Source organism: Desulfosediminicola ganghwensis (genome assembly GCF_005116675.2).
GTDB lineage: Bacteria > Desulfobacterota > Desulfobulbia > Desulfobulbales > Desulfocapsaceae > Desulfopila > Desulfopila ganghwensis.
Map to the genome: position 1 here is coordinate 5,083,758 of NZ_CP050699.1, position 57,671 is coordinate 5,141,428.

Genomic DNA, 57,671 nt, shown 5'->3' on the forward strand with positions numbered 1-57,671 from the left:
GTCACGACCGAGCTCAGCTACACGCTCTGCTTTCGGATTACCGGAACCTTTTTGCAGGTTTGCTGCCTTGAGCAACAGAACGGATGCAGGCGGGGTCTTGGTAATATAACTGAAAGACCTATCCTGGTACACAGTGATAACAACCGGAACGATTGTATCGCCGAGACTCTGGGTCTTTGCATTAAATGCCTTGCAGAACTCCATGATGTTCACACCATGCTGGCCCAGTGCAGGACCTACTGGCGGAGATGGGTTCGCTTTACCTGCAGGAATCTGCAGTTTAATGAATGCCATTGCTTTTTTGGCCATTTTTTCACTCCAACTAACAAGCTGTTTTCTATTTTATGCAATCCAAGATTAGATTGCCGCAGCTACGAATGGTATCGGTCTAGCTGCCTGTCAGGTATTGCTGACTTGAACAAACTCCAACTCAACGGGTGTTTCACGACCGAAGATAGATACCATAACGCGAACACGGCCTTTCTCAGGAAAGACCTCGTCAACAACGCCTTGAAAGTTAGCGAACGGTCCATCGATTACACGTACCGTTTCACCCACATCGAAGATGACTTTCGGCCTCGGTCTATCTGAGCCGTCTTGGATTCGACCTATAATTTTTGCTGCATCCTCGTCGGATATGGGGACCGGATTGCGATCATCGCCGACAAAGCCGACTACTCTTGGCATGTTCTGGTGAATTGTATGCCAGGTCTGATCGTTCAATTCCATGCTAACAAGCATATAACCAGGAAAGAACCTACGTGATGAGGTCTTCCTGGATCCCTTGATCATCTCAACTACCTGTTCTGTCGGTACGAGAATTTCGCCAAAGTACTCTTCGAGTCCTTCTTTACGAATCCTCTCTTCGAGGGTGGTCTTAACCTTGTCCTCAAACCCGGAGTGAACCTGAAGTATGTACCATTGCCTTGCCATGAGTCAAATTTTTCCTCGAGTGTTTGAAAAAAGTTGGAGCAGTTCTATCAGCCTGGTCCGTCCTATCAAACTGGACCCCGGAATCATCCTATCGCAAGAGAGACGAAACAAGTTTACCGAGAAGAAGATCAACAGAACCAAGATACGCCGCCATTACAAATGTAAGCACAACTACGATTCCAGTCAGACCCAAGGTCATTTTTTTGTCCGGCCACACTATCTTGCCGAATTCAACCTTTACTTCTTCAATAAATTTTTTGATTTGAGCAGGTGCGAATGGTGATGGCTCCTTAACCTTAGCCACTGCATCAGTCTTTTTAGTCTTGGGTTTACCTGCCATATCATTATCCGAGAAGAGATTTACCTAGTTATTTCCAGCAAATAGAGGTCAAAAAAACTACGTACACCAAACACAAAAACACCTGCCATAAAAATGGCAGGCCAGGAGGGATTCGAACCCCCAACCCCCGGATTTGGAGTCCGGTGCTCTACCAATTAGAGCTACTGGCCTGTGTTTCGTTACTTAGTCTCCTTGTGCGGAGTATGACTCCGGCAGAAAGGACAATACTTCTTGAACTCAAGTTTGTTCGGAGTATTTTTCTTGTTTTTTGTGGTCGTATAGTTACGACGTTTGCATGTACCACATGCAAGGGTGACTATATCTCTCATTCTGATCTTCCTATGCGAAATTTACCCTGCCCGAATATACCCGAGGCAGGGTAAAATATTCTTGCGCCGCTACTACTTAACGATCTTAGATACTACACCGGCGCCTACGGTTCTACCACCTTCGCGAATTGCGAAACGGAGACCCTCGTCCATGGCAATAGGGGTGATCAGTTCTGCGGTAACAGATACATTATCACCTGGCATAACCATCTCGGTACCCTCTGGAAGGGTTACAATACCGGTAACGTCAGTTGTTCTAAAGTAGAACTGTGGACGATATCCGTTGAAGAATGGAGTATGACGTCCACCCTCGTCTTTACCGAGAATGTAACACTCTGCCTCAAAATTGGTGTGAGGGGTAATAGAACCTGGCTTGGCAAGAACCTGGCCACGCTCAATTTCTTCACGCTTAACACCACGAAGGAGAGCACCGATGTTGTCACCCGCCTGTCCCTCATCAAGGAGCTTACGGAACATCTCTACACCAGTACAGGTGGTCTTCTGGGTCTCTTTGATACCGACGATCTCAACTTCCTCACCAACCTTGATGATACCACGCTCTACACGACCGGTAGCAACGGTACCACGTCCGGAGATAGAGAATACATCTTCGATCGGCATCAAGAAAGGCATATCAACATCACGCTCTGGTTCTGGCACGTAGCTATCTACTGCGTCCATGAGCTCCCAGATGCAAGCTGCCTTCTCTTCATCTTCCGGATTCTCAAGTGCGAGAAGGGCAGAACCCTGAACAAACGGAATATCATCACCAGGAAACTCATACTTGTCGAGCAGCTCACGGAGCTCCATCTCAACGAGTTCGATAAGTTCCTCATCGTCAACCATGTCACACTTGTTCAGGAAGACAACGATAGCCGGAACACCTACCTGGCGAGCGAGCAGAATATGCTCACGGGTCTGAGGCATAGCACCATCGGTTGCGGCAACAACCAGGATCGCGCCGTCCATCTGAGCCGCACCGGTAATCATGTTCTTGATGTAATCAGCATGGCCAGGACAATCAACGTGAGCGTAGTGACGTTTATCAGTCTCATACTCTACGTGAGCGGTCGCGATGGTAATTCCACGCTCTTTCTCTTCTGGCGCTTTATCGATCTCACTGAAGTCAGTAAAAGATGCCTGACCTTTAGTAGACAAAACGCGGGTAATAGCTGCAGTCAGTGTGGTTTTACCATGATCGATGTGACCAACAGTACCGACATTGACATGCGGTTTAGTCCTTTCAAATTTTTGCTTTGACATATCTCTTGTCTCCTCAGGCCGTTGAAAGTTTTCTTATTCAATAGTATTCAAATAAAACTGGAGCCCACGACCGGATTTGAACCGGTGACCTCATCCTTACCAAGGATGCGCTCTACCAACTGAGCTACGTGGGCACCTAAAACTACTTCTGTATAGACAGCATGGAGCGGGAAACGAGACTCGAACTCGCAACCCTCAGCTTGGAAGGCTGATGCTCTACCAATTGAGCTATTCCCGCTCTATCTTAAAGTCTTCTACCATGCTGAAAGGATGGTGGAGGGGGGAGGATTCGAACCTCCGAAGGCTGAGCCGACAGATTTACAGTCTGTTCCCTTTGGCCACTCGGGAACCCCTCCTCGCTATTGAGCGCCTGAATAAAAGACAGGCACCTATTTATACCCTTCACAGCACTTTGTAAAGTACTTTTTATTTTTTTTTGGAGCTGGCGATGGGACTTGAACCCGCAACCTGCTGATTACAAATCAGCTGCTCTGCCAATTGAGCTACGCCAGCTTACAAAGCACGGGAATATACACTTTCGGTATTGTTAATTCAACCTCTTTTTTCCATTTCTTTGTCTTTTTTTATACAAAAGTTCCTGCCCTACACTCAGCCAGCATGTGAGAAAAGCGATTTTACAGCAACTTGCAAAACCCATATAGAGTCAAAGGCAATTATCGCTTTATGAGCTTTTTTTTTCAAGTGCTGAGACTGTGAATCCCGGCACCCTGTAAACATGCCACTGTTGAAGTACCGGACAACGGTACAACTTCACAAGCAATGGTAAGACCCTATTGCGATCCAGTCCAGTCCTGAGTTGCATTCTATTAATTTTTTTTATGCGCTTTCCAAACGCAAACCGCTCCACCTTCACCGCTAAACGCAAGAAGGCCGATCCCTGTCACAGGAATCGGCCTTCTTCTTATGCCATTAGCCATTAGCGCTAATCTTACAGCTCATTAACGTTTTTTGCATAGCTACTTTCGCGATACTTCTCAAAACACATCGCTGTGGTTCTGTAGGCGATATGTGCGAATTTGGTGTATGGCAAATACAGGAACAGCATCATTACCGATACGAGATGCAGATAATACACGATATAGCCAAGGGTAGGGAGACCAGCGAGACGAATAAGCTCAGCTCCAAGACCGGTTATACCTACTGCCATGATTTCCCAGATCAGGAACCAGTCATAGAAGGTATTGCTTGCCTCACCTTTTTTCTCCATTTCCTTGCGGTTGTTCCATAAAACCCAAATACCGTAGAGAAGAGCAACGGCAGAAACATTAGCAAGAATTTTGAACGGATCAATCAGGGAGAGTGGTCCGTGGAGGTGTGGCCAGATAAGCCCCAGCACATCGTTCTTGAACAAGGACCAACAGGTAACTATAAACAGTCCGATGAAGGCCAGCACAAGAGGCAAATGACCTTTTACACGGTCTGTGTTCACTGTGCACTCACGAAACCGGCTGTGCTTCATGGTTTCCACAAGCGATGGCCAAAGGAAATCCTGAAAAAATCCTACTACAGATGGCCTGAAGTTGGAGCTAATTCCAGCGTTGCTGCTCATCGCCTTCCACATCTTGGTGATTCCCATAAACAATGAGAACACAGCTAAGCCCAGCGAAGGCACCATAAAGAATACGATAAAAGCAATATTCTTTGCGTACCACCTGAAGTCCCAGTGACCAAAGAACTCCTGATATCCTTTCTTGGCAAACTCTTCAGTGCTTGGAATATGCATCGCACCAGAAAGAAACCAGAAAATAAGGATGATAACTGCAGGAATACCAATCAACATCGGCAGATTCTTTGCACTTGTGCAAAGCTTAGCCAGACCGGCTGGCCAACCGTAGAAGGTATAGGCAAAGGAACGAATTGCACCAAGTACCTCACCTGGCTTGGCACCACGTGGACAGTTAGCGGTACAATCACCACATTGGTGACAGAGAAACACATCGGGATCAGCAACGAGATTTTCTTTCATACCCCATTGGGACCAAATCATTTCCTTTCTTGGAAATGGTTTCTCATCACTGGAAAGAGGACAAGCAACAGAACATGTTGCACACTGATAACACTTTTTTAAAGTGTCACCTCCAGCCTCTTTCAGAGATCGTATAAATTGTAAATCCGGTTGAACATTCATTTTTCCCCTCCTGTTATATTATCAAAAACTACAAATCATGATCTCATGAAATTACTAAACTCAAACTCCGAGTATTCCTCAAACCGCGGAGAGCAAGCCCCCCGCGGAACGGTTCATGATATACAACAGGTTAGAAGCCTTTGAATGGGTTCGGACCCATTTCAACGATCTCTTCGACAAAATCGTTAATGATCTGCGGAATCTTGTCGTAATCAGTAATTGCAACCTGCTCAGCAGCACATCTCTCAGACTCAAGGCCGAGACTGGAGAGAGTGTCACCGATATTTTCCATACGCTTGGAAGCAATCTCGGAACCTTTAACAAAGTGACACTGATAATCGTCGCCATAAGTACAACCAAGCAGCATAGCACCGTCCATACCAGCAGACAGAGCATCACGGATCCAGGCCATATTCACAGAACCAAGACAGCGTACAGGAATGAATCGTACCATATGATTGAGACCATTACGCTTCATACCAGACATATCGAGTGCCGGGTAAGCGTCGTTTTCGCAAACAAAAACGACAATACGCAGTCTATCATCATCGTCCTCAGGTACTTCAATGGCCTTAACCATCGAACCAATCAGATCAATGTTGTAATCCTTAAATCCGATAATACGTTCCGGACATGCACCCATACAGGTACCACATCTACGACAACGGGTCGGGTTAGGCAGCGGAGTACCTTTTTCATCATCATCGAGAGCACCGAACGGACACTCCTCGGTACAACGCTTACACTGGGTACAACGCTGCATGAAAAATTCCGGGTAGGTTGCATCACCGGAACGAGGATGAACAGATACGCCGCGATCAGTTGACTCGAGGCACTGAACAGCTTTGAGTGCAGCACCGGTTGCATCATCAAGCGCTTCATCCATGGTCTCAGCCTTACGAACGCCACCACAGGCGTAAATACCTGTTCTTCGGGTCTCGTATGGGAAACAGATGAAATGAGAGTCAGCATAACCGTCGAACAGGTCGAGATCGTTAAAGGCTGGTCCCTGGCGATAAGCAAGATTAATGGTGTTCTCATGCAGGGTGGTTGGCTCCATACCTGCCGCAAGAACAACCATATCCACTTCAAGATCAAGGTTTTCGCCAAGCAGGGTATCTTCAACAGCCACAGTAACCTTGCCGCCGGCCTCGCCGACCTGCATCACGTTACCTTTGGTCATGAAAATACCATCGTTTAGCTGAGCAGCCTTGTAAAACAGTTCCATGGAACCTGGAGTACGCATATGCTGGTAAAGAATATATGCTTTACCTTCTGCATTATCCTGGCAGACATACTGAGCCTGCTTAAGAGCGACCATGGAGGTTACAGAGTTACAGTATGGAAAATCCTGATCATGGTCTTTTCCACCTGGACTCTGAACAAAGGCTACATTTGCAGGAACCTTTCCTTCTTTGGCAAGCTTCTCGAATTCGGCATTGGTTACAACATTAGGTATCTTGCCATGGCCGAGATGCTCATACTGGCTGACATCAGCAGGCTTCCAACCGGTGGCAAGTACAACTGCACCAACTTTGGTCGCGTTAGGATCGATCTCGGTATACTTCTGGAGACCTGCATTCGGGTCTTCCTTCTGACCTTTATCAATCAGTTCCTGCTCATCAACAGTTACCTTCGCAGGAGCATCCCACTCACCAGTTGTTCCGGCATCTTTAAAAGTAACGTTAAAATCACCAGGAGCACCAGAGATACGTGCCACCTCTGTTGCAGTCTTAACAGTTATCTTCTCGTTTGCCTCAATCTCTGCCAGCAGGGCGGCAACAGGATTCTCTTCGAGGTCAGTCCAGGGTGACTTGGAGGGGAAAGACTTTCTCCAGCCTTTCGCCTTACCGCCTGGCTCATCCTCTTTCTCAACTACCAGTACATCGTAACCGGCTGCGGCAGCCTCTTTTGCTGCAGTAAGACCGGAGATACCAGCACCCATGACCATAATGGTCTTGTTGATGGTCTCTAATTTAAATGCCTCTGCCAGTTCGGTCTTCTTGGCACGGGTACAAGCCATTCTCATGTAGTCAGAAGCGGTCTCCTGAAGAAACTCTGCTGCTTCTGCATGGGGCTCTTCACCTTCAGCAGGTTTTACCTCAGACCAGATCACCTGCTCACGAAGGTTTGCACGAACAGTAATCTTATCATCACCGAAGTTGAACTCGTTCGTCATAACACGTGGAGAACAGGCACCTACAACTATGGTGTTAACACCGTCAGCGATATCAGTCTCGATGAACGCCCTGCCCTCTTTGCCACAGAGGTATGCATGGGTCTTGCACTCCATGGACATCTCACCGGATACAATCTCGGAAAGGGCCTCAATGTCGAGCGCATCTCCGATGCCACACCCGGTACAAATATATGCACAGTATTTTTTATCCATTGATCATTACCTCCTGGAAACCTGAATTGCCTTCAAGGCAGCGGCAGTGGAATTCTGAGTAGTTGTAACAACGTCTGCTGCTTTTTTAGCACAACCTGCAGCAATCATTGCCTTCTCTGCATCAGTGATTACGAAACCGTTGCTGTCCATCTGCAAGGCAACAGGTGCACCCTGTACATCAAGTGATGGCTGCATTCCGGTTGCCAGGACTGCCAGATCGACCTTCTGGGAGATCTTCTCCATGGTAACAGCGTTTTCTGCGATAAGAGTTACACCGCCATCTTCCTCGATCAGAATATCTGCAACCTTGCCTTTAATAAACTCGGCGTTTGCATCATTCATACGGGCTTCACGGAATTTCTCGTATTTTCCTGGGGTACGCAGATCTATATAGAAAACATAGATTTTGGCATCAGGATACTGCTCACGGACGTAGGACATCTGCTTGAAAGTTGCCATACAACAGATGTGCGAGCAGTACTCGAGATGATTTTCATCACGGGAGCCAGCACACTGAACAAAACCAATAGACTCGATTTCCTTGTTGTCGCCAGGACGGAGGATCTTACCCTCGGTAGGACCGTTCGGAGCAGCAAGACGCTCCATCATCATATTGGTGATGATGGCATCAGACTGGCCAAACTTGAGGTTCTCCATCTTAGTTGCATCATATGGTTCCCAGCCTGTGGCCCAGATAATCGAGCCAACGTTGACTGTTACTGTCTCGGACTGCATATCGAGGTCAACAGCATCATATTTGCAAGCAGCCTTAACCGCCTCTGCACCCTCGGCAGAAAGAGCGTCTTTGGCAATAACATAACGACGTGGAAACGCCATAGCGTGCGGAAGATAAGCAGCTTTCGTCTTGCCAAGACCAAAATTGAAATCACTGTCGATCTCATCAGGGCAGGCAACAGCACAGTCACCGCAAGCGGTACAATTGCTGTTTACGTAACGTGGGCTGATTTCCAGTGTAACTTCATAATTGCCAGGGCCACCGGTGACTTCTTTCACGGTGGTCATGGAATATGTACGGATCTTACGGTTGTCTTTAATCCGCCGGAAGTTGATTTCGAGTCCACAACTAGGTGGACACATCTTCGGAAAATACTCATTCAGCTGGGCTACCCGACCACCAAAGGTTGGGCTCTTTTCGACCAGGAATACGTCGTTTCCGACTTCGGCGGTCTCAAGGGCAGCTGTGAGGCCACTGATTCCTCCGCCTACGACCAATACTGCACCATTGGTGCCATGCTCGTCAGTCATACCTTTCCTCCATAATTACTCTTAAAAAAATATATTGACCATTGGCATGGTTAACTGATCTGCGACGAACATCTCTGTAAACCAACACCAATTAATGGACTAAGATCCCTAGATAACATATTTTTAATACCGATGAAAACTTTTTTAGCTTAGGCTGGACAAAGTTTACCAAACTCTTTACCCGGCATACGCCAAAAAGGGTCTCCTTATAACAAAAAATCTCCAGGAGCCGGCTGACCCCTGGAGATTTTAGTACTACTTCACATCTAACCTAACACTTTGGGTCCATCAATTAGATCCAAGGTTCGGTCTCAACGATGTTGATAACCTCAACCTTCTCACAGAGCCACTCTTTGGTCTCTGGGTTGAAGGTGGAGTTAACGAAGCACTTCCAGTTCTCGTCATCACAGGTCGGGAAATCAGATCTGTAGTAGAATCCTGGGTAACGGGACTCTTTACGGAACTCGATGTGACGGATATGGGTCTCAACACACCAGATGCGGTGATAGTTCTCCCAAGCTCTCATCAGCTCATGGAGGTCACCAGCGCCCATCTTCTCAGCATCTTCACGAAGCATCTGGAGGAGATCCAGACAGATGTTCAGAAGTTTACCAGAAGTCATGTAGTAGGTAGCAACACCACCACCGTACTCATCGGTAGCCTTCATGAGACGCATCATCATACCAGCAGGCTTGCAGTAGTTCGGATTCACATCTTCAGCGGTAGATGCATCCTTGAACTCGTTGTAGCGCTTAACTGGAGCGTAGATCTCATCAGCAAGCTCCTGAGGAGTCTGCATGAGCTCTGGGGTGAAGTCAGCATTGTCGCGGCAGAATTTAACCATCTGCTTAGCAGCAATACGACCCTCAGCATGGGAACCGGAGGAGAACTTATGACCGGAAGCACCAACACCATCACCAGCGGTGAACAGACCGTCAACGGTGGTCATACGGTTGTAGCCCCACTTGTACTTGTGAGCACGGGAGTCATTCTGTACATCTGGTACCCACTCTTCTTCCGGACCAGAGGTCCAGATACCACAACAACCGGAGTGAGATCCAAGCATGTATGGTTCGGTTGGCATAATCTCAGAACCTACTTTCTCAGGCTCGATGTTCATACCAGCCCAGAGACCTGCCTGACCAACGGACATATCCAGGAAGTCTTCCCACGCCTCAGACTCGAGGTGTTTCCAGAACTTCTTGAGGGACTTCTCATCCATACCTGCTTCTTTACGCTCGTCAAGGAAAGCGTTAAGAGCAACGTCGGTAGCCATGTAGATAGGACCACGGCCTTCTTTCAGCTCGTTGATCATCAAGTGGTTACGCAGACAGGTCGGGGTAACCGCAGACTGACCGTAAGGCATGAACTTGGAAAGCTCTTCTTTAGCAGCATCGCCCATTGCGTAGAACTCGCCCAGACCGTTAGCAACTTTCGCTTTGAACAGAAGGAACCAAGCACCAACAGGACCGTAACCATCTTTGAAACGGGCTGGGGTGAAACGGTTTTCCATCATGGTCAGGGTAGCACCAACCTGAGCACACATGGTGTAGGTGGAACCTGCGTTCCATACTGGGTACCATGCACGTCCTTTACCCTCACCGGTAGAACGTGGGCGGAAAATGTTAACCGCACCACCACAAGCTACCATTGCAGTTTTGCAACGGAAAACGTGTACTTTGTTCTCACGGGTGGAGAAACCTACCGCACCAGCGATCTGGTTTGGCTTGTTCTTGTCAAGCAACATCTTAACGATGAATACACGCTCAAGGATGTTGTCTGCGCCAAGTGCGGTTGCTGCAGGCTCTGCAACGATACACTTGTAAGACTCACCGTTGATCATGATCTGCCATTTACCGGTACGCACAGGCTGTCCGCCTTCACGCAGGGTTGGAGCAGGCTTGGAACCGTCGAGGTTCTCGCCGTCAGCATCTTTCTTCCATACTGGCAGACCCCACTCCTCGAACAGTTTAACAGACTCATCTACGTGACGACCGCAGTCGTAAATAAGATCTTCACGTACAACGCCCATCAGATCGTTACGAACCATTTTTACGTAGTTCTCGATCGGATTCTCACCAATGTAGGTGTTAATAGCAGAAAGACCCTGGGCAACAGCACCAGAACGCTCGAGGGAAGCTTTATCCACGAGCATGATTTTCATATCTTCAGGAGCCCACTTCTTGATCTCGAAAGCGGTTCCACAAGCAGCCATACCACCACCGACGATGAGAACATCAACATCATGCTCTACTACCTCAGGATCGACAACTGCAAGCAACTCACCTTTGGGTTTATTTGGTAATGCCATATTTTAATCTCCTTATATCTATCAAAGATTTTGCGTTCTAGTTTAGATTCCGGTTCCCGATTACTTAGGAGTCGGGAGATCGCTTTCGAGAAGGAGACACTCGTCATCGAGGTTCGCACCTGTCTCGCCAACGTATGCGTTAGCAGCACCCTCAGCGGTGGTACGCACTGGGAATTTGAAACGCTTCATTGCGCCGTTACGGAATTTAACGGTCCACATGATGGAATCTGCACTACGCATTGGGTGAACCTGGCCGCCCATAGGTACGAAGTCATCGTAACCACGAACGAAAATAGCACCCTGCGGGCAAATCTTGACACAGGAGTAGCACTCCCAGCATGCATCCGGTTCCTGATTGTAGGCTTTCATTTCGCCTTTTTCGAGTACCATCAGGTCGTTCGGACAGATGTACATGCATGCGGTCTTGTCTCCACCCTTGCAGCCATCACACTTGGAAGGATCTACATAACTTGGCATTAAACTACCTCCTCAGTTAGTTTTAAACAATGTGGTCCCGACAAATTCAGGACCAGCTAAACCTATACTCTTGTACTGCAAAATAAAACATCTAAACTCAACCCCGCTAAGCCTATTGAGGCCGTACTGCCGTGAACATCCTCAAGAAACTTACGCGGTTTTAGTTACCAGATGAACAGATTATAAACCCACGTAAAACCAATAAGAAACTACTGAACGGTCCCTCATTTATTTAACGAATTTTTTTTATAATTGGTTGCCATACTATTGTCAAGAGAATTCACACTAAAGCTTACTATGTCACGAGTAGCTTTTACGTGCAAGTACCTCCCTTGGTTTCGCACCATCCGCAGGCCCTACCAACCCTTCCTTTTCCATGGTCTCAATCATTCTTGCGGCCCTGTTGTAGCCAACCCGTAACCTTCTCTGCAGGGAAGAAATTGAAGCCTGACCTGACTCCGTAATGAACTGGACAGCCTCATCATATCTTTCGTCATAATCCTCATCGCCATTCTCCCCGCCACCTGCCGATTCTTTTTCAATCTCCTCAATAATCGTGTCGTCATATGTCGACTCTCCCTGCTTTTTGAGAAACTCGACAATTTCAGAAGTTTCTTTCTCAGAGATATACGCGCCATGAATCCGCTGCAGACTCGAACCTCCCGGTGCAAGGTAAAGCATATCACCAGCACCAAGCAGATGTTCTGCCCCGCTGGTATCGAGAATAGTACGTGAGTCGATCTTGGAAGAAACCCGAAAGGAGATTCGAGTAGGGAAGTTTGCTTTGATTAGACCGGTCAAAACATCAACTGATGGCCTCTGGGTTGCAAGAATAAGGTGAATACCTGCGGCGCGAGCCATCTGGGCAAGCCTGGCAATAGCCGCTTCCACATCCTTGGATGCCACCATCATCAAATCGGCTAATTCATCTACAATCACAACAATATACGGCATTTTCTCCTCTGCCGTCTTGTTGTAAGAATCAAAGGATTTCACTTTTGCTTCTTCAAGCATCTTGTAGCGACGTTCCATCTCACGCACCGCCCAGTTCAATGCCCGGGAAGCAAGTTTGGGATCAACTACCACCGGGTGAAGCAGATGCGGAATGCCTTCATACCCTGACAGCTCAATGCGTTTAGGGTCAATCATCAAAAAGCGCACCTCATCAGGCGTCGCATTATATAATATTGAAGCTATTATGGTGTTGATTCCTACCGACTTTCCTGCTCCGGTTGCACCTGCAATAAGTAAATGCGGCATCTTTGCCAGATTGCCCACAGCTATATTACCGATCACATCAAGACCAAGTGCGATGGTGAGCTTTGAAGAGTTGCTTCTGTACTGTTTCGCACCAAGCAGATCACGGATATAGACTATTTGCCTGTTCTCGTTAGGAATCTCAATACCAAGAGCGGCTTTACCCGGAATGGAGCCGACCACACGCACCGATTTTGCTTTCAGCCCGAGGGCCAGGTCATCAGCAAGCCCGACAATTTTATTTATTTTGATACCAGGTGCCGGCGAAAATTCGTAGGTGGTAACAACCGGCCCCGGGGAAATGCCGACCACACTGCCGGAAACACCAAAATTCTTGAGCTTTTGTTCCAACTGTTTGGAGACCTTGTAATACACCTCATGATCAACCTTCTCCTGCTCCTGCTCGTTTTTGGCGAGCAGGGAGAGCGGTGGCAGTTTCCAGTCACCTCGAGCCAATTGGGTCATGGCAAATTCATCATCCTTTGCTGACTCAACAACCTTTTGTGGCAGTTCCTTGACCAAGGGTTTACTACTTGCCGGCAGTAACGCAGTTTCTATAACCGGTTTCGCATCACGTTCTGGCTTCAGAAGTTTTTGTTTGCCTCCAGCCCTGACAGGAACATGCTCTTTTTTCTTGCACGCATTCCAGACAAATCTGAATAAACTCCTGGCAGTAGCTCCAAGCAGCACCAACAATCGGTATGGTGAAAACTGGGTTGAAAGCATCAGTGACAGAAGGAAAATAAAAATCAAGACCAGCAAAGTCCCGCCATTTCCCATCAATGAGCTGGCGAGAGAGAAAAACGACCTACCGAGGAAACCTCCCCGTTCGATATAATCAGGCTCATAGAACGCTGTAGCAGAAAGCAGACCACAGAAGGATATAACTGCACCTGTGAGACCGAGAGTAACCTGGGGAAGGCGCTCAAAAGACATGCGCGGGCTGAAGAACAATGCCGAAAGCAGCAGGAGAAGAACGGCCAGAAGGTACCCACCCCAGCCGACAAAACCAAATAAAACCTGTGCTATGAGAAGACCTATCTCACCACACCAGCTGGAACCGGTATCAAGACTTGCTGAGAGAAGGCTCAGGAAAAGAAATAGAGAGGAAAATATGCCGAGAACAGCCACGAATTCCTGTTTGAATCCGGGGCGAGACTGCTCTTTGTTTTGAGTCATAATGTGCAGAATGCTCCTGAAGATACTGATTGATAACTATTAAAACAACCAAGCAAAGTAGTCGGAAATTACTAGAAATGCAAGGTCGCCAAGTTTCAAAGGATCTTCAGGAACTGCACTATGACCTGATTGAGGTTTTTACAGCGTCGAGGACACCATTAATAAAGGCCGGAGATTCATCACCGGCAAATCGCTTAGCGATTTCAACTGCCTCGTTTATTGCTACCTGATCGGGAATCTCATCAGCGGACATCATCTCAAATACGGCCAGACGCAGTATATTGCGATCTGTAGCCGCAATTCTGGCCAGCCGCCAGTTACTGGCTGCCTGCTCAATACAGGTATCAATTTCGATGCGGTCCCTCAGGATGCCCACAAGTAGCTGCTGCGCATACGGTCGTGCTTTCCTGTTCACCTGATACAAGGTACAGAAAGAATCAAACCGTTCTAAAAAGTTTTCTACCTGGTGACCTTCCTCCAGCATAAAGTCCTCTTGAAAGAGAAACTGCAGGGCGGCCTCACGGGCTTTTCGACGAACTCCCATAAAATATCAACTTAGTGTCTAAAATACCAGAACAGGAGGTCGAAATCAGATATCGACCAGACACCTTTCTTCAGACCTCCTGTACTAAAGATTACCGGAAGCAGTATTCCTGCCTCCGACTACTTCTCTATTCCTGCTTTGCGTATATCAGTCAATATTTTCAAGCAGGTTCGCCATCTCAATGGCAGCGATGGCAACCTCAGCACCCTTGTTACCGGCCTTGGTACCACTGCGTTCAATTGCCTGCTCAATAGTCTCGGTGGTAAGGACACCGAAAAGAACAGGGATGCCGCTTTCAAGACTCACCTGGGCAGTACCCTTGGATGCCTCATTGACAACCACGTCAAAATGAGGGGTCGCGCCACGGATAACGGCACCAAGAGTTATGATTGCGTCATACTTTTGTGTTCCTGCGAGCTTCTTGGCAGCAAGAGGAATCTCGAAAGCACCGGGTACCCGAACAACATCAATATCATTGTCCAGTGCACCGGAACGAACCAGGGAATCGATTGCGCCTTCAAGCAATTTATCGGCAACAAATGAGTTGAATCGCGCAACAATTATGCCGAATTTTTTGCCATCAGCTTTGAGGTTCCCCTCAATAAAATTAGCCATCTTTTCTCCTTAAACCATATCTATTCTCATAAAGCCTTACTGCTATCTGGGTAACAGTACGGCCTACTCTTCAACTTCGATAAGGTGCCCCATACGATCGCGCTTACAGACGAGGTAACCTTTGCTCTCATCGCCTGCGGCAATCTCAATAGGAAATCGGGCGACCACCTCGAGACCATACGCCTCAAGGCCAACAATCTTCTTCGGGTTGTTGGTCAAAAGCGCCATCCGGGTAATTCCGAGATCACGGAGAATCTGAGCACCGATACCGTAGTCACGCAGGTCGGCATCGAAACCAAGTTTGAGGTTCGCTTCAACAGTATCGAAACCTTCATCCTGGAGATTATACGCTTTCAACTTATTGACCAGCCCGATTCCACGCCCTTCCTGGCGCATGTACAGAACGACACCGGCACCTTCCTGATCGATCATCTGCATGGCTGCACTCAGCTGAAGACCACAGTCGCAGCGGGAAGAACCGAACACATCTCCGGTAAGGCACTCTGAGTGGACACGTACCAGAACTTTATCCTGGTTACTGATATCACCTTTCACCAGTGCAAGATGCTCAAGCTCATCAACATCGTTGGTGTACACGATAGAACGGAACTCACCGGCATGCTCGGTCGGAATACGTGCTTCAACCTGCCTGTGTACCAAAACATCCTGCTTCAGGCGGTAGGCAACAAGATCAGCGATGGTCGCAATTTTCAGGTCGTGCTCTTCTGCAAATTTGACGAGGTCAGGCATGCGGGACATGGTCCCGTCATCATTCATGATCTCACAAATAACACCCGCGGTTCGCATTCCGGCAAGACGGGCGAGATCTACCGACCCTTCAGTCTGACCGGTACGAACCAGCACACCGCCTTTTTTAGCTCTTAGCGGGAAAATGTGGCCAGGGCTGATCAAATCACGGGGCTTTGCATCTGGCGCTACTGCCGCCTCGATGGTACGGGCACGGTCTGCGGCGGAAATACCAGTTGAAACTCCGGTACGGGCTTCGATGCTGATGGTAAAACCAGTTCCGTATGGTGACTTATTATTGGTGACCATCATCGGCAATTCGAGCTGGTCCACAATATCCGGACTCATGGTCAGACAGATCAGACCACGACCGTATTTGGCCATGAAGTTAATGTGCTCGGCGGTACACGCCTCGGCTGCCATACATAAATCACCCTCGTTTTCACGATCTTCATCGTCAACCAGAATGATCATCTTACCAGCTTTGATATCTTCAATTACTTCTTCTATAGGACTTACTGCCATAGCATTCACGAGTAAAAAGGTTAGTTCAATACCCGACTAAAGGGTGCTTTAGAGGAACCCATGTTCGGCTAGGAACCCCGGGGTTATATGAGCCTGCTCTTTCTGACCGTTGCCGGCAAGCCTTCCACCGGCGAGGAGCAGATTTTCTATATATTTACCGATCACATCCACCTCAATGTTTACACCATGGCCAGCTTTGAGCTGACCAAGGGTGGTAACCTTGAGGGTGTGTGGAATAATAGATACAGAAAAGGTACCGGGTGCGCAACTGTTAACAGTAAGACTAATACCGTCTATTGTTACGGAACCTTTCTCAATTATGTACTTCGAGTGAACTTCGGGCAAGGTGAAGGTGAAGATAGTGTAATCACCCACCGGTTCTATCCGTTTCACATCGGCCATGCAGTCTATATGACCCGAGACCAGATGGCCACCAAGCCGGTCTGAGAGTTTCAGAGCCCGCTCCATGTTGATGGAATCGCCTACGGTAAACTTCCCAAGCTTGGTACGGGAGAGCGTTTCCGGCGAGACATCTGCGGTGAAACGACGACCTGTAATATTATAGGCAGTAAGACATGCTCCCGAACACGCTATGGATTCGCCTTCCATTGGCTCATCCAGGTCAAAGCCTGCTTCGAGATCAAAAGCCACACCTCCGCCCACTGTTCTCCTGGCCAGTAATTTGCCGACGCCTTGTATTATTCCTGTGAACATATTATCCGGCCTGGACGGATGCTATGCACCCGCCTCCAATTCCTTAGCTTTCTGCTCGAATTCATCAGCAGTGGCTGCATGCTTGAAATTACGATGAATTGAAGCGATAGTCCTGTACGCATCAGCAGCCTTGGCTGGCTCCTCTGCCTCAATATAAATTCCGGCAAGAGTTTCGAGCAACTCGACACTGCCACGCGGATTATTGTTGTTCTGATGGGTATCGAGGATGTCGAAACACGCCTCCACAGCCTTACCATAGTTCTTCTGACCGCGATATACCTCTACAAATTTAGAAGAAAGCGCCATAAGACTCATGGGATCATCAAATTCAATACAGAGATCCCAGGCACGCTTGTAATGATTCTCTGCACCTGTGAAATCACCCTTGGCAAGACAGACATGCCCAAGCTGGTTAGCTGCATTGGCAATCCCGGTCTTATCTCCCTTTTCCTCGTAACCGAGAAGGGCATTATGCAGGGAAATTGCTGCCTGGGAAAGGTTACCGTTATCAAGAAAGCGCTTGCCTTCCTCATAATCGGCCTTTACTGGATCCGCAGGCTTTTTATTCTTATCATCACTATCACCGGTCATCGGACCGATGGAATTTAAATTCTGAATCGGATTACTCATTGTTATTCTTTTTTACCTCCCTGAATTGCCGCAAGCGCGATCGAGGCCTCGTTGGCAACAGTAGTGGAAATCATACGGCCTTTCTCCCAGATCAGCAGCTCAGCCTCATCTCCGGACAAAGCCATAATTTGAATGGACGCCTCAGAAGCAGTGATTCGACCAAGCAGCCGTACAACATGACCACGGACTGCCGCATCAGGATGCTCCAGGAAATGAAAAAGGTTAAAAAACGGAGTGTCACGGATCAGATCCGGCCTCGTTTCCGCAATTTCACCCAAGGCCCATAGCACCTGTACTCTGGTTGTGTCCTGGCCCAGGAAATTGAGCAGATACCTGGTAAAGGCTCCAAAGATATCTGGCCGGCCAGCGATCACGCTCCCAAGCGTTTCGACCATTCCCCAGTGGGTAGCCGCAGAATCATTGCACGCCTCATAGAGACGATGTAATAACTCTGAGACCTGTCCTGGCTCGCGGGTCGCAACTCGGGCACTTACCTGGCCTATCATCCAGGCCACATGCCACCTCTGGTCATCATAGGGAGTATAAAGCAACCGTTGCATGAGCCGGACAGTCTTCTTGTCGTCAAAACAAAGCGCAACAAGACCGTCGACATCAGACTGCTCGACCATCTCCTTCACCAACCGTTTGTTGGCCCGCTGCTTCTTCCTGTTTTTGTCGGGAGCAGGCTCGACCACTGGCCGGTTCTCATCCAGCATCTGCTGTACAGCTTCCTGCTGGAGACCATTCTCCTTTCGGGCTTTGATGCGACTGGCGATGTCTTTAATCTCAGTGTGCAGACGTACGAAGTAGAGAACACCTCGGACCGGGCGACCATCGACATTGCCTTTGTCCATTACCTCGTGGTACTGCTCATCATAGTTCTCTATCCGGCCCGTGAGGTAATCATCTTCCGGCAGCAACTCCCAGGCAAAGTCCCAGTTGTCCTTACAGGCATGAACCAGCGCCTCAACCATGGCGGCACCAACATTGTGGCCGGTTGCGTCACTGGTATAAATTGCTCCACACTGGCATTCACCTACCGGGAACTCATTGAGCTTTCTTTCGGCAGCATCACCGGGACGTCCTACCTTTTGCCCGCAAAACGGGCACCACGGCGGATTCTTGATATCTGACTTACTCATGGAAACTCTTTGTTAAGGTGGATTTCTGACTTCGGCTTACTGCAGCTTCTCTGCTAGCGCTGCATTGAAGTTTGGATCCACCGAATATCCGAGTTCCTGAGCTTTCAGCATATGCTTGTGTGCCTCTGCGAATTCCTGCTTGAAATAGAGGGATACTGCAAGATTATTGTGACCAAGCGCAGAGTCAGGTTCAATCTCAAGAGCCTTGAGGGCCGCGGTGACAGCTCGGTCATCTTCGCCCTTCATGGTGAGCACGGAAGTGAGGTTCAGCCAGGCTGTAACAAGTTTAGGGTCATATTTCAGAGCAAGGTCGTAATTCTCGATTGCTTTCTCCAGCTCGTTGCTCTGCTGACAGATAAGGCCGAGATTTGCGTAGGCCTGTGCTGATTCCGGCTGAACTTTGACAGCTTGCTCGTTGAGAGCCTTCGCTTTATCGAGTTTACCCTGACCAAAGAAAATTGCGCCGAGATTTACCATGCTGTCAGCATTCAGGGGATCAATCTCGATAGCTTTTTCAAGGGATTTAATCGCGTCTTCAATCCTACCCGCCTTCATGTATACCAGGCCGAGATGATGATGGGCCATCAACGACTCCGGATGTTGCTCGCACTTCTTCTCAAGTTCTTCGATGATCTTTACGAGATCTTCGCTAAGTTGCTCTGCCATTGCTCACCTCAATATTAAAAAATGTCTTTCATCCGGATGAAAGCATATTATGCTCTCCCCGGATGGGATTATATCACGTCAGTACAGCAACATCAGCCAGATGCATGACCAACATTGCTGCTTACTTGTAGACCTAAAAACGGTCTACACTATAGACACCATCGATCGACATGCAAGAAGAAAAAAGTCGGTTTTTCACATTTGTGCGACCCTGTTCAACTATTGAATTTATCTGTGCAGGAGATTACCAGCTCCTTGCTCTGATGAGCCAGAACCTGTCTAGCCTGCACAACGTCTCGACTAATCTGTTCGGCGAGATCCTTCACACCACTGAATTTTCGTTCGCTGCGGATAAACTCAAGCAGATTGACTTTTATAGGTTTACCGTAGATATCCTGATTGAAATCGAAAATATGTGTTTCTGCGACCAACTCATCTTCGCCAAAGGTGGGGTTGCGACCGATATTGATTATGCCACCATAACATTTTCCGTCACAAATAACTTGTGAAACATATACCCCCAGCCTAGGCACCAGGTCCTCTTTGGCAAAACGAAGGTTGGCAGTGGGAAAGCCGATCTGCTTGCCGCCACGTTGTTTTCCGTATTGTACTTCACCGCGGATCTGGTAACTTCGACCGAGAAGCCTTCGGGCCTCGCCCATGTTACCTTCTGCAAGCAAAGTTCTTATACGGGTTGAGCTGACAAGCATATCACCTACATACTGAGCCTCGACTACGGTCACCGAAAATCCTTTCTCTTCCCCTTGCTTTTTGAGAAAGGGGATATTTCCTGACCGGTTTTTCCCAAAGGCATAATCGTACCCCACCACCAACTCTTTCATGCCAAGTCCACCGAGCAGAACTTCGTCGACGAAGTATTCGGCCGTTGTCTTGGCAAACTCCTTGGTAAATGGGACGACCAGCATCACGTCGATACCGGCCATCTCAACGAGCTCTATTTTCTGCTCGCAATTGGAAATCAGCTTAATTCCCCCAGGCCGAAGAACCTGCAGCGGATGAGGGTCGAATGTTATGGCAACACTTTTCCCGTTCAGCCTGTTGGCCCTGGCCGCAACTTCGGCAAATAACTGCTGATGCCCAAGGTGAACACCATCAAAATTCCCAATGGTGACACAGGCGTTAACCAGCGGTCCGTCGATATCCTCAATCTTCCTTACTATTCTCATTTCTTAAAAACTAATTTGATATTTTTTTAACTTTTGTGAAAAATAAAGTGTTGACAAAAAACTCACGATCAAGCATTATCACGGCCGTTGTCGCAAGCCGAAGTGGCGGAATTGGTAGACGCGCTAGGTTCAGGGTCTAGTGGGGGCATCCCCGTGGAAGTTCGAGTCTTCTCTTCGGCACCAAATGAATAAAGGGTTACAGTCTTCATGACTGTAACCCTTTTTTTATTTGATAGTGAAATCATCATCGAATCTCCTTCCTTAATGTAGACAGTGCTGGCCTGGCGGATTTGCATCCTAAACCAAGTGCATAACTTTATATTCTTTTGTCTTGCCCTGCGTATCCCGGCATACTCTCCATGTCCGATAATCCGTACAATCTGCTTTTCGGGCCACAGATACAGAATGCCCAGAAAAGCAGGATGCCGTATATCATGAAATCGCCTTTCACGCAATCATGTTAGAACATCCGGAGGATGAGCAGCCAGCCGGAAATGCATACCCTTTCTCCAGCAGCCCAACACAAGCAAGCCCGGCAGGGATCTGATGATGACACTGACACTATGTACATAAGTTATAAAAAAACTACTCATTTTCAAAAAATCCCGATACTATAGCCGATCTCAACTGCCAGAGGATCTGTAATCAAAATAATTTTGCCAGGAATTTCGAGCCGACTTGATTTCTACATGGTGGTACCACCACCTCCTTCCACTCCAATATTTTCATAATCAAGCACGATTCTTCTTGATATATAAAGAAAATTTAATAAATATTTCACTTTCACTTTCACTACCCTGCATCATTCTCTTGAAGGGAAAATGAAAACCCTGACAACCCCGCAAGGGTGGCTATATCAATAAAAGTTATAGGTTATTTCAGCAAATCTGAACGTTTGCTGCCCTTTCCTTTGCTCCTTTCACTGTTTCACTTTCCGACATACACCTGAAACTTTAACAACTTAGAACGAAACCCAACCTCGATCGCCTCCGAAGTCAGACCTTGACTGCACTCTGAAAAGACCCTAATATGAGGCTTCGCACATTAATCATCTGCCTGATTTTTAAGGCGGATGGAGCAAATATTTCATTTTTCTAATCGAGGAATTCAAGAATGCTTGAACTCAAAAAAGGTGTAGATATCCTGGAAGCAGTCGGAGGAATTGCTACCATAGAGGATGCAAAAGCCGTTCTTTCCGAGCGACTTGACGAAACCAACCAGCAAAAGTTATCCGTTGTAAAAAATCAGGATGCTCTCATCAAGATCGCCAACGCTATTGTAATGTGCGGCCCTGAGAAAGTTTTCATCAATACCGGCAACGATGATGACCAGCAGTGGATTCGTGAGTATTCCCTGCAAAAAGGTGAAGAAGCCAAGCTTGCCAAGCCAGGCCACACCATTCACTTTGACCTGCCTCAGGACCAGGCCCGACTGGTGAATCAGACCTATTACATCATCAACGAAGGCGAACAGATGAGTTCGCTGGCAAAATCGCTCTTACGTGACGAGGCTCTGGACTACGTAAAAGAATTCATGCCCGGCGTTATGGCCAATAAGGTCATGATGATTGGCTTTTACGCACGCGGTCCTGTCGGAGCTGAAGCTGCCATCCCAGCCATAGAAATCTCCTCTTCATCCTATGTTATGCATTCTGCCGAGCTCCTCTATCGTAACTGCTACGAGGCTTTTGACAAGGAAACTGAACGAGCCGGACTTTTTTACACCAACGTGCACGCCGAAGGTAATAATACCCCGGAAGATGTACCCAATGCCCGGATTCTTATGGACAGAAGCTGGCAAACCACGTTTTCTACCTTCTGTACTTATGCAGGTAATACCCTGCTGCTTAAAAAAGGTAATCACCGGTTTTCTGTCGATTACGCGACCTATTACAAACTTGGCGAGCAAATCTCCGAGCACATGTTTATCACAGGCCTGACCGGTCCCAACGGCAGAAAAACCTTCTTCGCCGGTGCTGCCCCTTCCGGATGCGGCAAGACAACCACAGCCATGGTCGGTACAGACTTTGTCGGGGATGATCTGGCCCAGATGTGGATCGCAAAGGATGGTTCTTTACGGGCAATTAACCCTGAAAAGGGTATTTTTGGCATAGTCGAGGATGTTAACCGGGAAGGTGACCCGTACTTGATGGATTGCCTGCGTGGTGACGGCACCGAAGTAATCTGGTCCAACGTACTGATAGATGATAAAGGTGTACCGCACTGGGTCGGTAACGGTGAGCCTGTACCAGAGAGAGGCATAAACTTTCAGGGTGAGTGGTACAATGGCAAACTCAACTCAGACGGCAAGCCAGTTCCCATGTCACACAAAAATTCACGCTGCACCCTGCTTGCATCCGCCATCGCCAATCATGCCACCGAGATCTCCGAATCCCCTGAGGGAGTGCCGGTAAAAATTATTACGTATTCCGGTCGTGATGCCGATACCATGCCACCCGTCTGGGTTGCCAAGTCAATGAACGAGGGTGTTGTGATAGGCGCTTCCATCGTATCAAAGGCCACGGCTACCGAGGTGGGCGCCTCCGGTGTACGCAGACAACCCTGGGCGAACGCACCTTTTATCCCCGGTGCTCTTGCCGATTACATGAAAGCTCAGTTTATCTTTTTCAATTCACCCGAGTTTTCCGATTCTGACAGACCAATCATGGCCGGACTCAACTATTTCCTCACCCATGAGAACAGAGGTGGTTCAGGGACCGGGTTGCTTGGTGAAAAACGGGATGTGCGCGCCTGGCTCGGCTGGCTTGAACTCTATGCACACGGAGATGTAGAGGCCATCGAAACCCCGATCGGCTTGATTCCGAAATATGAAGACCTGAAGAAACTCTTCAATGGAATTGACAAGGAATATCCTAAAGCTCTCTACAACATGCAGTTTGCCCTCTATGTGGATAATATAGTCGGAAGGATTGATCTTCAAACCGACGCCTACCAGAAAGAGACTGGCATCCCTGTCGAGCTTTTTGAGGTTTACCAAAGGCAGAGAAATGCGCTTATTGATCTCAAGGCCAAGTACGGAAGTGTTGTCAGTGCTGATGACCTGATCCTGAGTCAGCCTTAGGCGGAAACAGCTTTTTCACCGCTCTGAAAACGAGTTACATACCAGAAAATTCAGGTCGAGGGTCCCCACCCTCGGCCTTTTTTGTTTTTTGGGAAAAAATACGTCTTGCTTACAAACAGTTACCTTGCCAACTCAGCCAACCGGACCTATTGTAGAGGCTGATAAGTTATGAGAGAAAAAACGCCTGACAACACAAACCACGCAACCTCATCTACATAACCTCGCTACACGCACATCAGGATGCTCCCCGTAATTTCCAGGATTGAACGTGACTGAAAACCAGCACCCTACCCAGACAGTTACCCAGACCAATAACCAACAACAGGCAAACCTCTTTTCACTGGTGCTCTCTGCAGCACGAATCAATCACACTGTGCAAAAGATTGATTCCGCCAACTGGGAGATACACGTCAACCATCAGGATTACCCCAAGGCCGATTACGAATTGGGTGTCTTTATCGAGGAAAATCGAAACTGGCCGCCAAGCCAACCGGCTCAGGATCAATTTGCCCCAATATTTCAGGCACACACCCTGCTCCTGATTGGCATAATGGTTCTCTTTTTTTCTGTTACCGGAAGCTGGTCACCACTGTCGGAGTGGTTTCAACAAGGCGCAGTCAACTCCAGCCAGATTCTTAACGATGGGGAATATTACCGGCTGGTAACTGCACTGACACTTCATTCAGACATAGTTCACTTGTTGAGTAATTGCTTTCTTGGCGCTTTCCTGTTGCACTTTTATTTTCGCATTCTCGGAAACGGAATCGGCCTGGCCGCCCTGCTTGTTGCTGCAACTTCAGCAAATATGCTGAATGTTATCGGTCACGGGCCAGGCCATCTCTCTGTTGGTTTTTCCACAGCGGTTTTCTCGGTAATTGGAATATTATCTGCTATTAATTTCCGACATTACAAATTGAAACGTCCAGCCAGACTGCTGCTACCGCTCATGGCAGGGGCTGCGCTGCTGGCAATGCTCGGCAGTAGCGGAGAAAGAACAGACCTGGGCGCCCATTTCTACGGCTTGGCAACAGGGCTTATTACTGGTTTATTTTTAAGTTTTGAGACGGTCCTTAGACAGAGGGAAAAATTTAAACTGCAGCTTATACTGGCACTATCAAGCTGGTTTATTGTACTCATGGCATGGTATTATGCTATCAATTGACGCCATACCCGTGCCCAACCGCCGAATCGGGTTGAAATATTGATACGATTTGGTAGCATCTAAAACAGTAAAGACTTACCTGTTTAGACTTAAAAGTTTATAGAGTTATTCACTTTTTTTCACCCGGACACTGACATGGTTAACTCAGTGTTATCCGGAACATTTCAGTTTAGGAGATTTTTCTATGTCCATGCAGGATCAACAGCCTCCTTGGGGCCGCAAAAACAAGCCCCAGACTCCGGAAGAAATGGTTGCACAGCTTATAAAAAAGCTGCAGGATTTCTTCTCGGAAAACCAGAAACAAAGTCCCGGCCCAAACGGCTCCACGCCAGAACGCAAGCCGGTCAATCCTTTTGCCAGCATAAGCAAAATTCTAGCTATCATCCTTGTGCTCATCATGATCCAAGGTGTCTACTCATCGGTATTCAAGATCCAGCCCAGTGAAGTCGGTGTAGTACTTCGACTTGGTAAATACGTTCGTACCGTTGACCCGGGTCTGCACTTCAAGCTTCCCTACCTCGAAGCTCTGTACAAAGTCGATATTGGGCAGATCAGAAAGCAGGAATTCGGTTTCAGAACCCGCTCCAGCCAAGTCAGTTCATTTGACAGAAGCGCCTATGAAATGGAATCACTGATGCTGACCGCAGACAAAAACGTCATCAACGTTGCCTGGATCGTTCAGTACAAAATCAGCGACCCTTACCAGTATCTTTTCAAAGTAAAAGATGTCACACAGTCTGTTCACGATGCCTCCGAAAGTGTGACCCGTCGTATCGTGGGTAACATGGACTTCGACTATGTTCTCAGTAACCGTGACCTGCTCGCTGCAAGCGTAAAGAGCGAACTGCAGACAGAGCTGAACAGGTTCGAGGCTGGTGTCACTCTGGTTACCGTACAGTTCCAGGATATCAATCCACCGGAACAGGTTAAACCTGCCTTTAACGAAGTGAACGCTGCCGACCAGGACATGAGACGTCTGGTTAACGAGGCACAGGCCCAGTACAACAAAGTTATCCCTAAAGCTCGCGGTACCGCACTGCAGATTATGGAAGAGGCTCGTGGTTACGCCGCTGAGAGATTGAACGAAGCCAACGGTCAGACAGACAGGTTCCTCTCCATTCTGAAAGAATACGAAAAATCACCCGAGGTAACCCGCACCCGTATGTACATCGAGACGATGCAGGACGTGCTGCCCAATGTCGAGTCTGTATACATCATCGACGAGAATCAGCAGTCGCCAATTCCGCTTTTGAACATTGGCAGCTCACCAGCTATCGCAGCCCCGAAGACCAACTAGTGTGGAAACCATAAGGAAGCACAGATGAAACAAATAATACAGTTTTTCTCAGTCGGCCTCATTCTCCTGGCTATCACTGTCATATATGACGGCTTTTATATTTTAGAAGAAGGTCAGCAGGCTGTTGTCACCCAGTTCGGTGCACCTGTCGGCGACCCCGTAACCGATGCCGGACTGCATTTAAAGATGCCATTTATCCAGCAGGTTAATGAGTTTGAAAAGAAGATCCAGATCTGGGACGGTGAACCAAACCAGATCCCTACCAATGATAAGACTTTCGTGTTCCTCGACATTACCGCTCGCTGGAAAATCTCCGACGCACTCCGGTATCTGCAGGCAGCAAGTGGTTCTGAGGTTCGGGCCCAGTCCCTTCTGGATGACATTATCGGCGGTACCGTTCGCGATATGGTGAACAAAAATAATCTGATTGAGATTATCCGCAGTTCTGATTGGTCTGAAGATACCATGACCCCCGGCATCAGTAATGAGGCTATGGGGACCAGACCGGTGATGGGTCGCGACAAAATTGCCGACATTATCCTCGAGACCGCAGGCAGGGCAACCCCACAATACGGCATTGAGCTGGTTGACGTAATGATCAAACGCGTCAACTACATCGAATCCGTACGTGAGAGAGTTTATGACAGAATGATCTCCGAAAGACAGAGAATCGCTGCAGAGAAACGTTCTTTCGGTGAAGGTCAGAAGAATGAGATTCTCGGTACCATTGAGCGAGAGCTGAAAGAGATCATCTCCAACGCCAACCGTGAAGCACTGATAATCCGCGGTAATGCTGATGCCGAGGCAACCCAGATTTATGGTGATGCTTACTCTCAGAACCCTGACTTCTATCAGTTCCTCAAGACTCTTGAAAGCTATGATAAGGTCATTGGTGGTAACACCAATCTGGTTATCTCTTCGGATTCCGATCTCTATCGCTACCTGAAAAGTGTAGAACCAACCAAATAAGCTTACAGAACTTCGGAGTACTAACGAAAAAGGGGGACATTGCTTGCGCAACGTCCCTCTTTTTTATTGGCGTAATTAAAGCAGGTTCACAGCTTGATTACGAATCCAGGCCATCACTTGTTCCGGGATAAGCTGGTTTCTGCTCAGGTTTATACGGTATACGTCCTTTCGTCTCCAGTAGTTCCTGGAATTGATCCAATTCTGCATTTGACTCAAGACTCTCGACATCGAGCTTTTCAAAGCGACAGTTACATTTATTCAACTGACCGTCGCACCATGGACAAATCTCCACAGGGCAACCCAGTACATGAACCTGGCCCACTGCAACCTGGCAGGCGGGGCAGACTTCTTCGCCAATTTCTACGGCAAGTTCTTCCTGCTCTTCGATCGGGCTGTAGGACTTAACAAACTCATCATTCATGCCATGACCGAAAAACTGAAGGATGTCAGCGGGTACTTCATCCTGATTGAATTCTCCGAGGATTTGTGCCTGCCCTTCAGATACCACAGCATTATACACATGGTTGGCAGTAGTCAACGCCAACAGGATGACTCCCTGAATAGTGTCCAGTCGCTGAATTTTTACCACAGCCTCTTCCCGGGTTTCCGGCAACACCCTGTAAAACTCAAGCAAAACCTCCAGCGCTTCAGAGTTATTTTTGTATTTCTCGACCAATTTTTTCGCTGAATCTCTCTCGGAATCGGTTACCCCGTACTCGATAAATATATCTAGTTCTCCGATCAACTTCTGCTGGGACTTCTCGGGCAACATCATTTTCCTGACTCCTGTATTATCAATTCTCAATGTAAAAGTATTATTTTCAGGCCACACTGCCTGGCTAAACCTCAGTCACTTTTTTTGCAAACCGCTATAAATTACACACCCGTCATTTACCAGGCACTAAAAATTGTCGCAAACAGTAGCTTGAAATACATTCAGGAGTGGTGCTCACCCATCAAAACAGTACCCCAGCTCATGAGCTGACAGGTGGCTACCTGCAAGAGCTCAACTTTGATTGTTGCGTAACCTTCGTACAGCCTCATGCGAACCGCTATGCCCCGCCTGACGGGCAACCACATCGAAATAAAAAGAAAAATTGCGTTGTTCTCTATTTTCGGCTATATTACTGACGAATCGATGGAAATACGGTCCCAACATGGTCATCTGTTCACCCCGCTATCAGCACCATGCCAGCCCGCCAGGACCGCTCCTTTCGGCAGCAAATTTCATGCACCCAGACATTTTCATTCTACTGTAATCGTACCGTCTGTGCATCAATCAGCAGTAACTTTCCCTAACGCTTGCCGAATAAATTACTGAAGTGTGTGTTACCATTTCTGGTCACCGTTTCAACAGCTACGAGGTATACCTATGTCCCAGGAATTTGCGCAGCTTTGTATTGATGGTCAAACCTATACTCTTCCGATCGTTGAAGGTACTGCTGGTCAAAAAGCTATTGATATCAGAACGCTACTTAAAGATAGCGGCTACATCACTCTCGACAGCGGCTACATGAATACCGGCTCCTGCACCAGTTCCATTACCTATCTCGACGGCGGAAAAGGAATTCTCAACTACCGCGGTTACGCCATTGAAGATCTCGCAGAAAACTGCCAGTTCATCGAAGTAGCCTACCTTATCCTCAATGGGGAACTGCCGAACTTTGAGCAACTCGAACAGTTCAAAAGGGATATGCGTCGGTTTGCCCTGATTCATGAGGACATGATCCATTTCTTCGATCACTTCCCGCCTAACGCCTCACCAATGTCCATCCTTTCCACCATGGTTGGTTCGCTGCACAATTTCTACCCGGAAATGGATGTCGAAGAAGATCCTTATGGCGGAATTATTGTAACCACTGCACGACTAGTGTCAAAAATCAGAACAATCGCAGCCTTTTCCTATAAAAAGAATATAGGCCATCCATTGGTCTACCCCAATGCAAAATTGAACTATGTGCAGAACTTCCTGCACATGATGTTCGATCGTCCAAATATGCCCTACGTCATCAAACCTGAAGTGGCTTCCGCATTGAACAAACTGCTCATTCTCCACGCCGACCATGAGCAGAATTGCTCAACATCAACTGTCCGCCTGGTAGGCAGCGCCGGAGTTAACCTCTACGCTTCGATCTCAGCAGGCATCAGCGCCCTCTGGGGGCCGCTCCATGGTGGTGCCAACCAGGCAGTTCTTGAAATGCTCGAACTGATCTATGCAGATGACTGTAATTACAAAAAATATATAGAGAAGGCCAAAGATAAAAATGATCCGTTCAGGCTCTCCGGTTTCGGCCACAGGGTATATAAGACATTCGATCCGCGTGCTAAAATCATCAAGGATGCCTGCCATGAAGTGCTTGTTGCTCTGGAAATTGAGGATCCATTGCTTGACATTGCACTGGAACTTGAGGAACGCGTAAGAAAAGACGATTATTTTCTCTCCAGAAACCTCTACCCCAATGTGGACTTTTACAGCGGTATCATTTACCGGGCCATAGGCATTCCCACAAATATGTTTACCGTTATGTTTGCTCTCGGCCGACTGCCAGGCTGGATTGCCCAGTGGCGTGAAATGAAAGAAGATAAACACAATTCAAAAATCGGCAGACCCCGACAGGTATATACTGGCCACAATCTCCGACAATTCATACCGATGCACCAGCGCAAGTAATTCAGCATACCCGGTTCTGCAAAATAAAAAGGGAGCGAATCCGGCTGGATCGCTCCCTTTTCTTATGCAATTACGCCCATGCAAAAATGGTTATCAGGATTTAGCCAGACTTTTCCCGATCTCAACATTAACCACCAACGGCACATCAAGTTTCATAGCGCCTTCCATGGCCAATCGAACCATCTCGCTGGTCTCTTCAACCGCATGTTCAGGCACCTCTAAAACGAGTTCATCGTGAATCTGCAGCAACAGCTTTGCCGGGCTGCCTGTTTCTGCGATCTTGTGCTCAACCTGCAGCATGGCAAGCTTGATAATATCGGCTGCTGTACCCTGGATTGGGGTGTTAATCGCCATGCGCTCTGCAAACTCTCTGCGCATTTTGTTCTTAACATCTATCTCGGGACAGCCTCGGCGTCTATGCATCAACGTGGTCACATACCCATCGTTTCTCGCCTGCTCGACAATATCCTCCATAAACTGTTTCACTCCGGAATAGTGAGCAAAATACTTATCAATAAAATTCTGCGCATCCTTTCTGCTGATATTCAGCTGGTTGGAGAGACCAAAACTGCTCATGCCGTAAACAATTCCGAAATTGATGCTCTTGGCAACTCTGCGCATATCCGGAGTTACCAGCATAGGGGATACTCCAAAGATCTGTGCCGCCGTTCTGGAATGAATATCCTCTCCTGCGTTAAAAGCTGCGAGCAGGGCCTCATCCTGCGAGTAATGGGCCAGAACCCGAAGATCGATCTGAGAATAATCAGCAGACACAAAAGTATAGCCCTCCGCCGGCACGAACGCCTGGCGAATCCGATTGCCCTCTTCAGTTCGAATCGGAATATTCTGCAGATTAGGATTACTGGACGAGAGACGTCCGGTAGCAGTAACTGCCTGGTTGAATGAAGTGTGGATTCTCCCAGTAATTTTATCACGCAGAGAGGACAGCTTATCCACATATGTCGACTGCAGCTTGGCGAGTGTACGGTACTCAAGGATGAGGGCTGGCAGTTCGTGCTTAGAGGCAAGTTTTTCAAGCACTTTAACATCGGTCGAATAGCCTGTTTTGGTCTTCCTGCCATGGGGAAGCTCTAAATCCTCAAAAAGTAACTGACCAAGCTGCTTAGGTGAATTTATATTAAACGTTTTTCCTGCGAGTTCATAAATGCTTGCCTCAATTGCTTCGAGTTTGCCCGCGAACTCAAGCGAGAGTTCTTTCAGAATCTGCTCATCCACACAGATTCCCCTCACCTCCATATCGGCTAATACCGGGACAAGCGGCATTTCGAGATCATAAAAAAGCTGATCGAGATCTTTCTCAACTATCTGCGGTTCGAACTCCTGCCAGAGTTGCAGGGTGCCATAAACATCTTCACAGCTGTAATCACATGCTTCTTTCAGACCTACATAGGCAAAACAGTCTTCACGACTATCTTTGCCGACGACATCCTTAAAGGCTGTCATTTTTATACCGCGATCAAAACAGAGATCATCAAGCTTCAATGAACGCCCTGGAACTTCAAGCAGGTGAGCCGCAATCATGGTATCGATCAGTCTGCCAGCAAGGCGAATGCCCCAATGCTGATCGAGTACGGTAAAATCATATTTCAGATTATGAGCGATTTTGGCAATGGTCGGATCGGAAAACAGCGGCTCCAGTATTGATTTAACCAACTCCTTATCAAGTTGGCCTGCCACCCGTTCCCCTGCTTCGTCACGATGTCCAACCGGCACATACCAGGCCTGATCTGAGTCTGCACAGAGAGAAATACCCACCAGTTTGGCAACGCGAGCGTCAAGCGAGGTGGTTTCAGTATCAAACACCACCGAACCGCACTCTTGCAATTTTTCTACAACCGCCTTCAGCTCACCCTCATCGGTAACCAGTGAAAATCCGTCTGTCGATATTTTCTCCGACGTATCGATATCCTTCAGAAAGGTGGTAAACTCGAGTTCAGTAAAGAGGGCTGCAAGTTTTGCATCGTCGGGTTTCTGAATCGAATAAACATCGAGTGCCACTGGTACTTCGGCATCCTCCTTGAGCCTGATCAAATCTTTGGAAAGATAGGCGGATTCCCTGTTTTCGATGAGTCGTTCTTTCATCTTGGACTTTTTCATCGACTCAACATTTGCATAGAGACCATCAAGGTCACCGAACTCGGCAATCAATTTTTCCGCGGTTTTCTGCCCTACTCCTGGCACACCTGGGACGTTATCGGAGCTATCGCCAATGAGGGCGAAGATTTCCAGAAGTTTATCCGGGGTGACTTTATACTTTTCGACAACAGCCTCAGAATCCATGACTTTGTCTTTCATGGGGTCCCACATGACAATGGAATCACCAACCAGTTGCAAAAGATCCTTGTCTCCGGAGACGATGACAACGTTATGGCCTTTTTCGGCAAGTTTCCTGGCCGATGAAGCAATGAGATCGTCTGCCTCAATCCCCTGTTCTTCAAGACAGAGTATATTTGAAGACGCTACAAACTCCCGGATATAGGGAAGCTGCTGGGCGAGATCTTCCGGCATTTGCGGCCTGTTGGCCTTGTATTCCTTATAAATTTCATGTCTGAAGACAGGTCCTCGGCTATCCCAGGCAACTGCAATGTATTTCGGGTCGCGTTCGCGCATGATGCGTCGAAGAATATTTATGAATCCAAAAACAGCGTGGGTCATCATGCCCTTACTGTTGGAGAGAGGTTTAACCCCATGGTACGCTCGGTAAATATAGGCGCTGCCATCTATTAAGTAGACATCTTCTTTCACGAAATGAACTCCTTTGGCGACTGTGTTTATATGAAAATGTTTGACCTATCTATACCGCATCACCGATTTCTACGCATGTTTTAATCTCTGCCATTACTGCGAAAGAACATTACCCATTCATTCCCTGGCACAGAAAAACGCTCAATAAAAAAGGCCGCAGACAAAAAACGTCCGCGGCCTGAAATGTTAATATGAGACTCTACTATTACCTTGCGGGCCTTACCCATGAGGCTTGCGGCCCCTTGTCTCCTCTTGTTTCACCAAAATAGACGCTGTCTCCTTCGGTAAGCTGCTCCATATCAATATTTTTCAGCGCATTTTCATGAAAATAGATATCTCTGTTATCAAAAGAGGTTATAAAACCATATGACTCAAAAGGGGATAGTTTACGAATAACTCCTATCTTATCTGTTTCATCGTTGGTGTGTGCCTTAACGTTTTTCCTCTTCTTGCGAAGACATTCCTTTAACTGTAAAGCCAGGATATCAAAGGCCTCTGTCAGCAGCGGTCGAACGGTTTCTCCTTTTCTGGCAACAACTACTGTGTCATTCGGAATAGTCGCGATAATCTTGATCTCAAACCCTCCTTCCTTATGATGAGCAGTTCCTTCGATGGAGACGCGCAGGTGAAGAACCAGACCGGCGTAATGACGCACCAACTTGTTCTTCTCCTCTTCGATCTTAGTCTGCCATCCTTTGCGTAACTCAACATTCCGGGCTTCGATCTTAAGTTCCATAGAGTTCCTCCGTTGAATACTTCGATAGTGGTGCACTTTCTCCACCATCCACTGCATGCGACGTAGCGCATTCCCTGATGATTTCAGAACAGAGCGCCTTACCGGCCAGAGATAACCTTCAGCCACTCTCGTTCATCACCTTTACTTACAGTATATTTCGCAGAGGCTCAGAATCAAGCTTAGGGAAGTTGTTTAGGCACAAGAAAATTATGATCCAAACGAATTCGATATCGAATATTGGCAAAGTATGGCGGATTGACAGGGAATACAGTAGAATGTATTCGCCTTTCCGATCACCACCCCTTTAACTATTCGTGATTAAATGAATAATCATCCAGTAGGTATTGTTCTGCTCAATATGGGCGGCCCGGACACTCTTGAAGATGTCCCTCAGTTTCTCTACAATCTCTTTTCCGACAGAGACATAATTAAACTAGGGCCTTCTTTTTTGCAGAAGCCACTCGCCCGTTTGATTTCCAGACGAAGAGCTGCCAAAAGTCAGTCCATCTATAAAAAAATAGGTGGTGGCTCTCCGCTAAGAAAAATAAGTGAGCAACAGGCTGCCCGGCTGGAAAGAGAATTATCCGCAGACGGGAAGTTCATCGTTCGTGTTGCTATGCGGTACTGGGCGCCGAGCTGTGAGGAGGCCCTCACCGAGTTAGCGGACAAGGGTGTTGCAAAAATTATCGCCCTGCCTCTCTACCCGCACTACACCAAGGCAACCTCCGGATCTTCCATTAACGACCTGATCGCTACCCATAAAAGGTGTATGCCTCAAATCCCGCTGGAGATTGTCCGTTCGTGGCCGGAAGAACCTGGGTATCTCGATGTTCTGGCCCAACGAATCTCTGCTACCGCAGAGGAATTCAAGGGAGAGCCATTCGAGTTGGTTTATAGCGCGCACAGCCTGCCGGTGTCGTTTATCAAAGAAGGTGATCCCTACGTTGATGAGCTCGCTAAAACCATCACCGGTATCGAGGAGCGGTTGCAGCTCAAGGGAACACTGTGTTACCAGTCGAGAAGTGGCCCCGTCGAGTGGCTCTCGCCTGAAACATCTGAGACCATAGACAGGCTGGCAGCCAACGGGTGTACAAACATTCTGATGGTGCCGATAAGTTTCGTTTCAGATCACGTTGAAACGCTTTATGAGATTGATATGCTTTTTAAAGATCACGCCGCAGAGCTTGGAGTTCGCCTTATTTCAACTCCCTCGCTCAATTCTGACCCAGCTTTCATCTCGTCCCTGCGCTCCATCATTCTTAGACAACTCAAAAACAACTAACCTGCTGTGTAGAAAAAAATGGGGATGAGCTGCCAGCATACAGCTCATCCCCATTCAGTTATTGTCTTGAGTCAGACAGGTCCAGGTAAAATATCCCCACCGTTCCAACAACAGATCCGCAGCTGATGACTAGGTCACCCCGGGAGGATTATGGGTCTGAAATCTTCTCATCCGCACATTCATCAAAATTCCCAACGCCGCGACAGTGGTCAACAAAGAGGACCCGCCATAGGAAACCAGTGGCAAAGGAATACCAACAACCGGTAAAAATCCGAGTATCATCAAGAGATTTATTACCGCCTGCCAGAAGATCAACATAACAATTCCATACGCAAGCAATACACCAAACCTGTCGCGGGCATTCATCGCCACATACAGTCCCCAGAGCAGCATAAAAAAATAACAACCGAGAAAGAAAAGACAACCAACAAAGCCCCACTCCTCTCCCCAGACCGAGAAAGCAAAGTCGGTGTGCCGCTCCGGCAAGAAGTGCAGGTGTCCCTGGGTACCTTCCATATATCCTTTACCGAATTTTCCACCACTGCCTACAGCAATCTTGGATTGAAAAATCTGATACCCACTGCCCATCATATCCTGCTCGGGATTGAGAAAGGTTTGAATGCGCTGCTTCTGATAAGGTCGCAGTAATTTTTCCCAGGCGAAAACCACCACCACCAAAGCGGAGGTCCCTAAAGTTGCGATGGTGGAAAATTTCACTTTTACAAAGAGCGTCATCGACACAAAGATGATGCCAAGCATCAGCGCCGTACCGAGATCCGGCTGCAGCAAGATCAGCAAAAAGGGAAAGCCTGTCAGCAAGATGGGCATGAGCAGTTGCTTGAGGTTATAACCGTCGATGACCTCTTTTCTGGAATAATAGCTGGCCAAGGAAATGACAAGCATCAGCTTGGCAGGTTCTGAGGGCTGAAGATTAAAAAAACCAAGGTCAATCCAACGCTGTGCACCACCTGCCTTACTGCCGACAAAGTACGATAGGAGTAAAAGCATGATAACAAGGAAATAGAACGGATAATTCCAGATATGCAGATCGTTATAGTCAAAACTCAGAATGACCAGACAACAGGCCGCACCCATCAGGAAAAAATACGCCTGCCTCAGATAGGGTGGTGTCCCATATGGTTTGGGTGGGTAGGAAGCACTGTAAAGATTAAACAGTGCCATACCACAAACAAGTAGAATAAGCAGCAGCAGTACGAAATCAAAATTTTCAAAATGCCGCCGGTCAACACGAATCATATATATATCCTCTCTCCTGGCTGAAACTCCTTTTTGACCGGTTTCAATCAGGCTTGATTTTCCTTTTCTTCATTCGCTTGTAATTCATTAAGATAATCCTCGAAATACTTCTCAAGGACTACCTTGGCGATAGGTGCTGCAGTCGAGGACCCGCCAAGCCCATGCTCGACAATGACAGTCAACGCAATCTCAGGGTCATCCGCCGGCGCATAACAGGTGAAAAGTGCATGGTCCCGATAATTATAAGGAATGTCATCGTCTTTCAATCCACGGTACTTTGCCACACGAACGACCTGGGATGTACCAGTCTTACCGGCTATTGTCAGGCCATCGATCGCAATTTTACGAGCAGTGCCTTTTTTCCCGTGAACCACGTCTACCATGCCTTGATGAATGATATCCATAAACCGGGAATCGAATTTTTCATCGGCCACAACTATCGGCTCGAATGTATCGGTAACTTCACCGCTGGGATCGACAACTTTCTCTATCAACTGCGGCTGCATTCTTTTACCATTGGCCGCCAAAGCAGCTGTCATTACCGTGAGCTGGATAGGCGTTGCAAGATTATAGCCTTGGCCAATAGCCACAATTACTGTTTCACCGTCATGCCATCTTTCACCATACCGCTGCCTTTTCCAATTCTTGGTAGGGACGAGGCCACTTTTTTCATGCTCCATCTCCACGCCGGTTTTCTCACCCAGGCCGAATTTTTTGGCATACTCTGCTATAGTATCAACCCCAAGCCACTGCCCTAACTGATAAAAGTAAACATCACAGGACTGCTCAAGAGCCTCTTCCAGATTTACGGAACCATGCCCGCTATGCTTCCAGCAGCGATAGGTTTTATTGCCGAGAGAATAATGACCAGGGCAATAGATTTTGGTTTCGCGATCAACCAGACCTTTCGCGAGGCCAGCCAGACCGATGACCATCTTGTAGGTTGAGCCAGGCGGGTAGTTTGCCTGGACAATCTTGTTGAGCAACGGATGCTGTGGATTATCACGCAGGGCGTTCCAGTTCTTGTGTGAGATACCGCCGATGAACTGATCGAGCACGATTGACGGCGTTGTTGCCAGAACGAGCAAGCGCCCGGTCTTCACCTCCATGGCAACTACTGCACCAGCGCGCTCATCCCTATCCATCAGGTTCTCTGCAACCTTCTGCAGTTCGGCATCTATAGTGAGGTAAATCTGATTGCCCGGCAAGGGATCGATCTGTTTGAGCTGTTTGCGTTCAAAACCTCTGGCATCTACTTCAATATAGCGATGTCCTTTGCCACCCCTGAGATCTGCTTCGCGGAGCTTCTCCAACCCCTGCTTGCCAACAAGGTCCGTGCCGCTATAGATTTTCTGATCTGACTTTTCAAGCTCTGCCTTACTGATCACACCAAGGTAACCGATAGTATTGGAGGCAAGATTCCCGTACTCATACACCCTGACAGGTTTCACCTCAATACGAATACCTGGAAACTCCTGATTGTGGTTTTCAATATAGGCCAGGGTCTGCCAGTCAATATCTTCTTTGAGAGTGATCGGCAAATACCGTGGCACTCCCGAGGATTTGCGAATCCTCTCCCATAGAAGGGATATATCTTCCTTTAACACCGGCGCAAGACGTTTCAGTACTTCCTCGATGTCATGGCTGTCCTCACGCATGAGAACCACATTAAAAGAAGGCCTGTTGGTAACAATCTCACGCCCTTTTCTGTCGAGTATGTGGCCACGGGGAGCTGCTATTTCCTGAACTCTCACCCTGTTACTGTAAGCATGTTCCTTGTAATCATCGCCGTGGAGAATCTGCAATGACCAGAGCCTGGATATGATAATCGAGAAAAATGGTATAATAACAGCGACTCCGCCAAGCAAACGTCTCCGCAAAAGGTCTACAGCCTCTTCGTCCCGCTCGCTGAATTCCTCGACCTCTTTAAAAAACAACTTCATATACTTTTCCCTCTACGCTTAAAGCGGGTTCCTCGTTCTGTTTTTCAAGCGCCGAGATCGTGCACTGCGCATCTGCAAATGCTCATAGAGGCTGTTGAAAACAAGGAAAAATGGAATTGCAGCTAATATGAGCAATAAGGTGTCCTGGACAACCTGCCCCCAGGACCAATCTGGTATAGCATGAGCCGCGGAGATGGTTGCGAAAAAATACAACCCGATCTGCAGCAGGAAATAGCTTACGCCAACCATTGGAATCTGATAGGCACTCTCTTTGACCGGACTGTTGACAGTGATAGTCTTCAGGATGACAAAAACCGCAAGGAAAATGAACGGGTAATAACCCAGATTTGCCGCTACAAGCACATCGAGCATCCACCCCAGTGAAAACGACAGGAACACCCCGGGTATCCAGGGCAGCTTATATGCAGAAAAAGCAACCAACAGAAATATTATGTCAGGTCGGGCGAAATTACCGGGTAGAAGCTGCAGCATGGAGGTTTGCACTACAACCAGCAAAACCCCCAGGAGAAGATAGATCATGGCAACCAGCATCTGACTATCTCTCTGCCTCCATATACATTTCACGCAAGATTTTTTTACGGTCAGTGAGGTCAACAAAAACTACTTCAAGTTTTTGAAAATCCACGCTCGGCTCAACCTCTATTTCCTGAAACATGCCACGCTCCATGATGCGAACATTGGAGACACGCCCCAGCGGAATACCAGCCGGGAATATACCACCGATACCGGCAGTTACAATATAATCACCTTTTGCGACATCATCATTTTTCAGAACATACTGCAGTACGTAGCCATGCTCTCCGGCACCTTTTAAGATGCCGCGCACTCTGTTTTTCTGAAGCATTGCATCAATTGCACTACTGGGCGCATTTGCCAGCAAGACCTTGGAATAATTTTCAGAAGCATGAATAATCTGGCCTACCACCCCGCGCGGATTGACCACCACCATACCCTCAACCACATCATCTTCCGAGCCACGGTCAATAATTATAGTCTGGAACCAGAGTGACGGATCTTTACCCACAACTCGTGCGGTTATACGGCCAAACCCCTCTTGCTGTTTGAACTCAAGCAACTCCTCGTAGTGTTTGTACTTCTGATACCCTTCCCGACGTTCGCTCAACTCCAGCATGTACTTATCGACCAACGCCTTCAGCCGTTTATTGTCTTCTCTGACTTCGATCAGGGCTATATAATCGTCTTTTATCGCCGCGACCCCGGATAATGAGTGCGTGACCGCTGATTGCAATGGAGCTATCAGGTCAAGCGTTACCCTGTGCAACGCCCCAAAGCGCCCGCCCAGCATTGAGGCAAGCAAAAGAAGGCCCACCACCAGCAGAGTCCCGAACAATAGCAGGATTCGCACTGAAAGCAGGCCAGATTGTCCATTTCTCGCTTTCGCTCGATTTCTCACGGATCTCCACTTAACATTCATCGGCTAGAAACCGATACCACCTTGGCGTCCAACCGCCAGGTTGAACCGATACATTCCAACACAACCTGCCAGGCGAAAAAACGGCCTGTGCAAGCCGGTTAATAGATGGTGACTTCTCGCAGAATATCCAGATTGTCCAGAGCCTTGCCCGAGCCAAGTACCACTGAAGAAAGCGGATCATCTGCTACGATAATCGGCATTCCTGTAGCCTCTTTCAAGCACTTATCAAGATTCTTCAACAGTGCTCCACCACCGGTCAGCACAATTCCCTGATCGACGATATCAGCAGCAAGTTCTGGTGGAGTCACCTCAAGTGCCACCCTTACGGCCTCAACAATCACGTCTACCTGCTCGGCAATTGCAGACTGAATCTCGTCGGCTGAAATAGTGAGAGTTTTCGGAACACCTGAAACCAGGTCGCGTCCCTTGATTTCCATGGTCTCGTATGGCTCTTCCGGCATAACATTACCGATAGTGGTCTTAATCGACTCTGAAGTTCTCTCACCAATCGCCAGGTTATGTTTGCGCTTGATGTACTGCAGAATAGCCTCATCCATCTTATCGCCAGCAACACGAACTGATTTGGCATAAACAATTCCGGCAAGGGAAATCACTGCAACCTCTGTGGTGCCACCACCGATATCGATGATCATGTTCGCTGTCGGCTCAGTAATAGGCAAATCTGCACCGATCGCGGCTGCCATTGGCTCTTCGATGAGATATACTTCGCGGGCACCGGCCGACTCTGCAGATTCTTTTACCGCACGCTTTTCCACCTGGGTAATTCCGGATGGAACCGAGATCATAATACGCGGATGAACAAGGGTACGCCTGTTATGAACTTTGTTGATGAAATAACGTAGCATAGCCTCAGTCACTTCAAAATCGGCGATTACGCCATCCTTGATCGGCCTGATTGCTTTGATGTTGCCCGGTGTCTTGCCGAGCATCATTTTCGCCTCCTGCCCAACTGCAAGCACTTTGCTCATCCTGCCATCCTGGCGGACCGCAACAACGGAGGGCTCACGCAACACGATCCCTTTACCTTTGACGTACAACACACAATTGGCTGTGCCTAGATCTATTGCAAGATCGTTAGAGAGCCAACCAAAAAGAAAGTTAAATGGTGAATACATACAGCCTTCCTTGGAGTAAAAAAACCACCTTCAGTGGGGAAATTAGATGATCAATTCAGCGGGATATCGACTTGGTGTTTTACCCCCCTCAATCGCGTAAATTCAAGGTCTCTAAGAGATCACTTACAAAACTCCAAACCATAACAAACCACCATAGGGTTTGGCAACAAATTAGGTGTCGGCTACAATAATAGAAGAAATTTCGTTGACAGCGATTTCAAAGCCAGGTATATAATCGGTCACAAATTGCAGAGAGCAAAATGTGGGGCTATAGCTCAGCTGGGAGAGCGCTTGAATGGCATTCAAGAGGTCGGCGGTTCGATCCCGCCTAGCTCCACCACAGATATAAAAAGGTTACACAATTAATTTTGTGTAACCTTTTCTTTTTGCGTCACACTTCACTTTCCATCATCCCGTCGTCCGACTCAGCACACATTTGCCACACTGGCTCCACACGAACAACAGCATCATCGATGCACAATCAAATACACACCCATAGTTTAATTTTAACTACTTATGGTATGCCCTGCCCGATAGTAAGCACCCTTGCTGCACATTCCCTCATGACAAAGTATACATGCAGACCCAAAAAACATTGGTGCAGTGATAATCATCGCAGGGGATTGAATAAGCTCCCTCATCTGAAATAAGAAAAATGAAGTGTTCCTCACATGACCCTTTTAATCCGGTTATGGAGCACAGAGCTTAAAGAAGCTTTTGAACAGCCACCGGAACCGAAAGCACATAGGGGCTATGTTCCCGCAGTGCATCAGAGATTGCGTCTCGTGCCATCCGCGCAGCCTCCATCGTTTCGTACTCCCCGTAGAACACATACACCTGCCCGGAATTTTGTCTGTCTTCCAGGATGAAAAAGTTGTCGGCTTCCTGTCTATATTCTTCGGCGTCAAGCATCTGCTCAATATTTTCCTGCGCATTTTCGGCTGAGAGCACCATGAGCTGCATGGTATATTTGCTGTCACTTTCACCATGCAACCAGTTCTCACCTGCGGCCAGGCGGCGGAAGTATTCATTCTCCAAGCCCGGATCTGTTACCAAATCAACTTTTGTTACCGAAGACTCAATAACAGCACTCTCCATTTCAGGGACTTTCTTGATATTCGAACCCTGTATATTGATACTTGAGACGGTAGCTTCAGCTGGTTTTATTACTTTTTTTGGCTCTGCGCTCACGGTTCCGACTGTATCCTGTCCCGCCCTCAAATGTTCTGTACTGGCCGGTTTTACTTCAGTCATCTCAGTTACAGGCGCACCGGGCTGAAACTCAATGTTTTCGGTGGAATCGTCCAGAGACTTTTCAAATATCAGGTCTATATCCTCATTCGAGAGACCTTCAACGACACTCTCTGCTTCGGTTTGAACAGTGCCGTCGATCTCAGCCACGATCTCTTCTGCCCCGCCCTGTGATTCAGATGATTCGGTTTCTTCTGCCACAATCCTTTTAGCGGAACCTTTTTTCAGAGTCACCGGCTTGCGCGTTACCCGCTCTTCAATAATTTTTTTCCCAACTGTGGGCTGTGGTACTATGCTGACTACTTCCTTGACGAAATCGTCATCACCAATGATCACCGAATTTTCTTCCTTATCGGCTTCCTCAGCATATGCCTTGGACAGATCTGGTTTAACTATCTGGCTGGAGTCTTCGGACAGGTCTGCAACTCCTGACGCTTCCTGTTTCAATGTACTCGCTTCGGCGGCGCCTTCCGGCAATTCTGATTTGAGAGCAACCAACTCATCAATCTCTATTTCATTTATTGTGGTGGGTTCATTTTCTAAACCGGCACTATTATCAACAATAACATCATGCCCTGCCGGTGTACCTTGTTCAGGCTGTTTTCTTTCTGTGAGACCGATTTCGGCTGATGCCTGCTCTAATATTGTTTCAGGTTCTTCAATAATAGGCCGCTGCCCGGCAACAGCTTCAATTGGTTCGTAGCTCTCTTTTTTATTGCCTGTCACCAACACAAAAACAACAGCAAGAGTGGCCACAATGGCTCCACCTGCCATCAACATCTTCTTGTTTGAATAACCGCCAGGCCCAGGTAGTACTGCCCCTTTAATCCCTGCTCCGGTTCCACCCTCGCCGCTTTCTGCATTTTCCAACATGACACAAAAGGAAGCCCCTGAGTTTCCTCGTTTCAGCACTTCGTCTGCGCAGCTATTGATCTTCCTGAAATTTCCCCTCGAGACCTGATTAATTCGCGCAACAGCTTCCGTAGTAAACGAACCGGCATCGACTTGAGCCAGACGCCCTGTACACATTTCAATATACAGGGCGGTCTCAGACTCACTCAGCGGTTGCAGACCATAACGTTTTTCAACAACCTCATTCAGATTACAAATATGCAACTGTTCCAAGTTCTCCAACAGGCCAGGCCGGCCTATAAAGAGGATCTGCATACGGAAATTGTTAGCGTTAACCATGTCCAGCATTTTACGAATGCGCTCGAGTGTAGCCAGATATATTCGTTCTGCGCCATCGAAAACCAACGTCAAACGCTCAGGTAAACTTGCTGCTGATTCGGCGATCTCCCCCACCGCCGCCGCGACGCCTTTTCTTGTAAGATCTGTCACCTCGACCCCGACAATCCGGGCAACGACCTTTACAACATTTTCAAATGACAGCACAGTCTTACTAAAATATATCAGCCGGCAGCCATCAACTGATTCGTTGGCAACCATCTTACCTATTACCGATTTGCCGCTTCCCGCCTCTCCGGTTACCACCACCATTGGCACGCCTTCCGCCAGGTCCTGCCTGATATTCTTCAATAGATTCAGACGCCCTATCTCGGGATGAAAATTTTGCGGAATAAACTCCTCAGAAAAAGGTGAAAATTCCTTAGGGGTGGCCTCTGTCATTTTGTCGTCTATCTTCATTTCTCTATATCCATCTGGAACTGCCGCCCTTAATCATAAACCAGACATTTTGCAGCAATTCCAATCTCGCTGTAACGTTCAATTCCTGTTGTCCTTTCACTTGGAACAGGTACAACCATTCACCTAATCCTGCCATTATATGACCAATCGCGCACCAATCCTACCATTGTCGGCACTTCGCTTCAACCGCTCTGAAATCGATCCGGCAGTTCGCTGCCTTCAATATCCATAATCGCCTGGTACAACTTTATTTAAAAGATGAGCTTTTCCGGCAGGTCTCTTGTTGGTACGTAACAGGCTCTGTGTTTAATATTTTAATGAGTATTTTACGATACAGATGCATTTTCCCTCTGCCGATTGCTCTGCATCGCATATTATTGACATCCTGGAAAACTACGGTTAACTTCATTCATGCCAGTATTTCAACTAACAGATAATATTGTATTTCCCCACCCTGACCTCGCAGAGGATAGCGGGCTGCTTGCCGTAGGCGGCGACCTCAGCCCCGAACGTCTCATTAAAGCTTATAGTAACGGGATTTTCCCATGGTACTCGGAAGGTGATCCTATTCTCTGGTGGTTCACTGCCCCGAGACTGGTATTGTTTCCCAACGAACTCAGGGTCTCTAAAAGATTAGCCCGAACCATCCGAAAGCAACCGTTTGAAATCAGCTTTGATCGGGATTTTGAGCAGGTCATCCATAACTGCGCCAGCTGCAGGACCAAAAAAGGTGAAGAGACCTGGATCATTAATGAAATGCAAAACGCATATATCGAATTACACAGGCGTGGCTACTGTCATAGCGTCGAGTGCTGGCAAAAAGGCCTACTCGCCGGTGGTCTTTACGGGGTTCTGATAGACAAGGTCTTTTTCGGAGAATCGATGTTCACCCGGATTACTGATGGCTCAAAGATAGCCTTTGTTGCGCTGATTGAACACCTCAAAAGAATTGGGGTTCAGCTGGTTGACTGCCAGATGACAACGGAACACTTGCTCCGCTTCGGAGCACGAGAGGTTGAGGGAAAAACGTTTCAACAATTGTTGGATAAATATATCCAATCATCCAACCCTGATGGTAGGTGGACGAATGAGCAAAAATGAGAAGAGAACAGGAACCTGTCCAGGCTGTATAAAGGAAAGAGAACTGACCCCATTTGATAACCTTGAACTCTGCTCCGAATGCGGGTCGATCGCGGAAATGATTGCCAGAGACAAAGATCGGGTCACTCGAATCAAAAATCTGCTGCCAGAAAGGAAAAATGGCGATCCGGTGGTACTTCCGGAAGTTCTGGATGCTGTTCGCTACAGGACTAAAGATCGGGAACACAATAGCTGGTACGTCTCCATCAGCGAAATGAAAGGTGAACCAGTTGAAATTTTTGCTTCCACTGCCTTTGACCGGGACCAGCACCTTCAGTCAAGAATATCCAATCTGACAACAATTACCCGGCTGGTCTCCCTGGTTTTACGGCATATAGCACTTGGTGAAGATCTGACTCTGGAAAAGACCCTAACCCAACTACACAGAAGCTCCAGGCAACGCGACGATCTACCGGATATGCTGGTAAAGGTTCTCAGTAAGTATGCGAACCGCCCAGAGGATATTGCCAGACACGAAGTTGAAACACCCTGATCTTTTCAGAGCAGTGTTTCGCAACCTGCTGGAGGTGATCAGCACTCCAGGTAAAACTCATAGGGGATATTGGACTTGTCGAAGTGCCGCAAGACCTTGTGCAGTGCATGCAGGTTCGGCACCTTGAAGTTAAGTTGCCAGGCCGGCTCAAGGGTGGAATATTTAGAAAGCAGCTGAAGGTGGGTGACATCCAATTCTTCTGGTGCATTTCCCAGGGACTGCATAACTTCAGCCCGGGACGCCCGTAGGATGTGCAACTCCTGTTGCTTGCGCACAGATGTTTCCCGAAGTTGCCAGCTGATATTTACCGCGTCTTCGCGCCTGAACTTGATGGAGTGCAATCGAGTGCATTTTTTGTGGTGTACTGAGAACCCTTTCTCGGTGAGTAACGCGCAATTATCCTTGTTGGCAGGGTTTGGCTTACAACAGGAAGAGAGCTTCACAACTACGGGATCCAGTGTGGTCAGCTGAATTTTATTAAAGGCTCCGGTTGGTGTGAAAAGTGGAGACACACCATCGAACATATCATTTTTAATCCTGGCCATAACATCATAAAGCCGCAGACGCCCCTCACCAGTACGACCGTAAAGTTCCTCCAGCGTGTCGACATGGAAATCCCTGAGCAGTTGAAGCAATGGTTCCCCCTCCAGAACATGAAACGGGAAACCGTAACGGAGCATCTCCTGCCTGAGAAGCGATTCACCGACCTGACGGGTAACTCTTCTCCGTCGAATCCTGAATCCTCTGGCCAATTCAGCTCTGGCCCTGGGCGTCTTACAGATATTAATGACATGCTGCTCAAAGCGAACCGGCTCCTTGGCTCGTATGATTCGGACCATGGAACCATCCGTCAGCACATGATCAGCAGGCACCCTGGTATTTCGTATCATCGCACCGAGACAGGTCCGGCCAATCTCAGTATGGACCCGAAAGGCAAAGTCGAGAACCGTTGATTTAAACGGCAGACAGATAAGATCTCCCTGGGGCGTATAGGTGTAAATTTCTTTCTTGCCACTGGCGGCGATGACATCCCGGTACGAGAACGACTCGTCTGAACTCAATACATCGAAGAGTTCCTGAACCTCTTTGACAAAATGTCCCTGCTTACCCGACTTTGAACTCCAGTTACGAAAAAGGCCCCGCTGAGCCTTTCTGGCCATCTCATAGTCCCGTATTTTAAAGAGGAATTTCTGACCCTTAATGATAGCCCTTGCGTGGAGCCCCTGATAGCCTGTCGGCTTCGGATTGGCTATAAAGTCACGGATAGTTCGGGGAATAGGACGGAATGTCTCGTTGATTATGCCCAGGGCGCGATAACAGGAATGGCGATCTTTAACGACAATAACGATCTCCATCGGAGTTTCGATGCGTTTCAGGAGCAACCGGTTGGTAGCATCGTAATAAGCCCAAAGTTCTTTAGTACGCATATTCACTTCGGCGGGAAGCTCATATGCCTTCACCTGCTGCCTGAGTGCCTGTACTATTTCCAGGCCGATTGGTGACTTGCCCAACTGCCTGATATGACTGTTAAGCTTAGCACCCTGTTTGGGATATTTAAAAAGCAGAGCCAGATTATACATCTGCCTCTTAATGGTAAATAAGCCGAACACGGTTGCCAAAGGCGCATAAATATCTATTGTTTCATCAGCTATTCTCTGGCGCTTCTTGCGCGGCAATGCCTGCAGGGTACGCAGATTGTGCAGCCGGTCGGCAAGTTTAACAAGCATAACTTCCGGTCGCAGTGCCGCACCTGAAAATATTTTTCTGTGCGTTCTCTGGGAATTATGTTGCTTACTGCCCGAAACATGCGTTACTTTTGTGCAACCCTCAACGATTGCCTGAACATAGTGACCAAATCGATCACCTACCACTTCAGCCGTCACTTCCTCCACATCTTCAACAGTGTCATGTAACAGTGCAGCAGCAAGAATTTCCGGATGGATGATATCCATCTCTTCGGCTAGAATTTTGGCAACTGAACAAGGATGAAGGATATACGCATCACCAGATTTACGCCATTGATCATAATGGGCCTCAATTGCAAAATCGAGTGCTTCCCAGAAAACAACCTGATCCGGAGAATCTCCCAAGAGGTCAAGCATCTGCCGACGGTAAGAAACTATATCAAAAGGAATACGACGCATACTCTCCTTTTAGGCGCATGCCAGCATCGGCACAGATATATATCTGCCCGCTAAAACCATGCTACACTGAAGAAAACTAATAAAATAACAGACAATCTTGTCTCAGAATAACAGAATTCCCCGTTCAGGGGGAACAAATTTCATTTCATGACTCAAAAAAGATACTCACGAAAAAAGCATCATTCCAAATCCTCTCACAAAAGAGGATCATCGTCGAAAGACCAAACAATACAACATTTTGAAAAGCAGGTTTTGGCCTACCTCTACACCTCCACAGAACCGGCAAGCATGGCCGACATCACCCGGGCTGTTACCGGAAAGAGTACACTGACCCAAGAGGTCAAAGGTACTTTTACTCATCTGTTACATACTAAAACATTAACCAAGGCGGACAAGAAGAGATTTCAACTCAGTCCCAATGCTCCTCTTTACGAGGGCACATTGCAGCAACATCCGAGAGGCTTTGGTTTCGTATCCGTCGCTGTCAAGCACGCCAAGGCTCCCGATCTGGCCAAGGATATCCACATCACTTCGAACAGGATGGGCGGTGCCATGCACGGCGACCGGGTTCTGGTTCACACCCGGCGTGGCGGCTCTTCCGGACGCCCTGAAGGTACAATCTTAAAAGTTTTGAACCCTGGGGCAGACACAATTGCAGGTACTATAGAATTAACACGGCGCGGTTGCTTCGTTCACCCGGATGACAGCAGATTCCCTTTTACTGTCGAAGTGAACCCTGCCGGCTTCGACAACCTTGCCAATGGCATTGCAGTCATCGCCCAGTTCCGTCGTCCTGAAAAACCATCGCCTGTTATAAAAGGGAAGATCATCGAACTCCTTGGGCCAGCCGATAATATCGATGTACAAATGCGGCTGGTGATTGAAAAGTTCCATCTGTCACACATCTTCAGCGATGAAACCCTGGCAGAAGCGAACCAACTGCATGAAAGCGTTAAGCTAACCGAGGACCGTGAAGATTTACGTGACATCCTGCATGTAACAATAGATGGGGAAACAGCCAAAGATTTTGATGACGCAGTCTGTGTTACCAAAACCGCACAGGGTTTCCAACTCCATGTGTCAATTGCCGATGTCTCTCACTATGTGAAACCCGGCTCGGCCATCGACACGGATGCATATCAAAGGGGTACATCCATATATTTTCCAGGCAGAGTAATTCCCATGCTGCCCGAGAAGTTGTCTAATAATCTTTGCAGCCTTATCCCCAACGTAGATCGAATGGCAGTGACAGCAGTCCTGGATTTCGACCATTCCGGCAAGCGGATCGGTAAGCGGTTCTGCAGATCCGTTATTAAAAGTCATAACAGATTTACCTACACCACGGTTGCCCAGCTTGTTATAGATAAAGATGAAGAGACTCGAAACGCTTTTGGTCCCTTTCTTACCATGCTTGATCATGCAAACGACCTCGCCCGGGTACTCCTCGCCAGGCGACTGGAGAGAGGCTCTATTGGTTTTTCATTGCCCGAAGCCGAAATCCAACTTGATACAGACGGTCATATCGAGAGCATAACCAGAGCTGAACGGAATTTTGCCCATCAGATAATCGAAGAGTTTATGCTGGCAGCCAATGAAGCGGTGGCAGAAACCTTCACCAGGAAACATCGTCAAAGCCTCTATCGAATTCACGAATTGCCGGATCATGACAAAATTGTGGAATTCAGCGAATTCGCCAAGACGCTCGATCTTCAGCTCCCCCCACCCGAATCAACTGCTGAGTGGTTTGGCAAAGTTCTTAAACTCTGTAAAGGTTCACCCAAGGAGTATATCGTTAACAACCTTCTGCTAAGAGCAATGCAGCAGGCCAGATATTCTTCGGACAATGTCGGGCATTTTGCTCTGGCAGCTACAGATTACACCCATTTCACCTCCCCTATCCGTCGCTACCCCGATCTCATCGTCCACAGAGAGCTCTGTGCAATGCTGGCGGAACAGAGCACACGCAAAAAACAGACCAAAGCAGAAAACACTATAAAGAATGACCTGCGCGAAGTCGGGATATTCCTCTCCGGCAGAGAACGGACCGCAGTCTCATCAGAGCGCGACATGGCCGACCGGCTCAAACTGCTCTATATGGAAAAGCATCTTGGTGAATCGTTCAAAGCAATCATTTCCGGCGTAACTGACTTTGCGTTCTTTGTCGAATTGTTGGATCTCTTCATAAGCGGATCTGTCTCACTTGAGTCACTCAATGACGACTATTACCTCTTTGACGGCAAACATCATCGAGTCATTGGTGAGGTAAGCGGCAAGATCTATCAAATTGGTGATATCATCAGCGTTACCGCAAGCGATGTTGATAGAAATAAAAACAGAATTTACTTCGAACCATCTTCACAGCAATAACGAGTAGAAAGACTTAAAAATCAGTCCATCTAGCCGACAGGGCCTATATTGATCGATATTTTTGCACCTTGACTTGCTGCACTATTTCGAATTAAGTACTCTCAGGAAGGTACTGATTAATACTTTTTTTTCTAAAGATATATTTTACGGTTAACTCGTTCTGGAGGATAGTTCATATGGAAGAAACCAGCATGCTTGCGTCGTTATTCGGCAATCCTTTTGCCAAGGGGCTTGCTTTAGGCTTAGTGATCTGTATCATCTTGTGTTCGTTTATGTACATTCGCGGACTGCTTCGCAGACGTGAACTCAGTAAAGAGGTTGACCGTCTGCGCAACCATCTGCACACCAAACTGGAAATCGATTCTACTGATAACGAACGGCGTAAGGCAGAGCTGACCCGTCTGAAGCAGGAGCGCGACAATCTCCGCATTACTGTGCAGTCACTGAACCAGAAGCCTGGTCGAAAAGAGATTCGTCAATACTACATCTATCAGACCGCAATCGACATCATGTTCGAAAAAGCTCCAGGGTTTGCACCAGCCTGGCAGGTTACCCTGAAGGAGGCTGAGAGACTGTTCGAAAAATCTGAAAGTGGTGTGGTACCTCTGCTTAAAAGACTGATGCCTTCTACCGCTGACAAGCAGGTTGAAGAGTACGAAAAAATCAGCAGAATCTCAATGGATACCACCAGCAAGAAAAACTGAGATTTTTCTGCACGAGCGGAAATTCGACGTCAGTTTCAATTACTTCAAGCAGGGATTGACCGAAACAACGGTTCAATCTCTGCTTGTTGTTTAAGCCCTCTGCCAACACCCCTCCTTTTACAATTTCCTTTTCCTGACAGATATCATGCATCAAGACCGTGAGCTTTTATCCCAGGTGGCCATTGTCCTCGTCCACCCGAAATTTGCAGAAAATGTAGGTTCTGCCGCGAGGGTCGCTTTTAATATGGGCATCAGCAGAATCATTCTGGTCCGCGACGAAATGCCGGACCGGGAAAACATGGCCAAAATGGCCACCCACAAAGCTGCACATCTTCTCGACTCGATAGAGGTATATTCCACCCTGGAGGAAGCACTGAAACCCTTTTCGATTATCGTCGGCACCACGGCCCGACTCGGCAAAAAGAGAACCATCGAGCGTAATCCCAGGGAAGTGATAGAAGCGGTTATCCCCGATCTCCCCAACAACCATATGGCCATAATGTTCGGCCCGGAAGATACCGGCCTGACCAATGACGAACTAAAATACTGCAATTACACCTCATGCATTCCGACAGCCGATTTTTCATCACTCAATCTGGCCCAGGCTGTCGCTATCCACTGCTATGAACTGTATTTCAGTATAGTTCACGCCCCCAACGCTGTTGAGCCCAATCCAAGATATGCATCATCTTTCGAACTCGAAGGGATGTATAAGCATGTGGAGGATGCCTTATTACGTATTGATTTTCTGAAAGAAAAAAGTCATACATACTGGATGAGCAACATCAGGCAGTTCCTTGGAAGAGTCAGACTTTCCTCTAAAGACGCCAGCGTCATTCGTGGTATTTGTCGCCAGTTTTTATGGTACAAGGGGAAAAACCAGAAAGAATGATTTACTATGAGAGCCGACGATGGACACACGCGATATCCCCAGACCCTTTGCCATTCCATCAAATAAATTCTACCCTCCCCATATTGACGAATCTCAATCCCTGCTCCGCACCGGCCTGCTGAACTCTAAACTTCCGCATAAAATCCGGAACAAAAAAGCAATCATCATAGAAGCCCAGGCTGGCCAGGGAAAAACGACCCTCGTCTCGCAATTCATCAATCATCACAATATTGATTTTATCTGGTACCAGATCGGCCCTGAAGATTCCGACCCGGTATTGCTGCTCTCATCGCTACTGGCAAATTTCAATCAGAAATTTACCGATTTTCACTCCCCGCAACTCACCACCATACTCCGGGACGGAGTCGTCGGTCCCCTCGACCTGAAAAAATGTGCCAACATCCTGCTTGGTGATCTGAACATCTACCTCCAGCAGGATATGTTCATTGTTTTTGATGATCTACATTTACTCACCGGCAGCATACTCACCAACAATCTGCTTGAGTATATGATCGACACATCTCCGCCGCGACTCCATTTTATACTCATCTCAAGGCACCCTCTCGAGATGAAATGTAAAACCTTCCGGGACAGCAGTAAAATCAGCTATCTGAGCACCAGTGATCTCGCACTCGACAATAGAGAAATCGAAGACCTTTTCACCAATGTTTTCGAAAGAGATATCACCCGCCAGGACGCGATTGATATCCACCGCATGACTAACGGCTGGATAATGGGCATCGTACTCGCCAGCCACCCGATGAGCGGCCGCAATCACTTTTGGCAAAACTCCACCAATGACTCTGTCATTGCCCCGGATTCAGACCAGGGACACATGCTTGATTATTTCCAGGATGAAATTTTCGACAAGATCCCGGAGGAGTTACACACTCCGTTCTTCCGTCTATCATTCATCAGTGAAATTCCCGTTCAACTCGCTACGATCCTTACCGGTATCGAAGACTTTGGAAACATCCTCTCAGAAATGGCCAGAGAGAATTTTTTCGTCTACAGACTTGATGACAACAAATCTGTATTCAGGTTCCATCACTTTTTTCAGGAATTCCTCCAATTGCAGGGTACAGCTCTGTTCAGCAACACCGAAATCCAGTCGATCCATACCAGGGAAGCCGAGTACTATCTGGAACTGGACATGGTTGAAAAAGCCCTTGCCTGCTACCGGAAAGCTGAGGACTACCTGACTATGGACCGTATCCTGCAAACCAGAGGTATGGAACTTGTATCCAAAAACCGGACATTTACCATTTTTGCCCTGTTAAATTCGATCCCAAAAGAGACTCTTTTTGAATATAACTGGCTGACCTTTTTTGCCGGATTGATGCAAAACGATTATTCGCCCCAGACAACCCTGCCATATTACGAACGGGCTATCGAGCTGTTTATGGAAAGCCGTGATCCCATAGGTGAAATTTTGTGTCTGTCCCAGATGATTTATTTCCATTTCGTCATCACCGGCAAATACAATGTAGGCTCACGACTGCTCCCCAACACTGCTCACCTTTTAAAGGCACACGAACAATCCCTCCCGGACACGGTAAAAATTCTTGCTGCCCGTAATCTTGCCTGCGGTCACTGCTTCTTTGATAGCCAAATGGATAAAGCCAGAAATTATATCCATATGGCCAACACCCTCTCCAAACGTTATGACAGTAGAAATTTCCAAGCCTCCGCCCGTTTTACCAAGGGATATATTGAATTACTCTGTGGCAATAGGGCAAAATTTCTGCGTGAGGCTGAAAAATGCTACTCCCTGTCAAACGACCCGTTAGTTGGGATGTCAAACAAACTGACCATTCACGTGATGTACCTCTGTTACCTCTCCATGGTCGGTGATTTCCTCAACTTTAAAATCGCACAGGAAGCAATTCAGAAAAGCATTGACCGGACAATCGTCGACCAGACTGTGGCTGCGCCATATATTTATGTATGGGGAGCCGCCTGCTACATCTCCATGGGCCAGACCGATACCTCAATGGAGCTTTTGAACAAGGGATTCGGTATCACTTCAACAGCCTCCAGTCATCACATGCACAGTCAATTGTTACAGTGGCTTGCTTATGGACATGCGCTACAGGGGAGCAATGAAGAGGCCGTACATTTCATAGAAGAATCTATTACTCTTCGATCAGACACAGGCGGAGTCTTTTATGAACTGTTCAATAATATTATGGCAGGCGCCATCTATGCCCGCACTGGGCAGGGCGATAAGGCCGCAGCGCTATTAGACGACGGTGTCGCCAGAACACAGCTTATTCCGTCTACCTTCCTGCATATCTGTGCACTCTTTCAGCGCAGTTACTGCAAGCTGGTCTACGTCGATACTGAAAGCGCCCTCGATGATCTCGAAGCTGGATTGTCTCTTATGAAAAGCAACGGCTACACCCATTTCTGGGGGTGGGAGCCTGTTATGATGACTAAGCTGCTGACACTGGCCGTCCAGTTTGATATCGAGAGAAGCTTCGCACAGATGCTCTGCCAGGAACGATTAAAAATGCATCTTGGAGAAAATGGCGAACCCACTCCCCTGCTCAACTTTTCCCTCCTCGACAGCTTCCAGATAAGTCTTGGCACAACCATTATTAGCCATTCTAAAGATCTCACCCCATCCCAGCGTGAGCTTCTAGGCCTGTTGATAACTGCCAAAGGTCAGAGAATAAGCCAGGAGAGAATCCAGCTTGAACTATGGCCGGACAACACTCCGGAAAATGCCCGCAAGAGTTTTGACACCCTGCTTACCCGACTGAGAAAGGAGCTCTCTAAAAATGAAATACTTCAGGTTCGGGATTACATCCACATGCAGAAAGGAATTCTCTGTCTGAGCAACTATCAGATGGATTCCCTGCAATTTACCGATGCGGCCCGCAGAGGAATTGTTCACGCCAAAAATAGCGACTGGTGGCAGGCTGGCAACGCCTTCCAGCACGCACTCTACCACTGGAAAGGTTCTTTGCCTGAAGATAGTTTCAAGAGTGAACAGGTCCTGACCTACAATGATCAACTCGCCAATACCCTTATCGAATTTACGACGACCTGGGCACGTCATATGGCAGAAACCGGCCGCACCGATGAAGCTATAGCCCTTATCGAAAGAGTGCTGCAAACCAACAAGCTTGAAGAAGAGCTAGTCACTCTGCTCTATGCACTACACTCTAAAAACAACAGCCCGATCAAAGCTAAAGAGACATTGGAACGATATAAAGTGGCATTGAAAAAAGTTGAATATTCACAACGGGAGATCGATGAGTACATAGAGGTAATCCTCGCCACAGCAAAGGAGACGGTATTCGAGCAATCCAGTTCTTCCTACTAGGAAGTCAGGATTCAACACCTTCCCCCTGCTCCTGTGAAATGAGCGTGTGCTATACTCCTGCCCCCCCCTCTTCTATTCCGGCAAGAGGGCACATCTCACACAGTGGTGAACTCTTTTTGCAATAGTCCTTGCCGACCATAACGATCAGGGCGTGATACTCACCATAAAGTTGCGGGTCCGGCTCCAGCCTGCTGGTGAATTCTTCCTGCAATTCGTTGTAATCACACTCTTCAGCTACCAGCCCGTGTCTGGAAAAAACCCGATGGGTATAGTTGTCGACCACAAAGACCGGATGGTTTCCGCAATACAGCAGTATTACATCTGCAGTCTCAGGTCCTACCCCCTTTACCGTCAGCAGATTTGACCTGGCATCCTCAGTGCTGCCGGCAAGCAATGCGTCCAGATCGCCCCCATAGCATCCTGAGATCATCTTCAGTAGATTATGGAGGCGCTTCGCTTTCACATTATAATAGCCTGATGGCCTGATGAGTTCGGCCAACTCATCAGCCGGGGTAGCATGCATTGCCGCAAATGAAAGCAGACCTGCGTCCCGGAGATTATCCATTGCCTTGGCTACATTCGTCCAATTAGTATTCTGGACCAAAACCGCACCGACAAGGATTTCAAACTCCGTTTCACCCGGCCACCAGTTTTTTTGCGGGCCATAATGCTGATAGAGACGATCGTAAACTTCTAAAAATGATTTGGCCCGCATAATGCGAAATCCTTTATGAGCAGATATTATTTCTTTATGACAGGCCAATTTTCAGGGGAATCACCAAGGCAAATCCCTATATCATCAGCCGTTAATATTTTGTCTGAATCAAGATTTACCTTCTTTCTTGAACGGATCGCATCTTCCAGGGGTACGCCTTTCATTGTGGAGTGCACAAAAGCCACCATCTGCCCAAATTTACCCTCTTCAACTATGCGCACCGCTGCAGCTCCAAAACGAAGTGCCAACAGTCTGTCAAACGTGGTAGGTGAACCGCCTCGCTGCAAATGACCTAGCACCAGCGATCTGGTATCTTTGTCTGTTCGCCGGCGGATCTGATCGGCAACATACTCCCCTACCCCACCAAGCACCACCTCTTCACGGCCAAGTTCGCCTACGCCTTTATTAAAAGATTCACCAGACTTCGTCACCGCCCCCTCGGCAACCACAACTATTGAATAATGCTTGCCATACAACTCATTATCCGTAATCTTCTCGCACACATAGTCCATATCAAAGGGGATCTCGGGAATCAAAATGGCATCAGCTCCACCAGAAATCCCCGAATAGAGTGCAATCCAGCCCGAATCCCGTCCCATAACCTCTACAACCATAACCCGATTATGCGATTTTGCTGTGGAGTGCAATTTATCAAGAGCTTCAGTTGCCGTTGATACAGCGGTATCAAAACCGAATGTTCGATCCGTCTCTTCCAGATCATTGTCGATTGTTTTCGGAATTCCGATCACCGGCATCCCCTTCAGGGCGAACCTGTGAGCTATTTCAAGGCTACCATCTCCTCCAATGGCGATATGACAGTCAAACCCCATTCGATGGAAATTTCGAAGTATCTTATCAGAAACATCAACAATCTGGATCTCACCGGCAAGATTCTCCACAGGTCGTGCAAATGGATGACCCTTATTGGCAGACCCGAGAATCGTGCCTCCCATGGCGTAAATCTCGGATACATCCTTAGGGGTGAGCCTGATCATCTTGTCTATATCCAGAAAACCGCCGTACCCATCCCGGCTGCCATAGACGTCCCAGCCTCGTTTGTAACATGAGTGTACAACCGCAAATATCACCGCATTCAGACCTGGGGCATCGCCTCCCCCTGTTGAAATGACTATTTTTTTCATATTAGATACCTTCTGAATAATGAACGGATGTTGAGGTTTGACAAAGGGTCAACTTCTTCCGGTTCAGGCTGCGTTAATGAACACAGACTATTTATAGAGAGATAACAAAACATTATACATTCAATGGTGTCCGATGAGTCACTGCAAAATAATATAAACAATATCACCTTCATTTTCAGCGGTTCAAGTAAAAAACTTGTTGCACAATGGCACTGGTTATGTAATCAACAGAGTGACCTCAATTCAAAAGCAGCAGGAAAGGTTCTATTAAATAAGATTCTTAATTGACATCTCATATTCTGCACTTACCTTTTGTGGCACAAGAAGAAACTTCCCCAGGGAAGTCAAACCAGTAACAGTTCAACAATGTAAGCAAAATTGTTGAAACCGAGGAGGCAATATGTCTGATTTCAGTGTAACAGACTTAGCTGTAGAAAAACTAAAAGAATACATGGAGCAGAACAATATCGATTCTGCTCTGCGTGTCGCCCTCATGCAGGGTGGCTGAGCTGGACCCTCTCTGGGCTTGGCTCTGGATGAGCCAAAAGATAACGACAAAGTATACGAGAACGACACCCTGAAGTTTCTGGTTGAAGAGAGCCTGCTGACTACTTGTGGTTCTATCACCGTAGACTTCATCGACGCTGGACCTCGTTCCGGTTTCGGTATCACCTCCTCCAACCCAATTGGCGGCGGTGGCTGTAGCTCTGGAGACTGTTCTTCAGGCAGCTGCGGCTGATTCTCACATACTTTCATATATATGAGTTCTGATTCGTTCAGAACTTATCGAAAGTTGAAGGGGCTTTCTCGGTTACGAGAAAGCCCCTTTTTTTATTACCTTTTCCTCTTCCTCATACCCTTCCCCTCCTGCTTGACACAACTTTTAACGATTCTTATGTTCTCAGCGCTGAGATGTTCACTATTCCATGTAACCGAGGTTAGTTATCTGTCATCGAGAAAGGCAGACCCGGGAGGGGAAAATGCAATTTGACAAATTCACATTAAAATCGCAGGAAGCTATCCAGGCTGCACAACAGCTTGCGAGGGATAACGGACAACAGGAGATTCGGCCAGCCCATGTGGCACGGGTGATTCTGGAACAAAAGGGAGGTGTGGTCTCTTCGATTCTGAAAAAAATGGGTGTCGATCCTTCACAGGTTCTTGCTGACTGCATTTCTCAGATTGAAGCCATCCCGAAGGTGAGCGGCACCGGCGCCGGACAGATATACCTCTCCAATAATCTCCAGAAAGTTCTCGACTCCGCTTTCAAGATTGCCGGGTCTATGCAGGACGAATTTGTGAGCCAGGAGCATATCTTCCTGGCTATTATCAGGAATGACTCAGACGATTTTGCTAAATCATTGAAAAACAGAGGGGTTACTGAAAACAAATTCCTGGAAGCATTGCAGTCAATCAGAGGTGA

The 57,671-nt window shown here is 47.6% G+C and carries 45 protein-coding genes and 7 tRNA genes (2 of these 52 cut by a window edge); 16 read left to right on the forward strand and 36 right to left on the reverse strand.

The window, feature by feature from the left end:
- From rplK to FCL45_RS22070, 24 genes are all read right to left on the reverse strand, one after another.
- On the reverse strand, positions 1-309 hold the 5' portion of the coding sequence (rplK, locus tag FCL45_RS21955; protein WP_136798092.1) for a 50S ribosomal protein L11. Its footprint begins 117 nt before the window's first position; the window shows 309 of its 426 coding nt (coding positions 1-309); it begins with the start codon at positions 307-309; its stop codon lies off the left edge, out of view.
- Between the two features lie 90 nt (positions 310-399).
- On the reverse strand, positions 400-933 hold the full coding sequence (nusG, locus tag FCL45_RS21960) for a transcription termination/antitermination protein NusG (protein ID WP_136798093.1): 534 nt from the start codon (positions 931-933) through the stop codon (positions 400-402).
- Between the two features lie 88 nt (positions 934-1,021).
- Positions 1,022-1,273, reverse strand: a complete 252-nt coding sequence (secE, locus tag FCL45_RS21965) for a preprotein translocase subunit SecE (protein WP_136798094.1) — start codon at positions 1,271-1,273, stop codon at positions 1,022-1,024.
- Between the two features lie 94 nt (positions 1,274-1,367).
- Positions 1,368-1,444: transfer RNA gene (locus tag FCL45_RS21970), tRNA-Trp, on the reverse strand.
- Between the two features lie 8 nt (positions 1,445-1,452).
- Entirely contained in the window at positions 1,453-1,602 is a 150-nt protein-coding gene (rpmG, locus tag FCL45_RS21975) for a 50S ribosomal protein L33 (RefSeq protein ID WP_136798095.1), read from the reverse strand.
- A 72-nt stretch (positions 1,603-1,674) separates the two neighbouring features.
- Positions 1,675-2,865 (reverse strand): elongation factor Tu, encoded by a 1,191-nt coding sequence (gene tuf / locus FCL45_RS21980; protein WP_136798096.1) that lies wholly within the window; start codon positions 2,863-2,865, stop codon positions 1,675-1,677.
- A 58-nt stretch (positions 2,866-2,923) separates the two neighbouring features.
- A tRNA-Thr gene (locus FCL45_RS21985) sits at positions 2,924-2,999 on the reverse strand.
- A 28-nt stretch (positions 3,000-3,027) separates the two neighbouring features.
- Positions 3,028-3,103 (reverse strand) — tRNA-Gly (locus FCL45_RS21990).
- A 33-nt stretch (positions 3,104-3,136) separates the two neighbouring features.
- Positions 3,137-3,221, reverse strand: a tRNA-Tyr gene (locus FCL45_RS21995).
- A gap of 81 nt (positions 3,222-3,302) precedes the next feature.
- Positions 3,303-3,378, reverse strand: a tRNA-Thr gene (locus FCL45_RS22000).
- 436 nt (positions 3,379-3,814) lie between these two features.
- Positions 3,815-5,014 carry a quinone-interacting membrane-bound oxidoreductase complex subunit QmoC gene (gene qmoC / locus FCL45_RS22005; protein WP_136798097.1) on the reverse strand — a complete coding sequence of 400 codons (1,200 nt, stop codon included), beginning with the start codon at positions 5,012-5,014 and terminating at the stop codon, positions 3,815-3,817.
- A gap of 130 nt (positions 5,015-5,144) precedes the next feature.
- Complete coding sequence (locus tag FCL45_RS22010) at positions 5,145-7,406, reverse strand: FAD-dependent oxidoreductase (RefSeq protein WP_136798098.1); 2,262 nt, start codon at positions 7,404-7,406, stop codon at positions 5,145-5,147.
- Positions 7,407-7,412: 6 nt separating this feature from the next.
- Positions 7,413-8,672 carry an NAD(P)-binding protein gene (locus FCL45_RS22015; RefSeq protein ID WP_136798099.1) on the reverse strand — a complete coding sequence of 420 codons (1,260 nt, stop codon included), beginning with the start codon at positions 8,670-8,672 and terminating at the stop codon, positions 7,413-7,415.
- Positions 8,673-8,964: 292 nt separating this feature from the next.
- The gene (gene aprA / locus FCL45_RS22020; protein WP_136798100.1) at positions 8,965-10,983 is read right to left on the reverse strand and encodes an adenylyl-sulfate reductase subunit alpha; all 2,019 of its coding nucleotides are present in this window, start codon (positions 10,981-10,983) and stop codon (positions 8,965-8,967) included.
- A gap of 60 nt (positions 10,984-11,043) precedes the next feature.
- Positions 11,044-11,460 carry an adenylyl-sulfate reductase subunit beta gene (aprB, locus tag FCL45_RS22025; protein WP_136798101.1) on the reverse strand — a complete coding sequence of 139 codons (417 nt, stop codon included), beginning with the start codon at positions 11,458-11,460 and terminating at the stop codon, positions 11,044-11,046.
- 300 nt (positions 11,461-11,760) lie between these two features.
- Positions 11,761-13,896, reverse strand: coding sequence for a DNA translocase FtsK (locus FCL45_RS22030; RefSeq protein ID WP_136798102.1), 2,136 nt, complete (start codon positions 13,894-13,896; stop codon positions 11,761-11,763).
- Between the two features lie 118 nt (positions 13,897-14,014).
- Positions 14,015-14,440, reverse strand: a complete 426-nt coding sequence (gene nusB / locus FCL45_RS22035; RefSeq protein ID WP_136798103.1) for a transcription antitermination factor NusB — start codon at positions 14,438-14,440, stop codon at positions 14,015-14,017.
- A 147-nt stretch (positions 14,441-14,587) separates the two neighbouring features.
- Positions 14,588-15,055 carry a 6,7-dimethyl-8-ribityllumazine synthase gene (ribH, locus tag FCL45_RS22040; RefSeq protein WP_136798104.1) on the reverse strand — a complete coding sequence of 156 codons (468 nt, stop codon included), beginning with the start codon at positions 15,053-15,055 and terminating at the stop codon, positions 14,588-14,590.
- Positions 15,056-15,118: 63 nt separating this feature from the next.
- Entirely contained in the window at positions 15,119-16,327 is a 1,209-nt protein-coding gene (locus tag FCL45_RS22045; RefSeq protein ID WP_136798105.1) for a bifunctional 3,4-dihydroxy-2-butanone-4-phosphate synthase/GTP cyclohydrolase II, read from the reverse strand.
- A gap of 48 nt (positions 16,328-16,375) precedes the next feature.
- Entirely contained in the window at positions 16,376-17,041 is a 666-nt protein-coding gene (locus tag FCL45_RS22050; RefSeq protein WP_136798106.1) for a riboflavin synthase, read from the reverse strand.
- Between the two features lie 21 nt (positions 17,042-17,062).
- Entirely contained in the window at positions 17,063-17,671 is a 609-nt protein-coding gene (locus tag FCL45_RS22055) for a tetratricopeptide repeat protein (protein WP_136798107.1), read from the reverse strand.
- Positions 17,672-17,673: 2 nt separating this feature from the next.
- Positions 17,674-18,813, reverse strand: a complete 1,140-nt coding sequence (locus FCL45_RS22060) for a DVU0298 family protein (RefSeq protein WP_136798108.1) — start codon at positions 18,811-18,813, stop codon at positions 17,674-17,676.
- Between the two features lie 36 nt (positions 18,814-18,849).
- Complete coding sequence (locus tag FCL45_RS22065; RefSeq protein WP_136798109.1) at positions 18,850-19,479, reverse strand: tetratricopeptide repeat protein; 630 nt, start codon at positions 19,477-19,479, stop codon at positions 18,850-18,852.
- Positions 19,480-19,694: 215 nt separating this feature from the next.
- Positions 19,695-20,666 (reverse strand): bifunctional riboflavin kinase/FAD synthetase, encoded by a 972-nt coding sequence (locus FCL45_RS22070; protein ID WP_136798110.1) that lies wholly within the window; start codon positions 20,664-20,666, stop codon positions 19,695-19,697.
- A gap of 96 nt (positions 20,667-20,762) precedes the next feature.
- On the opposite strand from FCL45_RS22070, the gene FCL45_RS22075 reads away from it, so the two are divergent.
- From FCL45_RS22075 to hflC, 5 genes are all read left to right on the forward strand, one after another.
- Positions 20,763-20,849, forward strand: a tRNA-Leu gene (locus FCL45_RS22075).
- A gap of 930 nt (positions 20,850-21,779) precedes the next feature.
- On the forward strand, positions 21,780-23,747 hold the full coding sequence (locus tag FCL45_RS22080; protein WP_136798111.1) for a phosphoenolpyruvate carboxykinase (GTP): 1,968 nt from the start codon (positions 21,780-21,782) through the stop codon (positions 23,745-23,747).
- Positions 23,748-24,015: 268 nt separating this feature from the next.
- Positions 24,016-24,909, forward strand: a complete 894-nt coding sequence (locus FCL45_RS22085; RefSeq protein WP_136798112.1) for a rhomboid family intramembrane serine protease — start codon at positions 24,016-24,018, stop codon at positions 24,907-24,909.
- Positions 24,910-25,093: 184 nt separating this feature from the next.
- The gene (gene hflK, locus FCL45_RS22090; protein ID WP_136798113.1) at positions 25,094-26,206 is read left to right on the forward strand and encodes an FtsH protease activity modulator HflK; all 1,113 of its coding nucleotides are present in this window, start codon (positions 25,094-25,096) and stop codon (positions 26,204-26,206) included.
- A gap of 24 nt (positions 26,207-26,230) precedes the next feature.
- On the forward strand, positions 26,231-27,175 hold the full coding sequence (gene hflC / locus FCL45_RS22095) for a protease modulator HflC (RefSeq protein ID WP_136798114.1): 945 nt from the start codon (positions 26,231-26,233) through the stop codon (positions 27,173-27,175).
- 97 nt (positions 27,176-27,272) lie between these two features.
- On the opposite strand, the gene FCL45_RS22100 is transcribed toward hflC, so the two are convergent.
- Positions 27,273-27,950, reverse strand: a complete 678-nt coding sequence (locus FCL45_RS22100) for a hypothetical protein (protein ID WP_136798115.1) — start codon at positions 27,948-27,950, stop codon at positions 27,273-27,275.
- A 597-nt stretch (positions 27,951-28,547) separates the two neighbouring features.
- On the opposite strand from FCL45_RS22100, the gene FCL45_RS22105 reads away from it, so the two are divergent.
- A complete protein-coding gene (locus FCL45_RS22105; RefSeq protein ID WP_136798116.1) occupies positions 28,548-29,846 on the forward strand; it encodes a citrate synthase in 1,299 nt (432 codons plus the stop codon).
- A gap of 93 nt (positions 29,847-29,939) precedes the next feature.
- On the opposite strand, the gene polA is transcribed toward FCL45_RS22105, so the two are convergent.
- Positions 29,940-32,612, reverse strand: a complete 2,673-nt coding sequence (polA, locus tag FCL45_RS22110; RefSeq protein ID WP_136798117.1) for a DNA polymerase I — start codon at positions 32,610-32,612, stop codon at positions 29,940-29,942.
- 205 nt (positions 32,613-32,817) lie between these two features.
- The gene (locus tag FCL45_RS22115; protein ID WP_136798118.1) at positions 32,818-33,348 is read right to left on the reverse strand and encodes an HPF/RaiA family ribosome-associated protein; all 531 of its coding nucleotides are present in this window, start codon (positions 33,346-33,348) and stop codon (positions 32,818-32,820) included.
- Between the two features lie 322 nt (positions 33,349-33,670).
- Here FCL45_RS22115 and hemH point away from each other — a divergent pair, with 322 nt between their 5' ends.
- A complete protein-coding gene (gene hemH, locus FCL45_RS22120) occupies positions 33,671-34,630 on the forward strand; it encodes a ferrochelatase (RefSeq protein WP_136798119.1) in 960 nt (319 codons plus the stop codon).
- A gap of 129 nt (positions 34,631-34,759) precedes the next feature.
- Here hemH and rodA read toward each other — a convergent pair whose 3' ends face one another.
- The 5 genes from rodA to FCL45_RS22145 form a co-directional block, all read right to left on the reverse strand.
- On the reverse strand, positions 34,760-35,887 hold the full coding sequence (gene rodA, locus FCL45_RS22125; protein WP_136798120.1) for a rod shape-determining protein RodA: 1,128 nt from the start codon (positions 35,885-35,887) through the stop codon (positions 34,760-34,762).
- Positions 35,888-35,934: 47 nt separating this feature from the next.
- Positions 35,935-37,830: a penicillin-binding protein 2 gene (mrdA, locus tag FCL45_RS22130; RefSeq protein WP_136798121.1), complete on the reverse strand. Its 1,896-nt coding sequence runs from the start codon at positions 37,828-37,830 to the stop codon at positions 35,935-35,937.
- Between the two features lie 18 nt (positions 37,831-37,848).
- Positions 37,849-38,370, reverse strand: a complete 522-nt coding sequence (locus FCL45_RS22135; RefSeq protein ID WP_136798122.1) for a hypothetical protein — start codon at positions 38,368-38,370, stop codon at positions 37,849-37,851.
- A 16-nt stretch (positions 38,371-38,386) separates the two neighbouring features.
- Positions 38,387-39,265 carry a rod shape-determining protein MreC gene (mreC, locus tag FCL45_RS22140; protein WP_167495802.1) on the reverse strand — a complete coding sequence of 293 codons (879 nt, stop codon included), beginning with the start codon at positions 39,263-39,265 and terminating at the stop codon, positions 38,387-38,389.
- Between the two features lie 119 nt (positions 39,266-39,384).
- A complete protein-coding gene (locus FCL45_RS22145) occupies positions 39,385-40,422 on the reverse strand; it encodes a rod shape-determining protein (protein WP_136798124.1) in 1,038 nt (345 codons plus the stop codon).
- 264 nt (positions 40,423-40,686) lie between these two features.
- Here FCL45_RS22145 and FCL45_RS22150 point away from each other — a divergent pair.
- Positions 40,687-40,762: transfer RNA gene (locus FCL45_RS22150), tRNA-Ala, on the forward strand.
- A 365-nt stretch (positions 40,763-41,127) separates the two neighbouring features.
- Here FCL45_RS22150 and FCL45_RS22155 read toward each other — a convergent pair.
- Positions 41,128-43,320, reverse strand: coding sequence for an AAA family ATPase (locus FCL45_RS22155; RefSeq protein ID WP_136798125.1), 2,193 nt, complete (start codon positions 43,318-43,320; stop codon positions 41,128-41,130).
- A gap of 411 nt (positions 43,321-43,731) precedes the next feature.
- On the opposite strand from FCL45_RS22155, the gene aat reads away from it, so the two are divergent.
- Both aat and FCL45_RS22165 read left to right on the forward strand, forming a co-directional pair.
- Positions 43,732-44,421, forward strand: coding sequence for a leucyl/phenylalanyl-tRNA--protein transferase (gene aat / locus FCL45_RS22160; RefSeq protein WP_136798126.1), 690 nt, complete (start codon positions 43,732-43,734; stop codon positions 44,419-44,421).
- Positions 44,408-44,953 (forward strand): TSCPD domain-containing protein, encoded by a 546-nt coding sequence (locus FCL45_RS22165; protein ID WP_228721398.1) that lies wholly within the window; start codon positions 44,408-44,410, stop codon positions 44,951-44,953. Before aat ends, FCL45_RS22165 begins: the two co-directional genes overlap by 14 nt.
- 38 nt (positions 44,954-44,991) lie before the next feature.
- Here FCL45_RS22165 and FCL45_RS22170 read toward each other — a convergent pair whose 3' ends face one another.
- Positions 44,992-47,097, reverse strand: a complete 2,106-nt coding sequence (locus FCL45_RS22170) for an HD domain-containing protein (RefSeq protein WP_136798127.1) — start codon at positions 47,095-47,097, stop codon at positions 44,992-44,994.
- Between the two features lie 147 nt (positions 47,098-47,244).
- Between FCL45_RS22170 and rnr the strand changes: the two genes are divergently transcribed.
- The 4 genes from rnr to FCL45_RS22190 all read left to right on the forward strand — a co-directional run bounded on the left by rnr (position 47,245) and on the right by FCL45_RS22190 (position 54,391).
- Entirely contained in the window at positions 47,245-49,464 is a 2,220-nt protein-coding gene (gene rnr / locus FCL45_RS22175) for a ribonuclease R (RefSeq protein WP_136798128.1), read from the forward strand.
- A gap of 176 nt (positions 49,465-49,640) precedes the next feature.
- Positions 49,641-50,168 carry a hypothetical protein gene (locus FCL45_RS22180; protein WP_136798129.1) on the forward strand — a complete coding sequence of 176 codons (528 nt, stop codon included), beginning with the start codon at positions 49,641-49,643 and terminating at the stop codon, positions 50,166-50,168.
- A 145-nt stretch (positions 50,169-50,313) separates the two neighbouring features.
- Positions 50,314-51,060 (forward strand): RNA methyltransferase, encoded by a 747-nt coding sequence (locus FCL45_RS22185; protein ID WP_136798130.1) that lies wholly within the window; start codon positions 50,314-50,316, stop codon positions 51,058-51,060.
- Positions 51,061-51,079: 19 nt separating this feature from the next.
- Complete coding sequence (locus tag FCL45_RS22190) at positions 51,080-54,391, forward strand: AfsR/SARP family transcriptional regulator (protein WP_136798131.1); 3,312 nt, start codon at positions 51,080-51,082, stop codon at positions 54,389-54,391.
- 49 nt (positions 54,392-54,440) lie between these two features.
- Here the strand turns inward: FCL45_RS22190 and FCL45_RS22195 are convergent, their stop codons facing one another.
- Positions 54,441-55,106, reverse strand: a complete 666-nt coding sequence (locus FCL45_RS22195; RefSeq protein ID WP_136798132.1) for an endonuclease III domain-containing protein — start codon at positions 55,104-55,106, stop codon at positions 54,441-54,443.
- Between the two features lie 26 nt (positions 55,107-55,132).
- The gene (locus tag FCL45_RS22200; protein WP_136798133.1) at positions 55,133-56,248 is read right to left on the reverse strand and encodes a 6-phosphofructokinase; all 1,116 of its coding nucleotides are present in this window, start codon (positions 56,246-56,248) and stop codon (positions 55,133-55,135) included.
- A 400-nt stretch (positions 56,249-56,648) separates the two neighbouring features.
- Between FCL45_RS22200 and FCL45_RS25140 the strand changes: the two genes are divergently transcribed.
- Entirely contained in the window at positions 56,649-56,987 is a 339-nt protein-coding gene (locus FCL45_RS25140) for an IscA/HesB family protein (RefSeq protein WP_338031715.1), read from the forward strand.
- A gap of 241 nt (positions 56,988-57,228) precedes the next feature.
- Positions 57,229-57,671, forward strand: the start of a protein-coding gene (gene clpB / locus FCL45_RS22215; RefSeq protein ID WP_136798136.1) for an ATP-dependent chaperone ClpB. It continues 2,158 nt past the right edge of the window; only the first 443 of its 2,601 coding nucleotides appear in the window; the start codon lies at positions 57,229-57,231; the stop codon falls past the right edge of the window.

Excerpts from the sequence above, each read along its gene's own strand:
- nusG (WP_136798093.1), bottom strand. The coding sequence starts at position 933 with ATGGCAAGGCAATGGTACATACTTCAGGTTCACTCCGGGTTTGAGGAC.
- secE (WP_136798094.1), bottom strand. The coding sequence starts at position 1,273 with ATGGCAGGTAAACCCAAGACTAAAAAGACTGATGCAGTGGCTAAGGTT.
- rpmG (WP_136798095.1), bottom strand. The coding sequence starts at position 1,602 with ATGAGAGATATAGTCACCCTTGCATGTGGTACATGCAAACGTCGTAAC.
- tuf (WP_136798096.1), bottom strand. The coding sequence starts at position 2,865 with ATGTCAAAGCAAAAATTTGAAAGGACTAAACCGCATGTCAATGTCGGT.
- qmoC (WP_136798097.1), bottom strand. The coding sequence starts at position 5,014 with ATGAATGTTCAACCGGATTTACAATTTATACGATCTCTGAAAGAGGCT.
- FCL45_RS22010 (WP_136798098.1), bottom strand. The coding sequence starts at position 7,406 with ATGGATAAAAAATACTGTGCATATATTTGTACCGGGTGTGGCATCGGA.
- FCL45_RS22015 (WP_136798099.1), bottom strand. The coding sequence starts at position 8,672 with ATGACTGACGAGCATGGCACCAATGGTGCAGTATTGGTCGTAGGCGGA.
- aprA (WP_136798100.1), bottom strand. The coding sequence starts at position 10,983 with ATGGCATTACCAAATAAACCCAAAGGTGAGTTGCTTGCAGTTGTCGAT.
- aprB (WP_136798101.1), bottom strand. The coding sequence starts at position 11,460 with ATGCCAAGTTATGTAGATCCTTCCAAGTGTGATGGCTGCAAGGGTGGA.
- FCL45_RS22030 (WP_136798102.1), bottom strand. The coding sequence starts at position 13,896 with ATGACTCAAAACAAAGAGCAGTCTCGCCCCGGATTCAAACAGGAATTC.
- nusB (WP_136798103.1), bottom strand. The coding sequence starts at position 14,440 with ATGGGAGTTCGTCGAAAAGCCCGTGAGGCCGCCCTGCAGTTTCTCTTT.
- ribH (WP_136798104.1), bottom strand. The coding sequence starts at position 15,055 with ATGGCTAATTTTATTGAGGGGAACCTCAAAGCTGATGGCAAAAAATTC.
- FCL45_RS22045 (WP_136798105.1), bottom strand. The coding sequence starts at position 16,327 with ATGGCAGTAAGTCCTATAGAAGAAGTAATTGAAGATATCAAAGCTGGT.
- FCL45_RS22050 (WP_136798106.1), bottom strand. The coding sequence starts at position 17,041 with ATGTTCACAGGAATAATACAAGGCGTCGGCAAATTACTGGCCAGGAGA.
- FCL45_RS22055 (WP_136798107.1), bottom strand. The coding sequence starts at position 17,671 with ATGAGTAATCCGATTCAGAATTTAAATTCCATCGGTCCGATGACCGGT.
- FCL45_RS22060 (WP_136798108.1), bottom strand. The coding sequence starts at position 18,813 with ATGAGTAAGTCAGATATCAAGAATCCGCCGTGGTGCCCGTTTTGCGGG.
- FCL45_RS22065 (WP_136798109.1), bottom strand. The coding sequence starts at position 19,479 with ATGGCAGAGCAACTTAGCGAAGATCTCGTAAAGATCATCGAAGAACTT.
- FCL45_RS22070 (WP_136798110.1), bottom strand. The coding sequence starts at position 20,666 with ATGAGAATAGTAAGGAAGATTGAGGATATCGACGGACCGCTGGTTAAC.
- FCL45_RS22080 (WP_136798111.1), top strand. The coding sequence starts at position 21,780 with ATGCTTGAACTCAAAAAAGGTGTAGATATCCTGGAAGCAGTCGGAGGA.
- hflK (WP_136798113.1), top strand. The coding sequence starts at position 25,094 with ATGTCCATGCAGGATCAACAGCCTCCTTGGGGCCGCAAAAACAAGCCC.
- hflC (WP_136798114.1), top strand. The coding sequence starts at position 26,231 with ATGAAACAAATAATACAGTTTTTCTCAGTCGGCCTCATTCTCCTGGCT.
- FCL45_RS22100 (WP_136798115.1), bottom strand. The coding sequence starts at position 27,950 with ATGATGTTGCCCGAGAAGTCCCAGCAGAAGTTGATCGGAGAACTAGAT.
- FCL45_RS22105 (WP_136798116.1), top strand. The coding sequence starts at position 28,548 with ATGTCCCAGGAATTTGCGCAGCTTTGTATTGATGGTCAAACCTATACT.
- FCL45_RS22115 (WP_136798118.1), bottom strand. The coding sequence starts at position 33,348 with ATGGAACTTAAGATCGAAGCCCGGAATGTTGAGTTACGCAAAGGATGG.
- hemH (WP_136798119.1), top strand. The coding sequence starts at position 33,671 with ATGAATAATCATCCAGTAGGTATTGTTCTGCTCAATATGGGCGGCCCG.
- rodA (WP_136798120.1), bottom strand. The coding sequence starts at position 35,887 with ATGATTCGTGTTGACCGGCGGCATTTTGAAAATTTTGATTTCGTACTG.
- mrdA (WP_136798121.1), bottom strand. The coding sequence starts at position 37,830 with ATGAAGTTGTTTTTTAAAGAGGTCGAGGAATTCAGCGAGCGGGACGAA.
- FCL45_RS22135 (WP_136798122.1), bottom strand. The coding sequence starts at position 38,370 with ATGATCTATCTTCTCCTGGGGGTTTTGCTGGTTGTAGTGCAAACCTCC.
- FCL45_RS22145 (WP_136798124.1), bottom strand. The coding sequence starts at position 40,422 with ATGTATTCACCATTTAACTTTCTTTTTGGTTGGCTCTCTAACGATCTT.
- FCL45_RS22155 (WP_136798125.1), bottom strand. The coding sequence starts at position 43,320 with ATGAAGATAGACGACAAAATGACAGAGGCCACCCCTAAGGAATTTTCA.
- aat (WP_136798126.1), top strand. The coding sequence starts at position 43,732 with ATGCCAGTATTTCAACTAACAGATAATATTGTATTTCCCCACCCTGAC.
- FCL45_RS22165 (WP_228721398.1), top strand. The coding sequence starts at position 44,408 with ATGAGCAAAAATGAGAAGAGAACAGGAACCTGTCCAGGCTGTATAAAG.
- FCL45_RS22170 (WP_136798127.1), bottom strand. The coding sequence starts at position 47,097 with ATGCGTCGTATTCCTTTTGATATAGTTTCTTACCGTCGGCAGATGCTT.
- rnr (WP_136798128.1), top strand. The coding sequence starts at position 47,245 with ATGACTCAAAAAAGATACTCACGAAAAAAGCATCATTCCAAATCCTCT.
- FCL45_RS22180 (WP_136798129.1), top strand. The coding sequence starts at position 49,641 with ATGGAAGAAACCAGCATGCTTGCGTCGTTATTCGGCAATCCTTTTGCC.
- FCL45_RS22185 (WP_136798130.1), top strand. The coding sequence starts at position 50,314 with ATGCATCAAGACCGTGAGCTTTTATCCCAGGTGGCCATTGTCCTCGTC.
- FCL45_RS22190 (WP_136798131.1), top strand. The coding sequence starts at position 51,080 with ATGGACACACGCGATATCCCCAGACCCTTTGCCATTCCATCAAATAAA.
- FCL45_RS22195 (WP_136798132.1), bottom strand. The coding sequence starts at position 55,106 with ATGCGGGCCAAATCATTTTTAGAAGTTTACGATCGTCTCTATCAGCAT.
- FCL45_RS22200 (WP_136798133.1), bottom strand. The coding sequence starts at position 56,248 with ATGAAAAAAATAGTCATTTCAACAGGGGGAGGCGATGCCCCAGGTCTG.